We start from the raw sequence: 56285 nt of genomic DNA on the forward strand, positions 1-56285 counted from the left end.
GTTGGGGAGGTAGGGGTTAGGGGCCACTCGAAGTTTCTTTCCTCTAACTTAATGGATTTCATTAGGCGAGATCACATTGCCATGCCAATCAATTCTACGGGTACGTGAAATGCATTCGCGCAAAGTATGCGTTGACGCATATGCTGGATGAATATACAGTATTTCTGCTCGCCGACGTTAGGCTTCTCAATAACCTGAAGCGGGTGAAATACACCAAGCAGTGAAGGCTGGAAGCCTTCACAAACAGGAATACTGTCGATGAAAGGACCGGCGACTTAACCAAAAGGAAATGGTAATGACAATAGAACTCGGAGAATCTAAAGTGACTGCCCCGGAGTTGATAGGGGCGTTTAACTTCAATCTTAGAAGCGATAATCCGCAACTAAATTTTTTTCCTCCCGCCACTCGCATGGACCTACAAAAGCGAGATGTAATAACTGCATTCACAAGAAAATTTCAAACAGAAATCGATGCCGCACATACTGAAAATATGCAGAAAATCGACAGTGAAATCAAAAAAGATGTAGAGGAGGAGGGCGGTTCTAATGAGTCAATGGATGTCACAACTCCTGAACCAATCGTAACAAAAGAGCATGTGATTCATGTCAAACTATACTACGACTCTAAAGCAGAAGAAAAAAACCAAGGGGACAAAGCCGCGTCGCTGAAAGTCGGCCCGGATCTTAAACCTTACTACTCTGTTTCTGATGTGTTTCCAGATAATAAATACCAAGATGCAGGCGTCCGAAAACAACGACTTATTGATTGGGCATTAGGCTATGAAGCTCTTCGGCTCGCTCAGGTCTATGCAGAAACAGCGAGGCGTTTAAAAGTAGCAGCAGATGCATTGGCTGTTATTCAGGCCGAACAAGCACGCCTAACCGCCGCAAATGAAGCTGTTCGGAACGCCAATACGTTCCGTGCACCGGGCTCTGCATCTGCTGCCGGCTCGCTGTTTATGACTTCAGCCGGAACCGTAACGGTCGTTGAAGCCGCGGCACTCACTCTACAAGCGGCTATTCGTGCAGCCATTAGCGCTTTGGGCGGGGCAGTTGCGGGTGTTGGAGCAGGCCTTTTTGTTGGGGTTTCAGCGCTGTTTTACTCGTCAAAGCTGGCTAATGGCGAACTGTCGGAGCGTTATGCTTTCAGTACCCCAGTATCGGACCTGGTTCAAGATTTTGAGCAAGACCTGAATAGCGTCGCTGCCGCAGGCGGCACCGTTGATATGGCTTACCGCATTAGCTCAAAAACTGCTGCAGATGGACAGTCGGAAGTCTTTGTAGTCAAGACTGATGGCGTGACGGTTCCGTCAAAGGTCAGGGTGGTGGCGGCTCGTTATGATGCGGCACAGAAAGTCTATACCGCTACGACAGCGGATGTACCTCCACGGACTCTAATTTGGACGCCTATTGTCAACCCAGGGAATAATTCAACGACTTCGCCTACTGAGCAACCTGCCCCAACGGTTTACACTGGCGCTACGGTGACTCCAGTTGAAGGCCGCATCGACGCCTTTCCTGAGGTTACAGAAGCGAGTTTTGATGATTTTATTACGGTCTTTCCGGCGGATTCAGGTCTGCCACCGATCTATACGATGTTCCGGGATCGGCGAGAGGATGCAGGTGTTGCAACCGGTGTTGGTCAGCTTGTGTCGGGGATTTGGCTGGAGACTGCATCGCAAGGTGAAGGGGCGCCAGTTCCGTCACAGATTGCGAACCAATTGCGAGGGAACGAATTTAAAAATTTCAGGAAATTTCGAGAGGCGTTTTGGAAGGCTGTCGCTAATGATTCCGAACTATCCAAGCAATTTGTCAGCAACAACATTTCTGAAATGAAGAACGGGCGAGCACCGTTTGTTCGAAAGGCAGATAGAGTGGGTGGTCAAGTGAAGTTTGAACTTCATCATGCTACTTATGTATCCAAGGGAGGCGCAGTTTTCGATATTGATAATATTTGGGTGGTTACTCCAAAGCTGCACGGCTCAATACATCTAGAGGGTAAGTAATATGGGTATTAAGAAAATAGAAGAGTACACGGAATCTGAGTTTTTGCTATTTGTTAAAAGGATTTGTGATTCTGAGTACGCCACCGAACAGGATCAAGTTGACGCTGTTTTGGAATTTGAGGCGTTAACAGAGCATCCAGACGGATCTGACTTGATTTATTATGCTCCGTCGGATGCGGAAAGTACGCCTGAAGTCATAACGAAAAAAGTTAAAGAGTGGCGCGCAGCGAACGGTAAGCCTGGATTCAAAACTGCTTAAGCTCGATTGCTTCTAATGATGCCCTTACTGTTAGCTTCGGTGAGGGGGGAAGAGGGGGCGGATTTATCTTTTCGATTTAACTAATCCGTTCCTTTTCTCGCTTTACGATATAGATGATTTGCGTGCAGTTACTCAAAAAAACATGACGCTCTGCATAGGTTTAAGCAAGGAGAGGAAATGGAACTCAAGAACAAATTTGAAGAGTATACAGAAAACGAGTTTCTCGATTTTCTTAATAAAATCTGGGCGATAGATGTGGCCTCCGAAGCAGAGCATGATAAGTTAATCGCTGCCTTCGTTAGGCTAACGGAACATCCACAAGGTAATGGTTTGATTTTTTATCCTTCTGAAGGTGTAGAGGATAGCCCGGCAGGTGTTTTAAAAATAGTGAAGGAGTGGCGAACCGCTAATGGTAAGCCAGGATTCAAGGCTACTTAAACTCTATTGCTTCTAGCGATACCCTTGCCGTTAGCTTCGGTGAGGGTATTTTTATTGTTCGGGGAAAGAGGGACGGATTTATTTTCGATTTAACTAATCTGTCCCTTTTCTCGAATGGCTATTTGGCAACCAAACGAGCTAGCACTCTGGATGGCTAGCAATCAGCCGACGCTAGGCGCCTCACGAATTAACAGCTTCGCTGTGAGCAGCACACCCAATTCACTCAATTGGTAAATTGCCAAGGCGATATCACGGTGTTTTCCACTCAGGTCTTCTGAAAGATCAAGCAGGAGCGTGCTGACTGAGGAAAAGGTTTCGTAGCTGTTGGTAATGAGGATTTCGTTACTGGCGTCTGGAGCGACGTAAAAGAGCGCATTCGAACCTTGTGAACCTTCAAACATGTTTGCATTCCTGTTTTTAGGCCACCACCCCTCAGCTACTAAACAAAAGGGAGGCAGCTGTACGCAGGTTAGTAGACCGGGGAATCCAAACGAAAGCCGGCGCGCCCGGAGGCGCCCTGCGCACAGCCACCATCAAGTGCAGACGGAGTCGTCTGACTGATTGAAGCTTGTGCACTTTGTCTGGATAAACCATCAGGCTACTAAACCCGATCACCGAGAAATTCAGCGACCGCGCAACCATAGATTCCACCACCCCAGCGCACAAGCCGGCGGATTCTGACGCAGGCGTAGGCAATCGGGCAAGCCACTGCCCAGCTTTGGGAAATGTCCTAGGACACTGCCCTCACACCGTCACCACCACCTTGCCCACCTGCTGGTTCGCCTCCAAATACCGGTGCGCGTCCTGCACCTCATCCAACCCAAACGTCTTCGCAATCACCGGCGCCAACGCCCCCGAAGCCAGCCCATCCAAGATGAACGCTTTAGCGCGTTCCAACGCAGCCGGGTCACCGACGATCTCGGCGTACAAATACCCCTTGAGCGTCAAACATTTGCCCAACACGGTAAATAGCGGAAACGGCGTCGGCTCGGCACTCAGTGCGCCGTACTCCAGCAAGATCCCGCCCTGGGCCATGCTTTGGGTGAGGGCTTCAAAGCCCGGCCCGCCGATGGGGTCGAACACCACGCGGGCGCCTTTGCCGTCGGTGAGTTGCATCACGCGTTCCACCAGGTTTTCTTCGTCGCTGACGATGACGTGGTGGGCGCCGGCGTCGAGCAGGGCTCGTTGTTTGGCGCGGGTGCGGGTGACGGCGATGGCGGTGGCGCCGACGCTGCGGGCGATCTGGAAGGCGGCGAGGCCGACGCTGCTGGAGGCGGCGGTGATCAGTACGAAGTCGCCTTTGGTGAGTTTGGCTTGTTCGACCAGGGCGCCCCAGGCGGTGACGTATTGCATCCACGAGGCGGCGGCTTGGACGAAGCTGAGGTTGTGCGGGTGTTTGACGGTGAGGTGGGCGGGCACGTTGGCGACTTCGCCGTAGGTGCCCCAGCGGGCGATGTCCAGCGGTGGGATGACGCTGACGGCGTCGCCCACTTGGAGGTCGGTGACGTTGGCGCCGATGGCGGTGACTACGCCGGCGGCTTCGTAGCCGAGGCGGCTGGGGAATTCGGCTTCTTGCAAGTAGGCGTGGTTGCGGAACATGACTTCGGCGCGGTTGAGGCCGAAGGCTTTGACGTCGATTTGCACTTCATCGGCGGCGGGGGCGGGTACGTCGATGTCTTCGAGTTTCAAGACGCTGGCGTCGCCGTAGGCGTGGAGTCGGACAATGCGTGGCATGGGGGAGCCTCAATGTTGATCGATAAGACGTTCAATTTAGGCTTGGGAAGGCGTGGGATAAAGGGCTAGGATGGCGCAACACTAGAAACAACGGGTTTCCAATGGACCGCCTTACCTTGATGGCCACTTTCGTCAAAGCCGTGGAACTGGGCTCGTTCAGTGCGGTGGCGGATGAGTTGAACCTGTCGCCGCAGTTGATCGGCAAGCAGGTGAAGATGCTCGAGCAGCACCTGGGTGTGTCGCTGCTCAACCGCACCACGCGCAAGCAGAGCCTGACGGATTTTGGGCGCACGTTTTATCAACGCGCCAAGCTGATTCTGGCGGACATGGACGCCGCCGAAGAAATGGCCGCCGTCACCCGTGGCGTGCCCAGTGGGCGCTTGCGCATCAATGCGCCGGTCACCTTTGGCGTGAGCACCCTGGCGCCGCGTTTGCTGGAATATATGGTCAAGTACCCGCAGGTGTCGGTGGACCTGACCTTGTCCAACGAGCTGATCGACCTGGTGGAAGACGGCTACGACGTGGTGTTTCGCATCGGCGAGCTGGCCGACAGCGGCCTGACCGCCTTGCCCCTCAAGCCTTACCAGATGGTGTTGTGCGCGGCGCCGGCTTATCTGGCGCGGCGACCCACCCTCACCACACCTTGGGATTTGCAGGAACATGAGTGCCTGGCGTTTGCCTATTCGGATGGGCGCTCGCACTTGCAGTTCGACGGGCCGGAGGGGCGGGTGGAGGTGCCGATTACAAGCCGTTTGACGATTAATCAGGGCGACCCGCTGCTCTCGGCGGCAGTGGCCGGGCTGGGCGTGGTGTTGTTGCCCCAGGAGTTGGTGAACGACGCGCTGCGCAAGGGTACGTTGGTGGCGTTGTTGCCGGGCTACAGTGTGCCGGTGTTGCCGATGAACTTGCTGTACACGGCGGGTCGGCAGGTGACGCCGAAGGTGCGCAGTTTTGTGGAGTTTGTGAAAGGGGTGTTGGGGCGGTGATTGAGGGGGCGGGCCAGCGTCAGCATGGCTCGCCCCCTTTTCCGTTACGGCAGCACCTTGGCGATGGCGTCAAACGCGACCATGTCGTCGATCACCTTGCCGCCAGTGGGTTGGGTTTGGGCCTGCCACACCACGATCACCACGTTTTTGGTCGGGTTGATGTAGACGTACTGGCCAAAGGTGCCGGCGGCGGTGAAGGCTTTGTCGGCCTTGGACGCGTCGGTCCAGCCGGGCCACCACATGGAGGCGAACTCGCCGTAGGCGCCATCTGAACCGGTGACCGCGCTGGCGAAGCTCAACCAACCTTCCGGCAACACTTGCTTGCCACCGGCCTTGCCGCCGCTCAGCACGAATTGGCCGAAGCGGCCGTAGTCTTCCAGGGTGGCGCTGATGCCGCTGCCGCCGACTTCGTTGCCGTTGGCGCCGTCGAGCCACCATTTGGCATCGGTCTGCATGCCGTAGGGTGCCCAGATTTTTTCGCTGAGGTATTGGGTGAGGGGCTTGCCCACAGCGGCGCTGACCAGTTGGCCCAGCACTTGGGTTTCGCCGGTGCTGTAGTTGGTGCGGGTGCCCGGTGGCGCGGCGGTGGTGAGGGTGGCCATGAACTTGAGCAGGGAGCCGGTGACTTGTTCGCTGCGCAGTTGGATCAGGTGGCGTTCGTCGGAGGTGGGGTCGGTGTATTTTTCGTTCCACTTGACCCCGGAGCGCATGGCCAATATCTGCCGCACGGTGACCTGGTCGTAGGCGCTGCCGGCCAGGGCGGGCAGGTAGTGGGTGACTTTGTCGTCCAGGCTTTTGATCGAGCCGTCCTGCAGGGCCGCGCCCACCAGGGTGGAGGTGACGGATTTGGCCACCGACATCGACATCCAGCGGGTCTCGGCGGTGTTGCCGTGGGCGTAGCGCTCATCCACGATCTTGCCGTCCTTGAGCACCAGCAGCCCGGTGACGCGGTTGGTCGCCACGTAGTCGTCGAGGCTGTAGTGCTTGCCTTTGAACTCGAACGCCACGGGGGCCAGGGGTTTGGCGCTGCGCGGCAGGGGAAACGGATGCCCACCCGCCTTGATGGTGCGCACCGGGAACAGGCGGTCGGTGTTGCGGAAGGTGGTTACCGCCAGTTCCGGGCTGAGTTTTCCGTCGTAGATGGCTTGCACGTCGCCAATCGGCTCCTGTGCGTGGGGGTAAGGCTGGGTCGCGCAGGCGGCCAGCGACAGGGCGAGTGTGGCGGCGCCCATCAACACGGGCAGGGGGCGGCGCTTGAAGCGCGGGAGCACGGGCATAAGAACCTCTTTATTATTGTGGGTCGGTCTTAAGGGGCGGCGACGCGTCAGCGAGGCTGGCGTGCCGGAACCAGCATGCGGTGGGGGATTTTTTTGGCGCGCGGGATCGGGCCGGTTTATGCGTGGGATTGGGACAGCGGCCACCCTTGGCGAGGGCGGCGCGGGTAACGGCTCACACCACGCCGGGCGCGGCGAGGTTGCAATACTGCCCTTTGAAATACAGCAACGGCTGCGCCGCCGCCGTCTCTTGCAGGTTCAACGCCTTCACTTCCCCAATCACAATCAGGTGATCCCCGGCAGCGTGTTCAGCGTGAATCTCGCAATCGAGCCAATGCAGGCTGCCGGCAATGATCGGATTGCCGAGCGGCGAGGCCTGCCAGTCGACGTCGTGCCACTTGTCGGTGCCGCGCCGCGCGAACTGGTTGGAGAGCTTCACCTGTTCGCCCGAGAGGATGTTGACGGCAAACCGACCGGCCTGGCGGATCTTGGGGTAGCTGGCGGAACTGGCCATGACGCTGAATGACACCAACGGTGGGGTCATCGACACGCTGTAGAACGACTGGCAGGTGAAGCCAATTGGCTCGTCATCGATGTGCGATGTAATCACCGTGATGCCGGAGGCGTAGTGCCCGAGCGCTTCGCGAAAGCTGGCCGCACAGGGACGTGACAGGGTGGGCATCAGTTCGACAGTTCTCGGCGGATGATTTCAGCGCCGGCACTCAACGCCTTCAGCTTGCCTCGCGCAACGTGGCGGGGCAGGGGCGCCATGCCGCAGTTGGTGCAGGGGTAAAGTTTGTCGGCATCCACGAATTGCAGGGCTTTGCGCAGGGTGTTGGCGACCTCTTCCGGTGTTTCAATGGCGTGGTTGGCCACGTCAATGGCACCGACCATCACTTTTTTACCGCGAATCAGTTCGATGAGTTCCATGGGCACATGGGAGTTGTGGCATTCCAGCGAGACGATATCGATGCTCGATTGCTGCAACTTGGGAAACGCCTCTTCATATTGGCGCCACTCGGAGCCCAGAGTCTTTTTCCAATCGGTATTGGCCTTGATGCCGTAGCCGTAGCAGATGTGCACCGCTGTTTCACATTTTAGGCCTTCGATGGCCCTTTCCAGGGTGGCCACGCCCCAGTCGTTCACCTCGTCAAAGAAGACGTTAAAGGCCGGCTCGTCAAACTGGATGATATCCACACCCGCCGCTTCCAGTTCCCGGGCTTCTTCATTGAGGATCTTGGCGAATTCCCAGGCCAGTTTTTCGCGACTTTTGTAGTGGTTGTCATACAGCGTGTCGATCATCGTCATGGGGCCTGGCAGTGCCCACTTGATCGGTTGGTTGGTTTGCTGGCGCAGGAACTTGGCGTCCTCGACAAACACCGGTTTTTGACGCGTGACAGCACCCACCACGGTCGGCACGCTCGCGTCATAACGGTCACGGATCCTGACGGTCTCACGCTTCTCGAAATCCACACCGCTAAGGTGTTCGATAAAGGTGGTGACGAAGTGTTGGCGCGTTTGTTCGCCATCACTGACGATATCAATGCCGACGTTTTGTTGTTCTTGCAGCGACAGGCGCAACGCGTCTTGCTTGCCCTCGATCAGTGCTTCTTCCTGCAGTTTCCAGGGTGACCAGAGTGTCTCGGGTTGTGCCAGCCAGGACGGTTTAGGCAAGCTGCCGGCGGTTGAAGTAGGCAATAACTTTTTCATTAAGGTGACCTTGTCTTTAAAAGGATTCAACGCGCGCAGTGGGCAGACCACTGCTCCAGTACCGACTGGTAGGGCTTGATGAAGTTTTCTTCAACGAACTTGCCCTGCTCGATGGCCAGTCGGCCGCGCTCTTCGCGGTCATACACAATCCGCGTCAGTGAGTAGTCCTGGTGTTGCAGGCTGGGTTGATAGGATTTACCGGCTGCCGAGTTCGCGTTGTAGATCTCTGGGCGGTAGATCTTCTGGAAGGTGTCCATGGTGCTGATGGTGCTGATCAGCTCAAGGGTGCTGTAGTCGCTGAGCAAATCCCCGGAAAAATAAAAAGCCAGGGGCGCAACGCTGTTGGCTGGCATGAAATAGCGCACCTTCAGCCCCATCTTGTTGAAGTATTCATCCGTCAGGGAATATTCATCTTGCTGGTATTCAACGCCCAGCACGGGGTGCAGGTTTTCGGTGCGGTGATAGGTCTTGGCGCTCGACACGCTCAGGCAGATCACGGGCGGTTTGTTGAAATGCTCTTTGTACGTGCTGGAGTTGACGAAGCTCTTGAATAACTTGCCGTGCAGCTCGCCAAAGTCAGCGGGCGTGCTGAACTGGGCTTGGTCTTTGTTGTGCTCCCGCAAGCGCACGCTGAAGTCATAGTCGCGTACGTAAGAGGAAAAGTTATTGCCGACAATGCCAGCCAGGCGCTCGTTGGTTTTGCGATCGACAATATTGGTTTTCAATATTTCAATCAAAGGAATGGCATGGCCGCTGCTCTGGGCATCCATGTCCATTTCCACGGAAATGATTTCAAGCTCGACCGTGTAGCGATCGCCTTTGGGGTTGTCCCAATGGGCCAAGGCATTGAAGCGGTTGTCGATCATCCTTAACGTGTTGCGCAAGTTTTCTTGACGGCTCGCGCCCCTCGCCAGGTTGGCAAAGTTGGTGGTGATGCGCGTATTTTCGGCGGGATGGTAGTTCTCGTCGAAACGAATGCTCTTGACCGTAAATGCAAACTCTTTGTTCATTGTGATGCCACACCCTGATTGCCGCGATAGCCCCTGAACGTGTTCAGGGGCTTGTTCAGCGGTCTATAACTTGTCTTTAAGTAGGGTGCATCTTAGGCGGGGAGCAACATGAGAAAAACTGAATTGATTTCACTGCAACTTTAGCGCTCCTCATGATGGGGTGCCGCCGTTGCGCGGCCGCCGCCAAAACCAGCCCCTTTCTACGCAAACCGGTCTACCATGCCTCCCCGGCAGTGGTTCCACGCGCTACCGACCTCTCTCTTGCAAGGTATCGCCCATGTCCATTGACCAGATTTCCCTCCCTAAAGGCGTAGGCCCTCACGCCACCAAGCTTCTCGATGCCATCACCGGCGCTGCCACCCACGATGAACTCAACCGCGCCGGCGGCAAGGCCGAAGGGTTTGTACTCGGGCTGGAATCCACCAAGGCGATCAAGAGCCAGATCGCCGAGTCGCTGTATGTGGCCTACGACGACGCGGCGAGTCACCGGGCAACTGAACTGAAAGGCTAACGCCAGGCGGGTTTCTTTGGGTCCGGATTGAACGGCCTGAGCGACTGTTGCCAAGCGGGCGCCGGCAAGTTGCTGCGGCAGGCGCACCAATGCACCGGTGTCGGATTATTGATATCGCCCCAGCCTTTGGCTTCATAGGACGCCATGATCTCGCTCAACCGCCAGGCGTCACCGGCCCCGGCGATCAACTGCGTATGAGGCGCCGGCGTGGGGTTGATCGTCAGCGGCGGGTTGGTGGAGTCCAGCAGCCAGTAATCCTTCACCAGCCCGCCACGAGACACCACGTTCGGGGCGTGGAGCGGGTTCATCGAATTGGGGTTGGATTCGATCCGGCCCGCCACGTTATCCCGGATGGGAATGCCATCGGCGGTCCAGAAATACAGCGTGAAGCCCTTTGGCAGCGCAAAAGGGGGAAACCCGTCCCCACAGGCCAACCCATGCCCCGACAATACAATCGCCATGCTGATTCCCCGCTCGTTTGAGGTGTGCCGAGCGCCCCTACGCAGGAGGGGCGTGTTGAATTCAGAACGTGCGAGGTGGGCGGAATATTCCAGTCGCGGGCAAAAATAACCCAGAAATCTTGTCATGAGGGTGCGCTACAGTGGGGGCCTGACGCTGGCCCGATAGAAAGGAGTGCCCATGACATTGACCGTCGAAACCCTGCTCAACCTGGCCATGGCCAATCCCATCAACGCCGAAATCACCGCGCGCCTGCCGGACCTCGGGGTGGACCAGTGCTTTCTCACGGCGGGCTGCCTGTTCCAGGCGGTGTGGAATCATCAGTCGAACCTGCCTGCGGCCCAGGGTGTAAAGGACTACGACGTTTTCTACTTCGATACCGACCTGTCCTACGAGGCCGAGGACGCGGTGATCCGTGCGGCTGAGCGGTTGTTCCAGGACCTGGGCGTCAACGTCGAGGTGAAGAACCAGGCGCGGGTTCATCTCTGGTACGGCGAGCGGTTTGGTAGGCCTTATCCGCAATTGCACACGGCCAAACAGGGGATTGATCGTTACTTGGTCGCGGGCACCTGCATCGGGTTGGAGATTGCCACGGGCGAGCTGTACGCGCCGTATGGGTTGGAGGACGTGGCGCAGGGCGTGCTGCGCATCAATCCACTGCATCCGGAACCTGAGTTGTTCAAGCAGAAAGCCCGCAGTTATCAGGCGCGCTGGCCTTGGCTGCAAATAGTGGCGCCCTGAATTGCACTGAACTTTTACCCGCGTCCTGCACGTCCAAGCTTGAAATGCCCAGCCAAGGACCGACTATGACCTTCTTCATCTTCCTGCTCGCCTGCGCCGCCGCTGCCAGTACCGGCATCCTTTTCAAACCCGGTGCCTGGTACGAATCCCTGGTCAAACCCGGCTTCACGCCGCCCAATTGGCTGTTTCCGGTGGCGTGGACGATCATTTACCTGCTGCTGGCCTGGGCCGGTTACCGCCTCAGCCTGATTCCGGGCAGCCAAACGGTGTTGGCGCTGTGGGCGGCGCAGATTGCGTTGAACACCTTGTGGACGCCGGTCTTCTTCGGCGCCCATCGCATCCTCGCCGGGATGGTGATTCTGGCCGTGTTGTGGCTGACCGTCGCGACGATGGTGGTGTTGGCGGTGCAGTTGGACCTGATCACCGGCTTGATCCTGTTCCCGTACCTGGCGTGGCTGTGTGTGGCGGCGGCGCTGAATTTCTCGATCCTGCGCAATAACCGCTGATGGCCGTTAAAGCCTGGCCCGCCAGTGAGCCCGAACGGGCCGAGATGCGGCGCTTCAACCAAAAGCTCGCCTGGTTGCCGCGCTTCAAGATCCGCAATCGCGTCACGCCGCGTTTGATCCAGGCGCTGTTGCGGGTCAGTCAAACGATCAAGAAAGCCCCTCTGGCTGACACCCACTACGTCGACACAGTCCCCGTACGCATCCTGCGCCCCAGCGGCAAGCCCAAGGGCGTGGTGCTGGATATCCACGGTGGCGGCTGGGTGATCGGCAATGCGCAGATGGATGACGACCTCAACCTGGGCCTGGTCAACGCCTGCGACGTGGCGGTGGTGTCGGTGGATTACCGGCTGGCAGTCGACACGCCGGTCGAAGGGCTGATGGACGACTGCCTGGCGGCGGCGCGGTGGCTGCTCACCACGGAGGAATTTGCCGGCCTGCCGGTGATTGTCGTCGGCGAGTCGGCCGGCGGGCACCTGGCTGCGGCGACCTTGCTGGCGTTGAAGCAATGGCCAGCGCTGCTCCAGCGGGTGAGCGGGGCGGTGTTGTATTACGGAGTCTATGACCTGACCGGTACACCCAGCGTGCGCGCGGCGGGGCCCGACACCCTGTTGCTGGACGGGCCGGGCATGGTCGAGGCGCTGCGCCTGCTCACGCCGGGGCTGAGTGATGACGCGCGACGCCAGCCGCCCTTGTCCCCCTTGTATGGCGACTTCGACGGCCTGCCGCCGGCGTTGATGTTCGTGGGTGAGCTTGATCCGCTGAAGGATGACACGCTGTTGATCGCTGAACGATGGCCGGGGGCTGAAGCGCATCTGCTGTCGGAGGCGGCGCATGGGTTTATTCATTTTCCGGTGGCGATGGGGGCGGGCGTGCTTGCCTACAGCCGTCGTTGGATCAGTCAACGCGTCGGTGGGGGAGTACTCAAACTTCCTTCGTCCGGGTAACCTTTCGCTCCCCCCATTCAAGCCAAGGAAAGCACGTGAAGGTTCTTCAAGGATTCATCGGTCTCTCGACGCTCTTCCTGCTGGCCGGTTGCGAGCAAGCCATCGAGAAAACCCTGCGTTTCGACGTGCCCTACGGCTACTTCGAGACCGCCTGGCGCCAGGACGTCACCGGCAGAGGCCAGTTGACCTGCAAGGTGACCACGGACACCCAGGACCGTGGCGAGAAGTGGGTGCCGTCGGTCATCCTTGCGGCCGCCGAGGATGCGGCCGAAGACGATACGTTGTTTCTCTCCAGTTATTCGCCGGCCGGTACGGACCAGCGCATTTTCAACCTGCGCACGTTCAACAAGGCCAAGCCGGTTATTGATACGGCGATTCATCAAACCCTCGACCAGAACGGCGTGTACAGCCTGCGCCTGACCTGGCAGGAGGATGGCGCTATCGGTTACCAGATCGAGAACGGCGGTCAGTGGGAAGAGAAGCAGCTCGTCCAGAAGCCGGGTTTCCGCGTGCGTCATGTGAGCGTGCATGCGTCGGGGATGAAGGGCAGCGCGGTGTGTGAGTTGCGCCAGTGATCATCCAGGCCGTCACCCGCGACGACATCCCCGAGGTGCTGGCCTTCACATCACAGGCCCGCGCCGAGCTGTTTCCCAAGCTCAGCGCATCGGGCCTGCCTGACGACCTGGCGCATTTTGAATCCACCTACCTGCAGGGCGATGGTCAATTCCTGATCGCCCGACACGCTGGCGAGATCGTTGCCGCGATTGGCTATCTGCCCTACGACCAGCGATTTCCTCAGTTGGATTTTCATGCGATCAAGACGGTAGAGGTGGTACGCCTGTTCGTGCTTCCGGCGTTTCGGCGTGGCGGATTGGCCGGTCAGCTGTATCGAGCGTTGACGGTGTTGGCCAGGCAGAACGGGGTCGAGGCACTCTACCTGCACACCCATCCCTTCCTGCCGGGTGCCATTGATTTCTGGGTGCGCCAAGGTTTCAGCGTCATCGACATCGAAGCCGACCCTATCTGGCAGACCACCCACATGGAAAACCGCTTCGCGCCGACGCCTTGAAGTTCTAGCAGGGAAAAATCCTACGAATCAGAAGGATGAAGCCTAACTATCCCGCTGCTCCTTCCCTTGATCATCCATGCCCTTCGGCGTTCTTCAGCCGCAACGGATGGCAATCACAAGGGAAAGGAGGCGGTATGTATCGCGCGTTAGTGGTGGATGACCACCCGTTTATCCGGGCGTCGGTCAAAGCGTTGCTGGTCGGGCTGGGCTTTGGCGTCGTGTGGGAAGCCGGCAACGGTGCACAGGGGCTGCAATGGGCGAGCGAGCAGGTCCCTGATCTGGTGATCCTGGAAATCATGCTGCCAGACCAGAATGGACTGGAGGTGATTGCCCAACTGGCCGGCTTGAACCCGCCGTGCAAAGTCTTGGTGCTGACCGCGCAATCGGCGCAGTGCTACGTCACCCGTTGCCGCAAGGCCGGTGCGGCGGGTTTTTTGTCCAAGTGCAATGCGTTGGATGAGCTGGTCAAAGGCGTCAAGACGCTGATGGATGGCTATACCTTTTTCCCCGACCTGGCCACCCATGCCGTGCGGCCCAGGGATGTGCAAAGCACGGACGACGAGCTGATCGCGCGGTTGTCCGAGCGCGAGCTGAGCATCTTGCGGCAGTTGTCCCTGGGCCTGAGCAACAAGCAGATCGGTGACGCGCTGCAGATCAGCAACAAGACTGTGAGCACCTACAAGACCCGCCTGATCGAGAAACTCAACGTCAAATCGGTGGTGTACCTGGCGGAGTTCGCCCGGCGCAACCATTTGGTGTGAGGTTACGCGTGGGAAATTTCCTACAAATTGGCGGGAAGGAAGCTACGGGTTAGGTGATGTCCAGTGCTGATAATCGTGGCTCATCCGGCTTGTGGGCCGGGCCTCGATCAACAGGCGACACCCCTGGCAGGCCGTCGCTTTCATCAGGGCTTCACACATGAACATCAAGTCAACCCTCGCACAGTATTTCGCGGTATCGGCCCTGGCGCTGGCGGCGTCGCCGGCCATGGCGGCCTGTACTTGGGACTCTGGCAACGGCACCCCCAAGCAACTTACGTTGGCCGCCGGCACGGTATTCGCGCCGCGTGACGTGCCCATCGGCACCACCCTCAACAACAACGCACCGATCCGCACGGTGCCGTTCAATGACCGCCTGGTGTGTGGCCTGGTCGCGCGCTACAGCACCACGCTGATCGGCCCGCTGGCCACGAATATCCCGGTGGACGTGGTACGGGTGCCGGCCAGTTCGCTGTTGCAGACCAATGTGCCGGGCGTCGGCCTGGCCATCTACATGACCGGGTTCGCCACCCAATGGCAGGGGCAGGCGGATAACCCGAGCCGCTTCATTCCGTTTGAACTCAACCTGAATATTTCCTACGCCATCAGTGGCATGAGTGGCGCCCTGATGCGCTATACGCTGGTCAAGACCGGTGATATTGCGCCCGGCACCCACACCATCAACCAACTGGTGGCCAAGGGCGATTCGGACCGTGGACATATCTTCGACCTGACGTTCACCGCCACCGTGACCGTGGCCGGCTGCTCCATGCCAACGGCGCCGGGTGACCAGATCACGGTGCCCATGGGCACCTGGGAAAAACGCGTGTTCAACGGTAAAAACTCCACCACGCCGGCCCAGCCGTTCGCGATCACGCTCAATTCCTGCATCGCGGGCAGTAACTACCCCAACAACGGCAGCGGCTATTTCAATGGCAACTACGCCAACATCCAGATCGATGGCAACAAGACCTCGAACATCCTCGACGCGGCCAACGGCATCTTGAGTTTGTCGAGCGATTCCACGGCCCAGGGTGTGGCCATCCAGGTGCTGCGCAACGACAACACGCCGATGAACCTGGGCCAACCGGTGCGGCTCACGCAGATCGTCAATGGCACCACCACAGTGCCGCTCAAGGCGCGGTATATCCAGACCGCCGACGGGCCAACGCCTTCGCCGGGTTCGGCAAATGGCTACGCGAGTTTTTCCGTGACCTATCGCTGAGTTTTCCCAGCGCAATACCCACCACGCCACCGGTTCATCGAGCCTGTGGCGTGTTTTTTTTGGGGTGATTCTCCGGAACTTTTTTGTGGGAATTTTCCTACAAGAGAGGCGACGTTTCCTACATAGCCGTACTGCCCATCTTTCGATAATGAACCCAGACGAAACGCGCAGGCCCTTACTCGGGTCGCCACGTCGCCGAGTCTGAAGGCCTTCATTCGGCCGCCAGACACTCCTTCATAACTGTGGATGTGATCATGAAAAAGTTTGCTCTCAAAGTTTTGACCCTCGCCCTGGTTCTGGCAGGTGCTTCGCAGGCTGCGCTGGCGGCCGACGGCGAAATCAACTTCATCGGCAGCGTCACCGACAACACCTGCCCGGTGGTGGTCGAGGACCTCAACGGTTCGGCCGGCGCCGGTGATGTGGGCCTGGGCAGCGTGCCCGTGACGTCCCTGGCGTCGGCCGGCCAAGTGGCAGGCGGCGGCGCGTTCACCCTGACCATCGACACCACCGCCCCTGGCTGCAGCGTGACCGGCAAGAAAGCCGTGGTGAAGTTCCTGTCCCTGAGCGGCAACGCCGGTGCCAGCGGCCAATGGATCGGCCTGTCGCCGGAAGCCGGTGTGGCCACCAACGTCGCCGTGCAGATCAAAGATGCCACCGGCAAGGACGTGCAAGTGGGCCTGGAGTCCTCGCCGTACCTGGACCTCACCCAGCCGCTGCGCTTTACCGCCAACTACATCGCTACCGGCGCGGCCACGGCGGGCCCGGCCAACGCCAAGGCGGCGTTCACCGTCGACTACCAGTAAGCCCTGTGCAACGCCCCGGCCCATTTGGGTTGGGGCGCCAAGAGGAGGATCGAGATGAAACGTTTTGCGACCCCTTTCAAAACCACGCCTTTCAATACCACCCCTTTCAAAAGCACGGCGCTACTTGCCCTGATGCTGCTCAGCGGCATCAGCCAGGCCGGTGTGATGCTCGGCGGTACGCGTATCGTGTTCGATGGCAACAAGCGCGACGCCTCTATCACCGTTGGCAACACCACCGCACAGCCCTACGCGGTGCAGACCTGGGTCAACACCGAGGCGGATGACAACACCACGCCGACCCCCTTCGTGGCGACGCCGCCGCTGTTTCGCCTGGACCCGCACAAAGAGCAGATGGTGCGCATCCAGAAAGTGCCGGGCGCGCTGCCCGAGGACCGCGAGTCGGTGTTCTATTTCAATGCCCAGGAAATTCCGGTGGCCGCCAAGGCCGACGAGAACACCCTGAAGATCGCCATGCGCACCCGCATCAAACTGTTCTACCGCCCGGCCGGGCTCAAGGGCAATACGCTGGATGCACTGCCGCAACTGCGCTGGAGCCTGGTGCAGGAACAGGGCAAGACCCTGTTGGAGGTGAACAACCCGTCGGCCTTCCACGTGTCGTTCATTGGCGTGAAGGCCCTGGGCGGCGGGCAGACCGTCGAGGTGGACGAGCCGAAAATGGTCGCCCCCATGAGTCGCCAGCGCTACGCACTGCCGGGGTTCACCGCCCGCACCGGCGAGGTGATGTTCTCCGCCATCAATGATTTCGGCGGCTACAGCGAGCCGAGCAAAGTCGCCATCACCAGCGCCCCCTGACGCTGTCGTCCATTCCCTTGCGAACCTGACCACACGTTGCCGCCGCAGCGTGATGGCCTCGTATTGAGTGCTGCCATGCGAACCTATGCCTTGAACCTTGACTGCCTGACCGTGCCCTTCACGCCTTTGCGTTTGTCCGCCGCCGTGCTGGCCGCGTTGATGGGCGGCGTGGCGTTTGCCGAAGAGCCGGCGAAGTTTGATGCCAGTTTCATGCAGTCCTTTGGCGGCACCAGCGCCGGGCCGAACCTGGACCTGGACGCCATCGCCAACAGCGGCAGCATCGGCCCGGGCACCTACCCGGTGGTGATTCGCCTGAACCAGAGTTTTTTCGACCGACGCGACATGACCTTCGCCAAGGACGAAGCCAGCGGTGAAGTGCGGGTTTGTCTGTCCGAGGCGTTTCTCAAGGAACTGGGCGTGAAGCTGGAGGCGTTCCAGGCGCCGGGTGAAGCGTTGCCGGAATGCATCGACCTGGCGGCCATGGTCGAGGGCGCGTCGGTGAGTTTCGATGCCAACCACCTGGCCCTCGATATCAGCGTGCCGCAGATTGCCCTGCGCCGGGATGCGGCCGGTTATGTCGCCCCCCAGGACTGGGACCGTGGCATCAACGCGGCGATGCTCAACTATCAGTTTTCCGCAGCGCAGACCCAGTCTGACAGGCGCGGCAGCGGCAGCCAGTACAACCTGTATGCCAATGGCGGCTTCAACCTCGGCGACTGGCGTTTTCGCAGCAGTTCTTCGTTCCGCCAGGACGAGCAAGGTCAGCAGGATTGGCAGCGCAGCAACACCTACGCGCAGCGTGACCTCACCGCGCTCAAGGGCACCCTGACCCTGGGCGAGAGTTTCACGCCGGGGGATGTATTCGACAGCATCCCGTTCCGTGGCGTGCAGGTGGCGTCGGACATGGGCATGTTGCCGGACTCGATGCAGGGTTACGCGCCGATCATCCGTGGCATTGCCGAAAGCCAGGCCAAGGTTGAAGTGCGCCAGAACGGCTTTTCCCTCTACACCACCTACGTGGCCCCCGGCGCGTTCGAGATCGATGACCTCAACGCCGCCTCGGGCAGCGGCGACCTGGAAATCATCATCACTGAGGCCGATGGCCGCGAGCGCCGTTTCACCCAGCCTTACGCCACCTTGGGCAATATGCTGCGGGAAAAAACCTGGCGCTACAGCATGACCCTGGGTGAATACAACGCCGTGGACGGTGGCCAGCGCCCCGCATTTGCCCAGGCTTCGTTGGCCTACGGCCTGCCTTTTGACCTGACGCTGTACGGCGGCCTGCTGGGCGCGGATTTCTACCGCGCCGGGGTGGTGGGCGTCGGCAAGAGCCTGGGCAGCCTGGGGGCGGTGTCGGTGGACGTCACCCAGGCCCAGGCGGATGTGCCCCAGGCGCAGGGCGGCCAGCAAAAAGGCCAGAGCGTGAGCGTGCGCTATGGCAAGGCCTTCGAGACCGGCACTTCGGTGCGTTTTGCCGGGTATCGCTATTCCACCGAGGGCTACCGCGACTTCGAAGAGGCCGTGCGCCTGCAGGACCCCAACGACTATTTCGGCCTGTCCAAGCGCAGCAAGGTCGATGCCAGTGTCAACCAGGCCCTAGGCAGCCGCGGCTCGTTCTACCTCAACATGAGCCAGCAGCATTATTGGGGGTCTTCGCGACAAGACCAACAGATGCAACTGGGCTTCAACACCCAGCACAAAGGCGTGACCTACGGCGTGTATGCCAGCAAGACCCTCACCGACAACTACGGCGAGAACAACCAAGTGGTGTTCACCGTGTCGATGCCCATCGGCCAGACGCGCAGCACCGCCACCTATTCGGTCACCCGCAACAATGACGGCAGCCTGGACCAGCGTGCCGGCCTCAGCGGCAACGACGGCAACCTGACGTACAACGTCAACGCCAACCGCTCGGACCTGGCCGGCAACAATGGTTCGGCACTGGTCGGTTACCGTGCGCCGTATGCCCAGTTGGGCGCAGGTGTGAGCGTGGGCAGTGGCTACCGGCAGGCCTCGGTGAGTGCATCGGGTTCGGTACTGGCCCATGGCGATGGCGTGGAGTTCGGCCAGACCCTCAGCGAAACCGTGGCCCTGGTGGAAATCAAGGACACCCCCAATGTCGGCGTGCTCAATGCTCCCGGCACTCTGACCAACAATAAGGGCTATGCGCTGGTGCCCTACGTGACGCCGTATCGCAAGAACCGCGTGGCCCTGGACACTGGCGAACTGGACACCAGCGTCGACATCGACGACGGCGTGACCAACGTGGTGCCGCGCCGTGGCGCAGTGGTCAAGGCGACGTTCGCCGCGCGCCGTTCGGAAAAGGTCGTGCTCAGTGTGCGCTTGCAGGACGGTTCGCTGCCGCCGTTCGGCACCACGGTGCTCGACGACAAGGGCGTGAGCGCTGGCGTGGTCGGGCAAGCTGGGCAGGTGCTGATCGCTGTCAACGAGGGCAAGGTCTATAGCATGAAGTGGGGCGAAACCGCCGCGCAACGTTGCACCGTCGAGCTGGATATCAGCAAGACTGCGCCGGTGGATGGCTACCGTGTGATGGAGGCGATCTGCAAGGCACCTTGAAGAGGAAGAGGCTTTATCTGAAGGAATATTCGCCGGGAAAATTCCTACAGTTTGCGGGGAAGGAACTTACATTTCCAACTAAGGCCGGCGCTCATGATTCCTCCCGCCATAGAGATGTTTGAACTTCTTCAATAACCAGGTTGTTAGCGACGCTTTAACTGAAAGAACAGCCAAAACACTTGACGTGTTTTAACGGATGCGCGCTGTTCTTCGGGATGGGGATTTAGATAAGTGTCGGTAGTGTCTGTTTGGGAAGTCGGGTTTCTGGGCCTAACCATAATTAACCCTAGAGTTGAACTCATGAAAAAGATTGTCGCTGTTACCGCCGCTGCTGTTGCCATGGGCCTTGCTTCCTTCGCCAACGCGGCCACGCCGGCGAGCGGTAACCCAGGCACCGTGCGTTTTATCGGTGAGATCGTTTCGGGCGCCTGCGGCATCGACGCCAATTCCCTGGACCAGACCGTGTCCCTGGGCCAAGTGCCGTCGAACCAGTTCCGCGCCGTCGGTGATCGCTCCACGCCGACCAAGTTCGACATCATCCTGACCGACTGCGACACCTCCACCCAGCAGAACGCGCGCTTCACCTTCAGCGGCGTGCAAGACCCAGCGGTGCCGGGCCTGTTCGCCACCACCGGCCTGGCCCAGAACGTCGGTATCCGCCTGCAGGCCAGCGCTGGCGAGATGCTCGACAACGGTAAGGAACAAGTTGCACCGGTGGTATTGCAGAACGGCAACAACACCGTGACCTTCGCCGCCATGTACGAAGCCACCGCCGCCACCGTGACCACCGGTGAAGCGGACAGCGTTGCCAACTTCACCGTGGCTTACAACTGATAGTGCTGTATCGGTTGTGATGAAAAAGGGGCGCGAGCCCCTTTTTTCTTGCCTGTTGCCTGGTTGATAAAAGGGTTGTTTCCGTGGGCTGTCGCAAACTTTTCGTGTCTTGCGTATTACTTTCCTGCGCGCGTTATTCCTTCGCGGTGGAGTTTAATTCGGAGTTCTTGAATATCGACTCTGACGATCACGTCAGTCTCGGGCAGTTCACCCAAGCGCACTACACGGTGCCCGGCAGTTATGTGGTGGATATCGTGGTCAACCAACGTTATTTCGGAACACGCTCTATTGAATTCAACAATGGCGGTTCGGCGCAGGACAGTTATGCCTGCTTGCCCGAAGCGCTGGTGGCGACCTTCGGTCTAAAGCCCGACCTGTTCGAAAGCCTGCCGCGCCTTGCCGATGGCCAGTGCGTGGACCTCACCGCGATCACCAACGCCTCGATCAACTACGCGCAGAACCTGGGCCGGCTGGTGATCAGCCTGCCCCAGGCGTCGTTCGAATATGACGACCCCAACTACATTCCGCCCGCCGCCTGGAGCGACGGGCTGGACGGTGCGCTGCTGGATTACCGGGTGATCGCCAACCAGCGCCAGTCCACCACCAGCGGCAACTCCACGGTATTGCAGAGCTACGGCACCGCCGGTTTGAACATCGATGCCTGGCGCCTGCGGGCCGACTACCAGGCCCAGCAAGACAGCGGCAGCCAGGGCGGGCGCGGCAATGAGCAGGCGTTCCAGCTCAACCGCCTGTACGCCTACCGCGCGCTGCCGTCGATTCGCTCGAAACTCTCGGTGGGTGAGGATTACCTCAACTCCGACGTGTTCGACACCTTCGCCCTGCGCGGGGTGAGCCTGAGCAGCGATGACCGCATGCTGCCGCCCAATCTGCGCGGCTATGCGCCGTTGATCAGCGGCCTGGCGCGCACCAATGCCAGGGTGACCGTGGCCCAGCAGGGCCGTGTGTTGTATTCCACCACGGTGACGCCAGGCGCGTTCAGCATCCAGGACCTCAACAGCAGTGTGCAGGGCACGCTGGATGTGACCGTGCATGAAGAAGACGGCACCGAGCAGACCTTTACCGTGACCACGGCAGCGGTGCCGTTCCTGTCCCGCGAAGGCGAGTTGCGCTACAAAGTGTCGGCGGGCCAACCGCGCTTGACCGGCAAGGGCGGCACCGAACCGGGTTTCGTGGCGTCCGAACTGGCCTATGGCCTGTCCCAGGACTGGACACTCTACGGCGGTGTGCTGGCAGCCAGCGGCTATCTCTCCCATGCCGTGGGCCTGGGCAAGGACCTCGGCGTGTTCGGCGCGATTTCCGCCGACGTCACCACCTCCAGGGCCACGCTGCGCAACAGCGCCGAGACCGTGGTGGGCAACTCCTACCGCATCAACTATTCCAAGCACTTCGATGCGATTGGCGCGGATCTGCGCTTCCTCGGCTACCGGTTTTCCGACCGCACCTTCACCAACTTCTCACAGTTTGTCGGGGATCCGGATGCCTATTCGCTGAATGCCGGTAAGCAGCGCTATTCAGTGATGCTGGCCAAGCGCTTTGCGTGGCTGTCCACCAGCCTGTCGTTTGACCATTCCACTTACTGGGACGCCGCGCCCTCGGACCGTTTCGGCCTGTCGCTGGCGCGCAGTTTTGCCGTGGGCAACGTGAAGAACATCAACGTCAACCTGTCGGCGTTCCAGACCCGCAACGCGCAGAGCCGTGACACGCAGCTGTACCTGGGCGTGAGTGTACCGCTGGGGGGCAATTCGATGATGTCCGCGACGGTGCAGCGCGCCAGCCCCGGCGCGACGTCGACCAGTGTCGGCTACAGCCACGACGATGGCGAAGGCATGAACTACCAGGTGTACGGCGGCATGGGCGACAACCAATACGTGAATGCCTACGTCGGCAAGCGTGCGTCCACGTACCGAGCGAATGCCTCGGCCACCACCGATGGCAGTACGTACCGCTCGCTGACCGGCGAGTTCGACAGCTCGTTGGTGGTGACCCGCTACGGCGTCACGGCCCATGGCAATGGCTCCAATGGCGATACGCGGTTGCTGGTGTCCACCGACGGCGTGCCGGACGTGGCCTTCACCGGCCAGGCGCGCTCCAACCGCGACGGCTACACAGTGATGGATGGGCTGCCGGCGTTCCAGGCCTATGAGGCGCGGGTGAACATCGAAAAGCTGCCGCTCAAGACCGAAGTGTCCAACCCGATCCAGCGCCTGGCGTTGACCGAGGGCGCCATCGGCTACGTCAACTTCGCTGCCGCCCAGGGCTACAACGCCTATGTCGAACTGACCCAGGCCAACGGCCAGGTGGTGCCGTTCGGGGCGTCGGTGCAGGACAAACACACCCACAAGGAAGTCGGCATCGTCGGGGAGGCGGGCATCACGTATTTGCTCGGCGCCAAGGCCGGGGCCGAGCTGGTGGCGCGCTGGGACGACAGCCATGTCTGCGCATTGGCGGTGCTGCCGCCGGAAGACGTCGTGACCAATATCCCGACACCCGTGCGGTGTTTGTGACCCCCCTCATCCGTTTACTTGGAGTGTTCCCTGATGTCTCGATTGATGTTCAACCGTATCGCGCGCCTGGCCGTGCTGTGTGTGCCTTTATTGGCCAACGCGGCCGTGGTGCCGGACCGCACCCGCGTGATTTTCGAAGAGAGCGCCACTTCGGTGAGTGTCACGGTCAGCAACAAGAACCTGCAACTGCCGTTTGTGGTGCAGTCCTGGATCGAGGACGAGCAGGGCAAGAAAATCACCACGCCGTTCATGGTGCTGCCGCCGCTGCAACGTATCGAGCCGAATGAGAGCAGCGTGCTGCGCATTGTGAAGTTGCCCCAGACCACGTTGCCCACGGACCGTGAATCGGTGTTCTACCTCAACATCCGCGAGATCCCGCCCAAGAGCGAGGCGGTCAATGCGATGCAGATTGCCTTGCAGTCGAAGATCAAATTGTTCTACCGCCCGGCCTCGGTGAAGCGCGAGCGCGGCGCCGACATGGCCGAGGGGCTGAGCCTGGTGATCGACCCGGCGGCCAAGCAATTGCAAGTGAGCAACCCGACGCCGTTCCATATCACCGTGGTCGGCCTGCTGGTGGGCCCGCAGAAAACCAAGATGCCGGTGGAGACGGTGATGATCGCGCCCCATGCCAGCGCACGTTTGCCGTTGGCCAGCCTGGGGTTCAGCGAGTTGCGGGTGTCGAACATGAATGATTTCGGCGGGCAGACCGACACGCTGTTCACCTGCACCGCCACCGCGTGCCAGGCCGTGAAGCCATGAGCGGTTGGGGCCCGAGGCTGTGCCTGGCAGCGTTGTTGCTGGTGTTTTCCCAGGCGTCATGGGCGCTGTTGTGCAAGTCGGAGAATGACGGCAATTACCTGAGCGAATACATCGGCCCGGTGTCGGTGCCAGACACCGTGCCAGACGGCACGATCATTTGGCGCTCGAAGACCCATGTGGTGCCGGCCAAATGCTTCAAGTTGCACGATCAGCATTTTGCTGAAGACGACCCGATTTACTTCTATGGCAACCCTGCCGGCCTCAACGCCACGGCCTGGGGCATCGAGTTTGGTTTGGTCTACCGCCAGGTCACCGCCTGGGATGGCGACTGGAGTTCCAACCCGACCCAAGGCGTTAACACCGGGTTTGTTTCCCGTGGCTGCCCTGGCGCGACCAACAATGCCGAGATGCTGCCGTGTTCCCTGGCCAACCCGAGCATTGCCTTCCAGGTGGTGATCCGCAAACGCGGGTTGCTACCGCTGCAACGGCCGTCCCAGGACACCTATGACGTGTTCCAGTTTGACGGCCTGTATGGCCTCAACGGCGGGCCGAGTAATCCGAATGGCAACTTCCGTTTCCAGCTCAACGGTTTGCAGAACATCGTCGGCACCGCGTGCACGGTTGACGTCACCGTGACCCCGGAACCGGGCATTGTGGATTTCGGCGTGATCCAGAAAACCACCACCGGCTTCTCGCCGCCCAACCCCACCCAGCCGTTCAGCCTGGCCCTGGAGAAAAAGTGCAGCACCGCCCTGAATATCGGCGCCACGCTGGTGACGGCCAATCAGCAGGGGCTTTACAACGTGTTGCCGAAGGCGGACAGCCAGTTCGGCATCCAGGTGCGCGACGCGCATAACAATCTGGTGCCGATCAACGAGCCGTTCCCCCTGGCGGTGTTCGCGGCCAGTGTCAGCCATATCGACGTGCCCTTCAGCGCCTCCGTCGTGGCGTTGGGCGACCCGCAGGTGGGACCGTTCGAAGCGGTGATGGTGGTGCAGGTGATTTATTACTGAGGGTTTTGTGTCGGAATTTTCCTACATGATGGTCGGATAGAAGCTACGACCTGTGTCCATCTCGCTCGCCACTATGTCGGCTCTCGATTCGATTGAGTGATGGGGTAGACGATGACCTTTCCACCCGGACAGGTGCAGGAAAAACAGGCGGGGGAGCGTGGCCTTCTACCCACCGAAGACGAGGTGCGCCGGGGCCTGGCCCTGGGGGAGTTTCGTGCCTGGTTCCAACCGCAACTGCACTTGCACAGCCAGGCGGTCACCGGGGTGGAAGCCTTGGTGCGCTGGGAACATCCCGCCCACGGGGTATTGCTGCCGGCCGATTTTCTGGGGGCGGTGCTGGCCTATGATTTGATCGACCAGATGTTCACGCAATTGCTGGAGCAGGGCCTGGGGTTGCTGGGGATTCTGCGTCACCAGGGCGTGAGCCTGACGCTGGCGTTCAACCTGCATGCCTCGCAACTGGCCAGCCCTGCGTTGGTCGAGCACATCCGGCAGGCCCTGGAACGTCATCGCTTCAAGGGTTCGACACTCACCTTCGAACTGGCGGAAAACGGCGTACTGGTGTGTGCGCCACAGACCCGCGAGAACCTGCTGCGCCTCAAACTGCTGGGTTGCGGTTTGTCACTGGACGATTTCGGCCTGGGGTTTTCCTCGCTCAAGTCGCTGTGCCAACTGCCGTTCAACCAGATCAAGCTGCATGGCAAGTTCGTGCAGCGCCTGGACCGTTTGCGCAATCGCTCGATGGTGCTGGGGACTCGCGCGCTGGTGCGTTCGTTGGACATGACGCTGGTCATCGAAGGTGTCAGCAGCCCACGGGTGTGCGCGGGGTTGCTGGAACTGGGCTGCGACGTTGGCCAGGGTTATCACCTGGCGCGGCCCATGACGGGACGCGACTTGTTGCACTGGCTGGAGCAGGCGGTGATCGCGCCGTGAAAACTTCCCACCACGGCGCGGTAATTCTTAGGATATTTCCTACAATTGAGCGATGCTCATGGGTTTTCGGCGGGTGCTTTTGCTGGATGAGGCTTCAGGGCTTCCATGGCGTTGGCACGCTCTTACGTCGGTTGTATGACAGAGGTCTGTAAGCATAAAGCGATAGTCGTGGACGATCACCCGTTCATTCGCTCTTCCGTCAAGATGTTGCTCAACCAGGAACACTTTGAAGTGGTGGCCGAGGCGGACAACGGTGCCGACGCGGTGCAACTGGTGCGCGAGCATGTGCCGGACCTGGTGGTGCTGGACATCACCATGCCCAAGTTGGACGGGCTTGAAGTGATTTCGCGGATCAGTGGCCTGGGCGTGCCCACCAAAGTGCTGGTGCTGACGTCCCAGTCGGCGCTGTTCTATTCGATGCGCTGCATGAAGGCCGGTGCGGCCGGGTTCATCTCCAAGACCAATGGCCTGGACGAACTGGTCAAGGCGATCAAGGCGGTGATGGGCGGCTATACCTTCTTTCCCAACCTGGCCACCAGTTCGGTGAGGCGCAGTGATGCCGATGCGACGGACCTGGAGTTGATCCAGAGCTTGTCCGATCGCGAACTGACGATTTTGCAGCAACTGGCCCAGGGCCTGAGCAACAAGGAAATCGGTGACTCGATGCTGCTCAGCAACAAGACCGTGAGTACTTACAAGACGCGACTGATCGAAAAACTCAAGGTGAAGTCCGTGGTGTACCTGGCCGATTTCGCCAAGCGCAACAGCCTGATCTAGATGAAGCGACTTCTCGGAACCTGCCTGGCCAGCCTGCTGTTGTTGGCCATGCTGACGGCTGCGCCGGTGGCGATGGCCGCCGCTGAATCCCTGCATCTGCTCGGGCGTTCGACGGTGGAAGATTACTCGGTCGGCCTCGACGAGCCCGACTGGAACTGGCTGCGCCACAAACGCACGCTGGTACTGGGTGCGTCGGCCCCGGACTACTCGCCGTTCGGCATGACCGGCAATGGCGACGATTACCAGGGCATCACCGCAGACTACGCGCAACTGATCGCGCAGTTGCTGCACATGCAGGTCGATGTGCGCCGCTACAGTTCGCGCGCCGAGGTGATTGCCGCGCTGAAAAGCGGCGAGATCGACATGCTCGGCACGGCCAACGGATTTGAAGCCGCTGACCCCGAGTTGGCCCTGTCCCAGGAGTATGCCAATGACCAGCCAGTACTGGTCACGCGGATCGGCGACAGCCAGAATCTGCCGCCGGACCTGGCGGGCAAGCACGTGGCGATGCTCTATCACTACCTGCCGCCGGATACGGTCAAGGCGTTTTACCCCGAGGCGACCGTGCAACTGTTTCCGTCGACCTTGAGTGCGATCGGCGCAGTTGCGTTCGGCCAGGCCGATGTCTACCTGGGCGACTCCATCAGTTCCAACTACCTGATAAACAAGAACTACCTGAACAACGTCCAGCTCAGCGACTTCTCGCAGATGGAAGTGCAGCCGTTCGCCTTTGCCGTCAGCCGCAGCAACGAGCGCTTGCTGCGCATCCTCAACACGGCGCTCACGACGATCCCAGCGGCGGAGCGTATGACCATCCTGCGTCGCTGGAGTGCCGGGGGCGCGAGCATGCCGGGTCGGCAGACGTTGCACTTCAGCAACAGTGAACAGCGCTGGATGGAGCAGCATCCACGGGTGACGGTGGCGATCAATGAAAACTTCCTGCCGCTGACGTTTGTCGATGAAGACGGCAACTTCCGTGGCATCAGCGCCGATGTGCTGGCCAAGGTCAGCCTGCGCACCGGCCTGCAATTCGATTTGCAGCGGGCCGAGTCGGTGCAGGACCTGATCGACCAGGTCACTAGCGGCAAGGCCGATATGCTGGCCGCCTTTACACCCAGTGCCGAGCGTGAAAATGCCTTGCGCTTCACGCGGCCGTACCTGACCAACCCGTTTGTGCTGGTCACGCCCACCGGTGATGACAAGCCCCAGACCCTCGACCAGATGGCCGGCAAGCGCCTGGCCCTGGTCCAGGGCAATGTGATGCGCGAATACCTGGTGGAACAGTTTCCCCAGGTGCAATTGGTGCCCGCGCAGAACGCCGTCGACGCCATGGCCATGGTGGCGAAGGGCGAAGTGGATGGCGCGATCAATTCCCTGATCAGTGCGCGCTACATGATCTCCCGGCAGTACCGCAATCGCTTGCAGGTCACCAGCACCGTAGGGACGATGCCGGCGCGGATCGCCTTGGCGACCAATCGCGGCGCGCTGGAGTTGTATTCGATCCTCGATAAGGCGCTGCTTAGCATTACCCCCGAGGAAATGGACGAGCTGACCAACCGCTGGCGCAACGAGGTGGTCATCGACGACAGCTATTGGCTGCGCAATCGCAGCGCAATTCTCCAGGGCTTTGCCATCGCGGCGGTATTGCTGGCACTGGCCTTGGGTTGGATCGGCTATTTGCGCTGGCTGATCGGCAAGCGGCGCGAGGCTGAGCGGGCGTTGAGCGAAGAACTCAGCGAACGCCAGCGGCTGGTGCAGGAACTCCAAGTCGCCAAGGATGATGCCGACGCCGCCAACCGGGCGAAGACCACGTTCCTGGCGACCATGAGCCATGAGATCCGCACGCCGATGAATGCGGTGATCGGCATGCTCGAACTGGCGATGAAAAAAGCCGACAAGGGTGTGCTCGACCGTTCGGCCATCGAGGTCGCTTCCGGCGCGGCGCGGGGCCTGCTCGACCTGATTGGCGATATTCTCGATATTGCGCGCATTGAATCCGGCCGGCTGTCGCTGGCGCCGGAGCGGGCCAACCTGCGCGAACTGATCGAGTCGGTGGCGCGGGTGTTCGATGGTCTCGCCCGGCAGAAACAACTGCGCTTACAGCTGGACCTGGAGGCACAGGTCAGTACCGAGGTGCTGATCGACCCGCAGCGTTTCAAGCAGGTGTTGTCCAACCTGCTGAGCAACGCGATCAAGTTTACCGATGCCGGCCAGGTACGCCTGGTCGCCAGGGCGCACGTCTTGCCGGGGCAGGAACGCCTGGCCCTGTGCTTGCGCGTGGAGGACAGTGGGCGCGGTATCTCCGAGCAAGACCAGCAACGCCTGTTCAGCCCGTTTACCCAGGCAGACAACCATGGCCAGGCGCCCCGTGGCGGCTCGGGGCTGGGGTTGGTGATCAGCCGCACCCTGTGCGAAATGATGGGCGGCACCCTGACCCTGGACAGCACGTTGGGGCAGGGCACGCAGATTGAAGTGCGCTTGGACGCATCGATCCTGGAACCCTGCGCCCCGGTGGTCGAGGCCGAGCCTCAGGTGGCTGGCGAGGCCCTGAATATCCTGGTGATCGACGACTATCCGGCGAACCGGTTGTTGTTGTCGGAGCAACTGGGTTACCTGGGCCACCGGGTCACCGATGCCGAAGACGGTGCCCACGGCCTGCGGGCTTGGCGCAACGAGTTGTTCGATGTGGTCATCACCGACTGCAATATGCCGATCATGAATGGCTACGCACTGGCGCGGGCGATTCGCGCCGAAGAGGCCGCGCGCGGCTTGCATCGCGGCCTGGTGCTGGGCTTTACCGCCAATGCCTTGGCCGAAGAAAAAGTGCGCTGCGTCGAGGCCGGCATGGACGACTGCCTGTTCAAGCCCATCAGCCTCAAGGACCTGGGCGCGCGCCTGGCGCAAGTCAAACCCCAGGCGCTGGTTCAACCCGATGAGCCGACCAGCGCACCGCCACTGGAAAACCTCGACCTCAGCAGCCTGGAGCAACTGGCCCGTGGCGACCAGGCATCGGTCAAGCGCCTGCTGGGCGACCTGGCCGTGAGCAATGACGGCGACATGGCCAAGCTCATGCGGTTGTTTACCCAACATGATGTCCAAGGGCTCGCCGATCTGGCACACCGGATCAAGGGCGGCGCGCGGATTATCAGTGCCGCCGGTTTGATCAGTGCCTGCGAGGCGCTGGAGGCGGCGGCCCAAGGGCTGGATACGGCGGCGCTGACGGCGGCCGTGGATACCTTGCAGCAGTCGATGGAGCACCTGGCGGAACAGTTGGAGGATTACCTGGCGTGAGGCTGGGGGTGTTCTTGGGAAATTTCCTACAAGCGTAGAGACGTTTCCTAGGTCTATGCAGGCCAAGTCGCGAAACAATGAGGCACTTCTTTACAGACGAGTCCCGCCCTCATGACCCTTGCGCTACGTGTCCTGGTACTGGAAGACCATGCTTTCCAGCGCTCCGTTGCCGTCAAAATGCTTGAACACCTGGGCTGTGCCACGGTGTTCGAAGCTGCGGACGGTGCCCAGGCCCTGGCCCTGCTGGACCGCGAAGGCGCGGTGGACATCGCCCTGTGTGACTTGCAGATGGAAGGCATGGACGGGGTCGAGTTCATCCAGCGGGTCGGCGCCAGCGGGCAGGTAGGGTCGATCATCGTCAGCAGCTCGTTGTCGCCCGACTTGCGCCGTGCGGTGCGCCAGATCATCGCGTTGCTGGGGCTGGAGTTCCTCGGGGATGTGGAGAAACCCTTGCAGGCGGGGGCTCTGGAGGCACTGCTAAAAAAGCAGTTGCATGCCCGGCCTATCGCAGCCTGCCCACCGGATGACACACCGGCGTGCGCCACCGAAGCCCAGATGCGCCGGGCGCTGGACGATCAGCAATTGCAGGCATATTACCAACCCAAGTTCGACCTGCGCAGTGGCGCAGTGTGCGGCGTTGAAGTGTTGGCACGCTGGCGGCACCCCACCCGGGGCATCGTTTCACCCGCCGTCTTTTTGCCGGCGCTGGAGCGCTACGGTTTGCTGGATGAGGGCCTGTACCTGCAGATGAACCAGGCCTTGGCGGTGCACGAACAGGCCAGGTGCCAGGGCAGCCTGTTGAATATGGCGTTCAACCTGAGCGCCAGCCAGTTGGCCCATCGCGACCTGGTTGGCAACATCAAGCAGATCCTGCAGGTTCACGGTGTGTCGGGTAGCCATGTCACCTTCGAAATCACCGAAAGCGGTTTGCTCGAAACCCCGAATATCAGCCTGGAAAGCCTGGTGCGCCTGCGGATGATGGGCTGTCGCTTGTCGATCGATGACTTCGGCGCCGGGTTTTCCTCAATGCAGCGCCTGTGCCAGTTGCCCTTCAATGAAATCAAGCTGGATGCGGAGTTTGTGCGCAACCTCAAGCATGAGCCGCGCTGCCTGGCGGTCATCGGCAGCACGTTGGCCTTGGGGGAGGCGTTGGACATGTCAGTGGTGATCGAAGGCATCGAAACGGCCGAGCAACACCGCGCATTGCTGGCGCTGGGCTGCACCCTCGGCCAAGGCTATTGGCACGCACGGCCCATGAGCGGTAGCGATCTGCTGGGTTGGTTGCATCACGCGGCTGCGGCCGTCGGGAGCCGGTCATGATCAACAAGGGCTTGCGCGTGATGATTGCCGACACCCAGCACGACCGGCGCCTGCGCCTGGAGCGTGACTTCAACCACCAGGGCTATTACGCCATTGCGCCAGTGTCGAGCCTGGACGAGCTGACGACCTTGCTCGGCTGCGGCGACCGTGCGTTTGACCTGGTGCTGATCAACGCCAACCTCGGCCTTGAGGTCGGCTTCAATCTCAAGGCGTTTTGCCAGGACCATCCACTGATCCGCCAGGCGCTGATCTACCAAGTACCCGAGTTGTTCGTGACCTTGTCACGTCACACCCAGCGTTCGCCTCAAGAGGCTTAGTTCGGGCGTAAACGCAGTATCTGTGCGCCATCGAACGGGTCAGTCAGGTAGTGTGCCTGTACGCCAAACGTCTCTTGCAAACGCTGCGGCGTCAGCACGTCCAGTGGTTTACCCAGTGCCACCAACCGCCCGTGATCCAGTACCGCCAGCCGATCGCAGGTCAGCGCCTGGTTCAGGTCATGCAGGGCGATCAAGGTGGTGACGGGCAACCCTTGCACACCCTTCAAAATGCCCAGCTGATGCTGGATATCCAGGTGATTGGTCGGCTCATCCAGCAACAGGATCTGCGGCCGTTGCGCCAACGCACGGGCGATGTGCACGCGCTGGCGCTCACCGCCCGAGAGGCTGCGCCAGGCGCGATGGCTCAGGTGGGTGGCGTCGACGTCGTGCAGGGCCTGGTTGACGATGGCGTCGTCCTCCGATGACCACGGGCTCAGCGCCGACAACCACGGTGTGCGGCCCAGCGCCACGGCGTCGAACACGCGGATGGCGTCGTCGGTGTCGGCCTGCTGTTCCACCACCGCCAGTTGTTGCGCGATGGCGCGGCGCGACAGCTTGCCCAGGCGCTGGCCGCCCAGCAGCACTTCGCCGGACGCTGGGGTGCGCAGCCCGGCGAGCAACTTGAGCAAGGTGGATTTGCCGGAGCCGTTCGGCCCGACAATCCCCAGGGTTTCGCCCGGCTGCACGTCCAGATGAATGTCGCTCAGCAACTGCGCCTCGCGCACTTTGAAACCCAATCCTGTGCAGCTCAGCACGGTCATCGCGCATTCCTCCGACCAATGAGGATCAGCGCAAACACCGGCGCACCGACCAGCGCTGTGACCACGCCGACCGGAATCACCTGGCCTTTGATCAAGGTGCGCGACAGCACATCCGCCGCAATCAAGAACAACGCGCCGCCCAACGCACTGGCCGGCAGTAAGCGCGAGTGCCCGGTGCCGAGCAGCAGGCGCACGGCGTGGGGAATCACCAGCCCCACAAAGCCGATAGAGCCGACAATCGACACCATCACCGCCGTCACCAAGGCCGCGCAGCCCACCAGCACGAACTGCACGCGGCGCACCGGAATGCCGAGGGACGCCGCCGAGTCGCTGCCGAAGGTAAACGCATCCAGGGCGCGACGGTGCCACAGGCACACCGCCAAGCCTGCAACCGCCACCGGAACCGCCAGCCACACCGAAGGCCAGCGCACGCCACTGAGGTTACCGAGCAACCAGAACATGATGCCGCGCGCCTGTTCGGAACTGGCGGATTTGGTGATCAGGAACGCGGTGAGCGCATTGAACAGCTGCGACCCGGCAATGCCCGCCAGGATGATCTGGCCGGTGCCGCTGGCCGAACCGCTGGCGCGCGCGAGCAGGATCACCAGCGCAAACGCGGCCATGGCGCCGACAAACGCGCCCGCCGACAACGAGATCAAACCGCCGCCCACACCCATCAACGCCACCAGCACCGCGCCGGTCGAGGCGCCGGCGCTGATGCCCAACAGGTACGGATCGGCCAGCGGGTTGCGCAGCAGCGATTGCAATATCACGCCGCAGGTCGCCAGCCCAGCACCACACGCGGCGGCGACCAGGGTGCGGGTGAGGCGGTAGTTCCACACCACGCCTTCGTCGATGGGGTCGAGCACATAACCGGCCGCCCACAGTTTGTTGGCGAGGACCTGGAGTACCACCTGCGGCGAGATGGCGGTTTCGCCGATGGCCACGCCCGCGAGCACGGCGGCCAGGAGCAGGGCCAGGGCGAGTAGGGTTCGGATCATTTGGACAGGTCGTAGCCGTCGATGGCCGTGGCCAGTTGTTCAAGGCCGTCGAACGTGCGTATGCTGGCCTGCAGCGCCAGCGCGTCGAGGATGATGATGCGGTTGTTTTTCACCGCGTCCATGTTGCGGGTGACCGGGTCGCTGCGCAGGAAGGCGAGTTTCTTTTCATGGTCGTCGGCGGGGTAGCGGCGACGGTCCATGCGCGCGATCACCAGCACGGTCGGGTTGGCCTTGGCGAGGGTTTCCCAGCCGACGGCGGGCCACTCTTCGTCCGACTGCACGACGTTATGCAAACCGAGGGTTTCCAGCATGAATTCAGGAATGCCCTTGTGGCCCGCCACATAGGGGTCGCTGGCCATCTCGGAACTGGAGAACCACACCAAGGCGCTAGCCTGCTTGAGACCTTTGCTTTGCACGGTGGCGACGGATTTGGCCAGGCGCGCCTTGAGTTCGTCGTTCAACTGTTGGCCGCGCGCCTGCACGTCGAAGATCTCGGCGAGTTGGCTGATGCTTTTATAGATCGTCTCTATGCGGAACGGCTCCAGCCGCGTGCCGTCGGCGCCTACCAGGTTGTCCTTGCCTTCGCAGTCGGAGGGCAGCAGGTAGGTGGGAATCTTCAGTTCATGGAATTGCTCGCGGGTGCCGACCACGCCTTGCGGCCCGACTACCCATTCCAGTTCGGCGGCCACCAGCTGCGGGCGCTTTGCGATCACCGCTTCGAAGCTAGGTTCGTTGTTGGCCAGGCGCTCGATGCTGTCGTTCTGCGCTTTGTATTGCGCCAGCACGCTGTTGAACCACAGCGAAGTGCCGACCACTTTGTCGCCCACGCCCAGGGCGTAGAGCATTTCGGTGGCGGCCTGGCCGATGGTCACGCTGCGGGCCGGGGCTTGCTGGAAGGTTAGGGTGCTGCCGCAGTTTTCCACGGTCAACGGGTAGTGGGTGGGCACGGCTTGGGCCAGGGCACAGAACCCCAGGCCGGTAAGCAGGGCGGTAACGCGTGGCAACATGGGGCTATCTCCGAGTGAAGCGTGCGTGCCGTTCGGAAATACACCCTTGAACGCTGCGAGAGAGGCAGGCAAGAATGTCCTTCCCGGACACCCCGCCGGTTGGTCATTGAGCATGAGCCGGCAGGTCTCCTGACTGATGCGTCGTCGCCAGGCTCCGGCCTTCCCGGACAAGGTCCAGTGGCATCATGGAGCAGGCTCAGCACCTACAGTTGCGGGGGCAGTTCCGATTGACGCGGGTGTACCGCGCTTCGGATTCCCTATTAGTCCCGTTTGGGAACCGGCGCGGTATGGTAGTCGATCGCGCGGTTGAACGGGAGGTCGTGAACTCAACGGTAGCTCTCTGGCGGTGAGGCTCCTATGATGCTCAGCCCATGGATCGCTTTATCACAAGGAATACACCGTGAAATCATTTGTCGCGCTCGTCCTTATCGCCACCCTGGCCGGTTGTGCCACTCAGGGTAAATCTGAAAAGCAGATTCTCGACGAGGCCTCCACCGCCTATGTCAAGTCGATGCCCGCGGACTCAGACAAACTGCGCTTGCACACGATGAGCATCCCTAAAAGTGGGATGTTCGGCGACACCCTGGCGATTTCCCTGGCCGGTGACCAAAACGCTGCCAGCCTCAGGAGCGAATTGCTGAATACCAAGCGCTTGGGCGATGTGTTCTTCTTGATCATGGGGGCCGGCACGCCGGTCGACGTGGCCGTGATCGGCAAAGCCGTCGAAGGGCAGGACTTGAAGGGTTTGCAGATCTACTACTCGGGCACCGACGCACAGAAAGATCAGGTGCGTGCGGCGGTTGAGAAGTCGCAGGCGCAGTTTCATTACATCAATGCGCAGTGAGGGGGCGGCCAAAGGGCGCAGGTATCTACACCACGCTGGGTATGGCGCTGGCGGCTTGACGGTCGGCTGCAATCTTACTGTTACTCCCGCGATCCAGAATGTGGGAGCTGGCTTGCCTGCGAAGGCGGCCTGACAGCTGGCCTGGATGCTGGATCAGACCGGGGACATATCCGTTATTTAGGTAACGGCTGCTATGGGTTCCGCTCTTACAGCGGGTCACTTTTGAAAAGCCGGAATGCCGGCCCAGCCAAAAGTAACCAAAAGGCTCTTGCCCCAACACTCGGCACCTCGCCTAGGCTCGGTGTGCCCGAACGCAGGCTTGAATCCGTGGGCCGCCGCGATGGGCCATCCTTGGCCCAGCGCGGCTAACCCGGCGTCCTGCCGGGTTACCCACGGATTCAAGCCTGCGTTCGGCCAGCGTGTTTGACGGGGCGCCTGAGATCAAAAGCCAGATCAAGAGCAAGAGCAAGAGCGGCTCGCTTCGCATCGTGGATGGCGTGTGACGCAGTTCAACATGTAAAGCGTCCGTCATAGGCGAATGTCTTCAGGCCCCTGTATCAGCGCTTCAATCCGCGTGCCGGTGGCGCGCTCTTCGTTGCTGAAGCCGTCGTAGTCGGCCAGGTTGCCGAAGCGTAGCCCGGTCAGGCGCTCTATCTGGATCACACTACGCTGGTAGGTCCTGAGCTGGCCGAACACCAGGTCGAGCTGGCCCAGTTCGCGGCTCTGGTCAATCATGTAGGCACTCGCGCTAGGCTTGCCGTTGTCGCTGAGGTAGGCGACCACTTTCCAGAACGCCTTGGGGATCTGCACGCCTCGGTACACTCGGTCGTCGTCGGCGAACACCGGGCCGGTAAACACGGTGGCGCGGGCTTTCCAGCGTTGGGTGTTATCGAGGATGTAGTCTTCGAGCTCCAGCCAGGTCTTCTGGTTGAACCCGCTCATCTGCGGCGAGCAGTTGGTGAAATGGAAGGTGTCGAGGTTGGCGGTTTGCGCCTCGTCGCCCCAGTTGGGGTCTTGTCGGCGGACCAGGTGGCCGCGATCCAGGCCATTGCTGGCATACAGCGCTTCGCCCACCTGCGCATCGATGGGCAAGCGGCCGTCATAGGCCCAGGCGTCGTTGCTGCGAATGATATCCACGTGCTGACCACCATCGATGTTGACGCCCACATACAGCGCAAGCCGCTTGGCGCGCGACATCGTGATCGAGAAGTGCGTGTAGTCCAGGCGCTTCTGTGCATCCTCCGCCAAGGCCTCTTCCACCGTGGGCCAGGGCACCCCGAAGCTGCCGAGAAAGTCCTCGGCGTAGCCGCGCCGGCCCTTCAAGTCTTTGGCGGGGGTGACGCGTGGCGTCGCCGCCCGTGCCTCCAGCAACGTGGGGCTCGGTGCGATCAACGGGCGCAGGTCAGCGAGCCTGGGCCGGTATGCAAGGTCGATTTTGGCTTTACGTGCTGGCATCGGTCAGTCCTCCTTGGATAAACACGACTGCAACATAGGTTAATGACAATTGATGACACGCGTTAACCCCTGGGGACTATCCTGAATCGATGACCCGGACGTTGTCACCTGCCAGATGGAGCCAGTCCATGTGTGTTCGTCAGCCGCATCGCCATCCGATTTTCTGCCTGATCCCGCCCTATATGCTCGACCAGATCGCGCGCAACGGTGATAAAGCGCAACGGGAGGTCGCCTTGCGTACCCGCGCCAAGGACACGACGTTTCGCTCGTTGCGCATGGTCGCCGAACCTGCCAAGGGGCCGGCGCACATGGCCCTGGCCATGGGCGCCGATAAGCGCCGCTCGATCTACAGCGCCGAGGGCACCGACAGCCTGCCGGGCACGCTGGTGCGTGGTGAGGGGCAACCCGCCAGCGGGGATGCCGCGGTGGACGAAGCCTACGAGGGCTTGGGCGCCACCTTCGATTTTTTCGACCAGGTCTTCGATCGCAACTCCATCGACGACGCCGGTATGGCGCTGGACGCCACGGTGCATTTTGGCCAGAACTACAACAATGCCTTCTGGAACTCGACCCAGATGGTGTTTGGCGATGGGGATGCGCAGTTGTTCAACCGCTTCACGGTGGCCCTTGACGTGATTGGCCATGAGTTGGCCCATGGCGTCACCGAAGACGAGGCCAAGCTGATGTATTTCAATCAGTCCGGAGCGTTGAACGAGTCGCTGTCGGATGTGTTCGGCTCGCTCATCAAGCAATATGCCTTGAAGCAAAGCGCGCAAGACGCTGATTGGCTGATCGGCAAAGGACTGTTTACCAAAAAGATCAAAGGCACCGCCCTGCGCTCGATGAAAGCCCCCGGCACGGCGTTTGACGACAAACTGCTGGGCAAGGACCCTCAGCCGGGGCACATGGATGATTTTGTGCACACCTACGAGGACAATGGCGGGGTGCATATCAATTCCGGTATTCCCAACCATGCGTTCTATCAGGTGGCGACCAAGCTCGGCGGGTTCGCCTGGGAGCGTGCCGGGCGTATCTGGTATGACGCGCTGCGGGATGCGCGGCTGCGGCCCAACTCGGGGTTCCTGCGCTTTGCGCGCATCACTTACGATGTGACAGGCCGACTCTACGGCGCGAACACGGATGAACAGAAGGCGGTCAAGGACGGTTGGAAGGCGGTCGGCATTTCTGTCTGACGTGAGGAACAACCATGCAAATTTCGATCAAGGAAAACGGCGGCCCCGGTTTTTTTCCGGGCTTGGCCAAGCCACAGACGGTGGAGTTGGACGCGCTGCCGGAGCAAGACCAGCAGGAACTGCGGCGGCTTGTCGAGGCGTGCGATTTCTTTCAATTGCCGCAAAGCCATGCACCTGCGCGCGGTAATCCGGGCCAGGTGCATTACACCCTGACGGTGAAGGAAGACGAGCGCGAGCACACCGTTTGCGTGCTCGCGCCGGTCAAATCGCAGGCGCTGGACGGGTTGGTGCAGTGCGTGCGTCGGCATATCCGTTGCTGAGGTTCAGGTGGGAGCGTTCACCCTGGCTGCCAGCGACGCACCGAGGCTGTAGAGCAACCCGCCGGCGATAACGAACAGCGCGAGCATGTAGAACATGGTGTGGGCGGGGTGTGTCGCCAAGACCATCCCGCACAGCACCGGGCCCAGGGCCGCGCCAACGTTGCCCAGGTTTTGCGCAGCGTAGTACATGCCCCGCAGATGATCGGGGGCGATGATGTCGATGAACATGTACTCGGCAGGGAACACGATGATCTCTCCCAGCGTGAAGACCGTCATGGATACCACCCAGAACATCAGCGAGGTGGACAAGCCGAACCCCGCCAGGCCGACGATAAACATGCCCAACCCACCTGCGAGCCACAGATTCAAGTGCTGATGGGTGATTCGCTTGCCGATCACGTATTGCAGGCTGATCACCATCAGCGCGTTGGTGGCCACCACGCTGCTGATTATCCGGTAGGCCATTTCGGGTGTCGTGGTGACGATCAGATATTGCGAGAGGTAAGCGGTGAATTGGCCGAACACCACGGCACTGAGTGCACCACCCAGGGTAAAACACACCAGCCGGTAATCACTGAGCAGCACCTTGCCGACCGCCAGGAATGGCGCGCCGGGCTGGCTCGTGTCCACGGGCATTGCATGCTTGTCACCCCACACGGCGTAAACGATGAAAAAACCGGCGCCCAGTATCGCCGACGCCAGGAAGGGCAGGCTGATGGCGAGCGCGGCCAGTCCCGCACCGAGAAAAGGGCCGACGGCGTAGCCGATGTTGGTCAGGGTGTATTTGATCGAAAATGCTTCACTGCGCGCATCGACGGGCAGTAGCCGGCCAAATCCTGATTTGACCGCGATATCAATGACGGCGTACGCCAGGTTGATCGCGACCAGGCAGGCGTAGAACACCCACAGGTCCCGTGCGGCAAACGCTGCCAGAAACCCGCAAGTGAACACCGCGCAGCAGCCCAGGATCAAGCGGTAACCTGGCTGGCTGTCCACCAGGAAACCGCCGTACAGGCTCAACAATGAGCCGAGGATCAGCGAACTGCCGATCACCAGGCCGATGTCGGCGACGCCCAATTGGAACTGGCTCGACAGGTAGATCACCAGATAGGGCAAGGTGATGGCCCTGGCGAGGGTCAACCCCAGTGACGCACTCAGAAGCAGGTTGACGGTCAAGGGGTAGTTTTTCAGCGTGGTCAGCATCCGAGCCTCAGTACCGGGTTCATTGACCCTAGCTTACTGTTGAGTTGAATTCTGATTTAGGATGTTAATTACCAGCTTGGCTGACCTGAATTCACAAATGCGGGGCGTGCATGTTTTCTTCCGAACGCTTGAAAGGGATTGATGTGTTTGTGTGTGTTGCGGACTACGGCAGCTTTACCGCCGCTGCCGAGAAAATGAGCCTGACTGCCTCGGCCATCAGCAAAAGCATCGCGCGGCTCGAAACGCGGCTGGGCGCTCGACTGTTCCTGCGCACAACGCGGCGCTTGTCTCTCACCGAGGCCGGCGTGGCGTTTTACCGTACCTGTACGGGGGTGCTGGCTGACCTGGAGGAGGCCGAGCTGTCGCTGCGCGCGGAGCAAAGCGAGCCGCGTGGACGTGTGCGCATTGATCTGCCCAATGTGTTTGGGCGCGTGCGGGTGTTGCCGGTGCTGCTGCCTTTGCTGCAGGCTTTTCCGTCCTTGGTGCCGCACATTTCCTTCAGCGACGGGTTAGTGGACCCGTTCAAGGAGGGTGTGGATCTGGTGGTGCGTGTCGGTGAAGCGCAGGGCTGGCCAGAAACGATCGAACAGCGTGTGCTCGCGCACGAATGGCATACGTTGTGTGCCTCGCCGGATTACTTGGCGAACCATGGCACCCCGACGTGCGAGCGTGAGCTTGAACGGCATCAGTGCCTCGCCTACGGCTGGGTGGACGGTCGCGTCAGCCCCTGGAACTTCGCCGGTGAACAGGGCACTGCACGGCGTTGGCAGATGGCGCCGCACCTGGTGATCGGCAATGGCGATGGCTTGATGCAGGCAGCGTTGGCCGGTTGCGGGATCGTGCAACTGCCGTCGTGGGTGGTCCGGCCATCGCTGGAGGAAGGCAAGCTGGTTGAGGTGCTGCCGCAGCTGGCCACCGAGGGAGCCGCGATCAGGCTGGCCTGGGTCAGGAATCGCCAGGCGTTGCCCAAGGTCAGTGTGGTGCTGGAAGCCTTGGTGGCGGGGCTGGGGGGGCGATAGCCACGACCCGTGCCCGCGCCACCCCTGCGTTTTACTTGCGGTCCAGCCACACCGTCTGCGCGTTGCAGAACTCCCGCACGCCAAAGTGCGACAGCTCGCGGCCGAAACCACTCTTTTTCACCCCACCAAACGCCACCCGAGGGTCGGAAACGCTGAAGGCGTTGACGAAGATGCCGCCGGTTTCCAGCTGGTTGGCGATGTCGCGCGCCTTGGCCGGGTCGGTGGTGAAGATGCTCGCCGTGAGGCCGAACTCGCTGTCATTCGCCAGGGCCACAGCGTGGTCGGCGTCGCGTGCGGTGATGATCGAGGCGACAGGGCCGAACAGTTCCTGTTTGAACGAGGTCATCTGGTCGGTGACGCCCGCCAGTACGGTCGGCTCGTAGTAGTTACCGGCGCCGGGCACTTTATTGCCGCCCAGCAACAGCGTCGCGCCTTCTTCCAGGGTGGCCTGGACCTGGCCGTGCAACTCGTCGCGCAGGTCGAAGCGCGCCATCGGGCCGATGTAGGTGGTGGCTGACGTCGGGTCGCCCATCACCAGGGCACGGCTGGCCTCGAGGAATTTGGCGGTGAAGGCTTGCGCTACACCTTCCTCGATGATCAGGCGCTTGGCGGCGGCGCAGACTTGGCCGCTGTTCTGGAAGCGCCCGATCAGCGCGGCTTGCACGGCGGCGTCGAGGTCGGCGTCGTTGAGCACGATGAACGGGTCCGAGCCGCCCAACTCCAGCACGCATTTTTTCAGCGCCGCGCCAGCCTGGGAGCCGATGGCGATGCCGGCACGCACGCTGCCGGTGAGGGTGACGGCGGCGATGCGCGGGTCGGCGATGGCTTTGGACACGCCGTCGTTGGTCACGTTGACCACTTCAAACAGGCCATCGGCGAAACCGGCCTTCTGGAACGCCAGTTGGATCAGATAGGCGCTGCCCATTACGTTCGGCGCATGCTTGAGCACGTAGGTATTGCCGGCCAACATCGTCGGCACTGCGCCGCGCAGCACTTGCCATACCGGGAAGTTCCACGGCATCACGGCGAAGATCGGGCCCAGCGGGCGGTATTCGATCTGGGCGCTGCCGTTGTCCACCAGCGTCGGCTCCGGGGCGAGCATGGCCGGGCCGTGGGCGGCGTACCATTCGCTGAGTTGCGCGCATTTTTCGATTTCGGCACGGGCCTGGGCGATGGGTTTGCCCATTTCCAGGGTGATCATCTGCGCCATGTCTTCGGCTTGTTCGCGCAGGGCAGAAGCCAAACTCAACAGCAGTTCGGCGCGCTGGCTGACGGGTTGGCGGCGCCAGGTGCGGAAGGCGAGGGTGGAGCGGTCGAGGGCGGCGTCCAGTTGCTGCGCGGTTTCATACGGATAGCTGCCGACCGTTTCGCCGTTGGCCGGGTTGATCGAGAGGGCGTGGGTAGTCGCGTTCATGGCACCGTCCTGCTGAGTGAATTAAGTGGGGTTCAGCGTACGGGGCTATCTCTTTTCTGGAAACTGAATAATATTAAGCAATACGTTCACGATTGGAGAATGATGTGGATCTGGTGCAGCTGGAAATCTTCAAGGCCGTTGCCGAGCAAGGCAGTATCAGTGCCGCCGCGCAGTTGATTCATCGGGTGCCGTCGAATCTGACCACGCGCATCAAGCAACTGGAGCAGGACTTGGGTGTGGAGCTGTTCATCCGCGAGAAAAGCCGCCTGCGCCTGTCACCGGCTGGATGGAATTTCCTCGGTTATGCGCGGCGCATCCTCGACCTGGTACAGGAAGCCCGCGCAACCGTGGCGGGGGAGGAGCCCCAAGGCGCGTTTGCCCTGGGGTCGCTGGAAAGCACGGCGGCGGTGCGGATCCCGGCGTTGCTGGCGGCGTACAACCAGAAACACACCAAGGTCGAGCTGGACCTGAGTACCGGGCCTTCGGGCACCATGATCGAAGGCGTGTTGTCCGGGCGGCTGACGGCGGCATTCGTCGACGGCCCGCTGTTGCACGCGACCCTGGAAGGCGTGGCGGTGTTCGAGGAAGAGATGGTGGTGATTGCGCCGCTGCATCATGCGCCGATCACCCGTGGGCAGGACGTGAACGGGGAGAGCATCTACACCTTTCGCTCCAACTGCTCCTACCGACATCACCTGGAACGCTGGTTTGCACAGGACGGCGCGGTGCCGGGCAAGATCTTCGAGATCGAGTCCTACCATGGCATGCTCGCCTGCGTCAGCGCCGGCGCGGGCCTGGCGCTGATGCCACGCAGCATGCTCGACAGCATGCCGGGGTCGACGGCGGTGAGTGTGTGGCCGCTGACGGACAACTTCCGGATCCTGCACACCTGGCTGATCTGGCGGCGGGGGACGGTGTCGCAGAGTTTGAACAGTTTTGTGAAGTTGTTGGAGGAGCAGGGGGCGATTCGTGCGGCTTAGCCGCCCAATTGCAGGGTGCCCATCGCCAGCTTCGCCATCAGTGCGGTCGCACCCAATTGCACCAGCCACAGTGCCAGGCCGCCGAGGAACACACCCAGCGCCACTTGCAGCACCAGGCTTTTCTGGCGCTTGGGTTGCGGTGCGCGTGGGGCGTAGTCATGCAGTTCGTCGCGGTCGGCGCGCAGGTCCAGGTCGTCGTTTCTCATAGCATTCTCACAGCAAAGGGGCGGTCAAGGTTCAGTCTAGGGGCTGGAGACGAAAAAGGGGAAGCCATCGGCTTCCCCTTCTGGTGCAACAGCTGCAGGTTTACAGCACCTGAACGATTGCCTTTGTGACTGCATCAATGTTCGACTGGTTCAACGCCGCTACACAGATACGGCCAGTGTCGAGGGCGTAGATGCCGAACTCGCTGCGCAGACGGGTGACTTGCTCAACGGTCAGGCCGGAGTAGGAGAACATCCCGCGCTGGCGGCCGACGAAGCTGAAGTCGTGGCCCGGAGCAGCCTTGGCCAGCTCACTCACCATCTGCTCGCGCATGCCACGGATGCGCAGGCGCATTTCGGCCAGTTCGGCTTCCCACTGGGCGCGCAGCTCAGGGTTGTTCAGTACCGCTGCAACGATCGCCGCGCCGTGGGTTGGCGGGTTGGAGTAGTTGGTGCGGATCACGCGTTTGACCTGGGACAGGATGCGCGCGCTTTCTTCCTTGGAGTCGCCGACGATGGACAGTGCGCCCACACGTTCGCCGTACAGGGAGAACGACTTGGAGAACGAGCTGGACACAAAGAAGGTCAGGCCCGATTCAGCGAACAGGCGCACGGCGGCGGCGTCTTCGTGGATGCCGTCGCCAAAGCCCTGGTAGGCCATGTCGAGGAACGGCACCAGGTTCTTGGCCTTGATCACGTCCAGCACGTTCTGCCAGTCGGCCGGGCTCAGGTCGACGCCGGTCGGGTTGTGGCAGCAGGCGTGCAGCACCACGATGGACTGCGGCGGCAGGGCGTTGAGGTCTTCGAGCAGGCCGGCACGGTTCACATCGTGGGTGGCGGCGTCGTAGTAACGGTAGTTTTGCACCGGGAAACCGGCAGTTTCGAACAGGGCGCGGTGGTTTTCCCAGCTCGGGTCGCTGATGGCGACGACGGCGTTTGGCAGCAGCTGCTTGAGGAAGTCAGCACCCAGCTTCAGCGCGCCAGTGCCGCCTACCGCTTGCACGGTGGTGACGCGGCCGGCGTTCAGCAGCGGCGACTCAGCGCCGAACAGCAGGGTTTGCACGGCCTTGTCGTAGGCCGCGATGCCGTCGATTGGCAAGTAGCCACGGGCGGCGTGTTGCGCCACGCGAATGGCTTCCGCTTCGGCAACGGCACGCAAGAGTGGAATCTTCCCCTCCTCGTTGCAGTAAACGCCCACGCCAAGGTTGACCTTGGTGGTTCGTGTATCGGCGTTGAATGCTTCGTTGAGGCCCAGGATTGGATCGCGTGGTGCCATTTCGACAGCGGAGAACAGGCTCATTTTTGCGGCAGCTCTATGGGGGGTAGGAGGGACGTGTCGCGCTCCAGCCGAATGCACTAGAGCGGTGCACAAACGGGGAGTTAGTATAGAGACCATCACCGCCTGAGGCGACAGCCGAAACGGCTTTTCGGCCAAGTTTTTCGGTTTATTTGCTGACCGTTAGTCTTATTGCAACATTGATCGGTAAAGGCGTGTAGGACGATTGCCTTGAAACCCGTCACATTCGCCACCACTTCTACAGCTATCATGGTTTTTTCCTGCAACCTGCGATGATTATTCGCGGGTTGCTGAGCTATTTCGTCCCTGGCGGTTTTGAGTCTGGGGTGACTTCACGAGGTACGTTATGTCGGATTTCCAGCTCGTCACCCGCTTTGAACCCGCCGGCGATCAACCGGAAGCCATTCGTCAGATGGTCGAAGGCATCGAAGCCGGGCTGGCGCATCAGACCCTGCTCGGGGTGACCGGGTCGGGCAAGACCTTCAGCATCGCCAACGTCATTGCGCAGATCAACCGGCCCACCCTGGTGCTGGCGCCGAACAAGACCCTGGCGGCGCAGCTCTACGGCGAGTTCAAGGCGTTCTTCCCGAACAACGCGGTGGAGTACTTCGTTTCCTACTACGACTACTACCAGCCCGAAGCCTACGTGCCGTCCTCCGATACCTTTATCGAGAAGGATGCGTCGATCAACGACCACATCGAGCAGATGCGGCTGTCGGCGACCAAGGCCTTGCTGGAGCGCAAGGACGCGATCATCGTCACCACCGTGTCGTGCATCTACGGTCTGGGCAGCCCGGAAACCTATCTGAAGATGGTGCTGCACGTCGATCGCGGCGACAAACTCGACCAACGCGAGCTGTTACGCCGCCTGACCAGCCTGCAATACACCCGCAATGACATGGACTTTGCCCGTGCCACCTTCCGCGTGCGCGGCGATGTGATCGACATCTACCCGGCGGAATCCGACCTGGAAGCGATCCGCATCGAGCTGTTCGACGATGAAGTCGAGAGCCTGTCGGCCTTCGACCCGTTGACCGGCGAGGTGATCCGCAAGCTACCGCGCTTCACCTTCTATCCGAAAAGCCACTACGTGACCCCGCGTGAGACTCTGATGGGCGCCATTGAGGGCATCAAAGTCGAGTTGGCCGAGCGCCTGGAGTACCTGCGTTCCAATAACAAGCTGGTGGAAGCCCAGCGCCTGGAGCAGCGTACCCGCTTCGACCTGGAGATGATCCTGGAGCTGGGCTACTGCAACGGCATCGAAAACTACTCGCGCTACCTGTCGGGCCGTGAATCCGGCGCGCCGCCGCCGACGCTTTACGATTACTTGCCGCCTGACGCGCTGCTGGTGATCGACGAGTCCCACGTCAGCGTGCCGCAAGTGGGCGCGATGTATAAGGGCGACCGTTCGCGTAAAGAAACCCTGGTGGAGTACGGTTTCCGCCTGCCGTCGGCGCTGGATAACCGGCCGATGCGCTTTGATGAGTGGGAGTCCATCAGCCCGCAGACTATCTTTGTGTCCGCCACGCCGGGCAACTATGAGGCCGAGCATGCCGGCCGCGTGATCGAGCAACTGGTGCGGCCGACTGGTTTGGTCGACCCGGAAATCGAGATCCGCCCGGCGCTGACCCAAGTCGACGACCTGCTCTCGGAAATCACCAAGCGCGTGGCCCTGGAAGAGCGGGTGCTGGTCACCACGCTGACCAAGCGCATGTCCGAAGACTTGACCGACTACCTGGCCGACCACGGCGTGCGCGTGCGCTATCTGCACTCGGACATCGACACCGTGGAACGCGTGGAGATCATCCGCGACCTGCGCCTGGGCACCTTTGATGTGCTGGTGGGCATCAACCTGCTGCGTGAAGGCCTGGACATGCCGGAAGTGTCGCTGGTGGCGATCCTCGATGCGGACAAAGAGGGCTTTTTGCGCTCTGAACGCTCGTTGATCCAGACCATCGGGCGTGCGGCACGGAACCTCAATGGCCGGGCGATTCTCTACGCGGACCGCATTACCGGTTCCATGGAGCGGGCGATTGGTGAGACGCAGCGCCGCCGCGACAAGCAGATCGCCTTCAACCTGGAAAACGGCATCACGCCCAAGGGCGTGTTCAAGGACGTTGCCGACATCATGGAAGGCGCCACCGTGCCGGGCTCGCGCAGCAAGAAGCGCAAAGGCATGGCCAAGGCCGCTGAGGAAAGCGCCAAGTACGAGAACGAATTGCGCTCGCCGAGTGAGATCACCAAGCGCATCCGCCAGTTGGAAGAGAAGATGTACCAGTTGGCGCGGGACCTGGAGTTCGAGGCGGCGGCGCAGACGCGGGACGAGATTGGCAAGTTGCGGGAGCGGTTGTTGGCTGTGTGATTTGCGGTGACTGGCCTGACGCCTTCGCGAGCAAGCCCGCTCCCACACTTCACCGCATTCTCATGTTGGAAATCGGTTGAATGTGGGAGCGGGCTTGCTCGCGAATGCAGGCACCTCGGTCTGCCAGAATCACCCAAGCTGGTGTTACCATTCGCCCCTTGTTTCAATTTCAGTTTTATCGCCCATTCGAGACCTGCCATGACCACCGTCCGCACGCGCATCGCGCCATCGCCCACTGGGGATCCCCACGTCGGTACTGCTTACATCGCCTTGTTCAACTACTGCTTTGCCAAGCAGCACGGCGGTGAATTCATCCTGCGGATCGAAGACACCGATCAACTGCGTTCCACCCGCGAGTCGGAGCAGCAGATTTTCGATGCCCTGCGCTGGTTGGGCATTACCTGGGCGGAAGGCCCGGATGTTGGCGGCCCGCACGGCCCGTATCGCCAGAGCGAGCGCAGCGACATCTACAAGCAGTACACCCAGCAACTGGTCGACATGGGCCATGCGTTCCCGTGCTTCTGCACCGCAGAAGAATTGGACCAGATGCGTGCCGAGCAACAGGCCCGTGGCGAAACTCCACGCTACGATGGCCGCGCGCTGCTGCTGTCGAAAGAAGAAGTGGCCCAGCGCCTGGCGGCCGGTGAGCCCCACGTGATCCGCATGAAAGTACCGAGCGAAGGCGTGTGCGTGGTGCCGGACATGCTGCGCGGTGACGTCGAGATCCCGTGGGACCGCATGGACATGCAGGTGCTGATGAAGACCGACGGCCTGCCGACGTACTTCCTGGCCAACGTGGTCGACGACCACCTGATGGGCATCACCCACGTGCTGCGCGGCGAAGAGTGGTTGCCATCGGCGCCGAAACTGATCCTGCTCTACGAGTACTTTGGCTGGGAACAGCCGCAGCTGTGCTACATGCCGCTGCTGCGTAACCCGGACAAGAGCAAGCTGTCCAAGCGCAAGAACCCGACCTCGGTGACCTTCTACGAGCGCATGGGCTTCATGCCGGAAGCGATGCTCAACTACCTGGGCCGCATGGGCTGGTCGATGCCGGACGAGCGCGAGAAGTTCTCGTTGCAGGAAATGGTCGACAATTTTGATCTGTCCCGCGTGTCCCTGGGCGGGCCGATCTTCGATATCGAGAAGCTGTCGTGGCTCAATGGCCAGTGGCTGCGTGACCTGCCGGTGGAAGAATTCGCCAGCCGTGTGCAGCAGTGGGCGTTGAACCCCGAATACATGATGAAGATCGCGCCGCTGGTGCAGGGCAGGGTGGAGACCTTCAGCCAGGTCGCACCGTTGGCCAGTTTCTTCTTTGCCGGGGGCGTGAATCCGGATCCCAAGCTGTTCGAGTCGAAGAAACTCTCCGGCGATCAGGTTCGCCAATTGATGCAGTTGATCCTGTGGAAGCTGGAAAGCCTGCGCCAGTGGGAGAAAGATGCGATCACCGCGACGATCCAGGCGGTGGTGGAATCCCTGGAACTGAAATTGCGCGATGCCATGCCGTTGATGTTTGCCGCGATCACCGGGCAGGCCAGTTCGGTGTCGGTGCTGGATGCGATGGAAATCCTCGGCCCGGACCTGACCCGTTTCCGCCTGCGCCAAGCCCTTGATTTGCTTGGTGGTGTGTCGAAGAAAGAAAACAAAGAGTGGGAAAAGCTGCTGGGCGCTATCGCTTAAGCACGCGGTTGAAACGGCGAAACCCCGGTTTTCCGGGGTTTCGACGGTAAGTGATTGTTATCCCGGCAAAAAATTTTGGAAAATGTTGAAAATAAATTTGACACACTTCCAAAGCGCCATTAAGATTCGCCCCGTCCTCACCGATGAGGGGCTATAGCTCAGCTGGGAGAGCGCTTGCATGGCATGCAAGAGGTCAACGGTTCGATCCCGTTTAGCTCCACCAATTTACAGGTTCAAGGTCTGGCCACACCGTCCTTGAATCGATCAGTTCTCAGCGCTGATCAGTTGTACAGAAGGTTTTGTCCCCTTCGTCTAGTGGCCTAGGACACCGCCCTTTCACGGCGGTAACAGGGGTTCGAGTCCCCTAGGGGACGCCAGTTTCAACAAGCAGTTCGCAAGGCCTGCTGCGTCGCGAGACGAAAAATCCGGGGCTATAGCTCAGCTGGGAGAGCGCTTGCATGGCATGCAAGAGGTCAACGGTTCGATCCCGTTTAGCTCCACCAATTTACAGTTCCAAGGTTCCGGCCACACCGTCCTTGGATCGATCAGTCTCAGCCTGATCAGTGTACAGAAGGTTTGTGTCCCCTTCGTCTAGTGGCCTAGGACACCGCCCTTTCACGGCGGTAACAGGGGTTCGAGTCCCCTAGGGGACGCCACGATTACCCGCTTTGCGGGATTTTTAAGGGTCATTCAATTATTGAATGGCCCTTTTGTTTGTCTGGCGTTTGGCCAAATCTTTCCTCCATGCCCTTCTTCTCTTCTGACCAGCGGTCATGCCTGTGGCTTGTCAAATATTATTATGGTAATAATATTCAACCCATGAACATCGGAGGCAATGATGAGCGATAAAAAAGCGCAAACCCGCGAACGCATTCTGCAGGCCGCCAGCGCCGCGTTGATCCAGCGCGGCCCGGCCGAACCGAGTGTGGGTGAAGTCATGGGCGCGGCGGGGCTGACCGTCGGTGGTTTCTACGCGCACTTCGAAAGCAAGGACGCACTGATGCTGGAGGCCTTCACTCAGTTGCTGGCCAAGCGTCGTGCGTCGATTGATGACATGGACGCCCAGTTGACCGGGGAGGAGCGCAGAAGCCTGGTGGCGGCGTTCTATCTGTCGCGCAAGCACCGTGACTCTACCGCCCAGGCCTGCCCGATCCCGGCGACCGTCGGTGAGATGAGTCGTCTGCCGGATGAATTCCGCCAGGCGCTGAACGAGCACTGCGAGCTGATGGCTGCGCAACTCGCCGCCAGCCCTGAAGACACCGACAAAGCCCTGGCGGACATGGCGCTGATGATCGGTGGCCTGGCCTTGGCCCGCGCCTTGGGGCCGGGCGAGTTGTCTGACCGTGTGCTGCGCGCCGCCAAGTCGGCCGTGCGCTAGAAGAGGGCTGTCATGATGGGCACGTTAACCTGGATTCGTCGCTTCAACGGCACCCTGGGGCACCTGGCACCGCAAACGGTGGCCAACAAGATGCGCCGGGCCTTCATGACCCCCCGAGACCTGCCGCCGCGTGACTGGGAGCTGCCGCTGTTGGCGCAATCGGAGCGCATCACCTTGCGCTTCGGTCTGTCCGCCTTGCGCTGGGGCCAGGGGCCTGCGGTGTTGTTGATGCACGGTTGGGAAGGGCGGCCCACTCAATTCGCCAGCCTGATCACGGCATTGGTCGACAACGGTTACTCCGTGATTGCTCTCGACGGTCCCGCCCATGGCCGTTCGCCAGGGCGTGAAGCCCATGTGCTGCTGTTCGCCCGCGCCATGCTCGAAGCCGCTGCCGAGTTGCCGCCGCTGCATGCGGTGATCGGTCATTCCATGGGCGGCGCCAGTGCGATGCTGGCGGTGCAGTTGGGCTTGCGCACTGAGGCGTTGGTGAGCATCGCCGCACCGTCTCGCTTTCTGGATGTGCTGCGGGGCTTCACCCAGATGGTCGGTTTGCCGGCGCGGGCGCGTTCGGCGTTCATCCAAGAGGTTGAGCAAACCTTTGGCATGCCGCTCAAGCATCTGGATGTGGCCCATTACCAAATGAATATTCCTGGCCTGATCGTGCACGCCGAAGACGATACGTTCGTCCCGGTCAAAGCCTCTCACGCTATTCACGAAGCCTGGTTCGACAGCCGCCTGCTGCGCCTGGAGCAGGGCGGTCACCAGAAAGTGCTGGCCGATCCGCGTGTGATCGACGCTGTGCTGGCGCTGCTGGCCGGCCGTCGTCTACAGGCGCGGCAAACGGCCTGATACACTGCCCCGGATACGTTAATCGACCGGGAGCAAGGCATGGGCTGGGATTTGGCAACGCCGTTTATCATCGATCTGCAGGTGACCCCTGAAGACATCGACGGCCTGGGGCACGCCAACAACGCGGTGTATGTGTCCTGGCTGGAGCGCTGCGCCTGGCGTCATTCCCAGCGTTTGGGCCTGGACCTTACCGAGTACCGCCGCCTGGACCGCGCCATGGCAGTGGTGCGCCATGAGATCGACTACCTGGCCGCCGGCTACGAAGGCGACGAGCTGCAACTGGCCACCTGGATCGTCGACTGGGACCAGCGCCTGAAGATGACCCGGCGTTTCCAGCTGGTTCGCCCGCGTGACGGCGTGACCCTGCTGCGTGCGCAAACCACCTTTGTCTGCATCGAACTCTCCACCGGCAAGCCCAAGCGCATGCCCGCAGAATTTCTCGACGGTTATGGCCCCGCCCTGACAGGGGGTTAACGGTTGCTGTGGGAAACCCAGTAAACTGCGCCACGATTTTTGTTGAGTGTTTTCCATGCAAATTGCTTTGGCGCCCATGGAGGGGTTGGTCGACAACATCCTGCGGGACGTTCTCACCCGTGTCGGCGGTATTGACTGGTGCGTGACCGAGTTCATCCGCGTCAACGACCGCCTGCTTACCCCCGCGTATTTCCATAAACTCGCCCCGGAACTGCTGCACGGCGCCCATACCGCCGCCGGTGTGCCGCTGCGCGTGCAATTGCTCGGCTCCGACCCGGTGTGCCTGGCGGAAAACGCCGCCTTGGCGTGTGAGCTGGGCTCGCAGGTCATCGACCTGAATTTCGGCTGCCCGGCCAAGACCGTCAACAAGTCCCGTGGCGGGGCAGTGCTGCTCAAGGAGCCGGAGCTGCTCAACCAGATCGTCGAACACGTGCGCCGCGCCGTACCGGCGCACATTCCAGTCACCGCCAAGATGCGCCTGGGTTTCGACAGCCCGGACGGCGCGCTGGTCTGTGCCACGGCCCTGGCCGAAGGCGGCGCGGCACATATCGTGGTGCATGCGCGGACCAAGACTGACGGCTACAAACCGCCCGCTCATTGGGAATGGATCCCGCGCGTACAAGATGTGGTCAAGGTGCCGGTATTCGCCAATGGTGATATCTGGAGCGTTGAAGACTGGAAGCGCTGCCGCGAAGTCAGTGGCGCCGAAGATATCATGCTGGGCCGTGGCCTGGTCGCGCGTCCGGACCTGGCGCGGCAGATTGCTGCGGCGCGGGCAGGCGAGGAAGTGATCGAGATGACCTGGGCCGAAATGCAGCCGATGCTCCAGGACTTCTGGACCCAATCGGTGGCGCAACTGACCGAGCGTCAGGCACCGGGGCGTTTGAAGCAATGGCTGGCGATGCTCACCCGCAATTACCCTGAGGCGGTGGAGTTGTTTACGCTGATGCGTAGGGAAACCGACCTGGAGCAGGTCGGGCGATTGCTGGGGATGCCCAGTCAGCGGGAACAGTCGGTTACGCTGCAAGATTAGGTTTACATATATAAGTGTTTCAACCATTGCGATAGAGGGCACCGAAAGGTGCCTTTTTTTTGTCTGAAAAGTACGTTTGGCGTCATTGTCTGCCGTCTGGAGTAGGTTTCAGTCGCTGTATTGCTAAAGCGGGCGAAGTGTTATTTCGAGATATATGCAAGTGTCTATGAGTGTTTGAGTTTGACTGCAACTAAGTTTTGAATTTATGTGTTTTTTAGTGTGCGGTAAAGTACTTGTGTGCGCGTCAATTAACATAGGTTTCGCTTGTAAGGCGATCGTGTTGTTTTCTTTAAATTACTTTGTTCAGAGGGTGTTGCCTTAAGTTTCCACTCCAGGAAGCGCCTTAGGCGTACACAGCCTGGGTTTTTCTCGGTTTGTCCATAGGCAAACACCCCTGGCGGTCAATTGGTTTCCTTATATAAGCCGCGCTTTTTCGGAACTCATTGTCGCTACGCCCCACGAATCTTACGAGTTTGCCGAACTCGCCGTTGTTTAACGCTCCCTGTCAATAACTGTCTCTCTCCTGCCATTGCAGGAGTTGGGCAAGGTCATAGGAATAAGAAAATGTCTAATGTCTCGACCCAAAAATTTGTGCCGATGAATACAGGTTACACTCAACTTAATCAGCCTTCTGTGCAAATGGATAAAGCACCTGGGTTATCGCCTTCGATGGACAGTGTTAGTAAGTTTCTGAAGGACACTAATCCCGCCTCTAAAGATACTCATGTGCCGATGAATAAGGAGTCGCTGGAAAAGTTGTTTGCCATGTTTGAGTTCGCGGTCAAGGCTATGCGTAGCATGCTCGCCGGTATGGGGGTGCTGCCCAAGTTGCCCGGTGAGGCGGATGCTCAGCCCCAGGTGAAGCCTGGCCCGGACGCCAAGGTCGTTGCGGATACGGCGGCCCAGAGCAAGGTAGCACCTGCAGCGGATACCAAGCCAAAAGTGATGCCAGCAGCTGATAATAAGGTTGCCACGGATACCGGCGTCCAACCCAAGGTCACAGCCGAAGCGGATACCAAGCCAAAAGTGATGCCCGGTGCCGATACCAAGGTTGCCATGGATACGGGAGTGCAACCCAAGGTCACGCCGCAAGCAGACGCCAGGGCAAAGGTGGAGCCCAAGCTAGATACACACGTCACGCCAGATAGGCCTGCGCAAGTGACTATCACGCCGGACGGTAAACCCAATGCCAAGCAGGTAACGACTACCCTCACCGACGTTGGACAGCAGAATAAGCTGTCGTCTGATATCAACGTGATTGTGCAGGTGCAGAACTGCCATTGCCCGCATACGGACGAAAAAACCCCGCCACAACCCCGGCACGCACAACCGGTGATAGCGCCAAAGGTCGACGTACAACCCACGCCGCCGCTGGTGGTGACGCCAACGGTAGAAACAAAACCCGCGCCGCAGCCGGCGGTAACCCCGAAGGTCGATGCACAACCCACGCCGCCGCTGGTGGTGATGCCAAAGGTTGAAACCAAACCCGCGCCGCCGTCGGTGGTAACCCCGAAGGTCGATGCACAACCCGCGCCGCCGCTGGTGGTGATGCCAAAGGTTGAAACCAAACCCGCGCCGCCGTCGGTGGTAACCCCGAAGGTCGATGCAGAACCCACGCCGCCGCCGGTGGTAACGCCCAACATCGACACAAAACCCACGCCGGAGATTACATCCCCCGCACCCGATAACTTGGCGGACGACTTCGCCAGGCACTCCCATAGCCGGTTCTCCAGGTCCAGCCTCCGCTCTCGCTTCTGAGCCTGCTGCCTTGAAGCGTTAAACACCAACGTAATGATCGTTCCCTGGCCGATGCGGTCAGGGAGCCTCCTCAATGAGGTATGAAGTCATGTTGTCGATCAAACATCTTCCTATTACACGGCCCACTATTGATCCTTATAGCCCGTCAGGTTTTTCAGGTAGCGCTTCCCTCGATTCTGCCAGCCGAAACAGTTTGCGCACTGCGACACAGGCCTCACCCGCAGCGTCGCAGCCTAGGAATATCGGTAATACCGCAGACCCCGAGGCCGTGTTGGGTATGCTTAAGGACTTGTTCATGCAGTTCTTCAACCAGTTGCAGGGCATCTTGGATAAAGGCGTACGCCCGCCGGTGCCGAAAAACAACGACTTGCCCATTCCGCAACCCCGCGTGAAACCCGCTGACGACGCGACACTGACAGACAAGCGAAACGAATACATTCCCGGGCTCTCCAACAAACGCAAAGGTGAAAAGCCCAACAACATCTGGACTGGTTTTCGCCAAGGAAGTAATGGTAATTGCGTAACGATTTCCGCCATCAAGGCGGCGATGGCGAAGTTTGGTCAAAGCCCAAAGGATATTTATAAGTCTGTGGAGGCCAGTGAGCAGGGTTATAAAGTTGTTATGCGTGACGGGTTTGAATTGACGCTGAGCAAGGCCGAGTTGCAGGCGGCTATTCGCGGTTCCAACTTTGTCGGCATGAGTGATCCAGAAATGCTCAAGGATGCCCACTTCCTGTTTGCCTGTTCCGCCAAGCGTGCGCAGATGGAGAACAACGACGGATGGGCGAGCAGAAGTTTCAATGCGGCGATCACGACGCTCAATAATGGTGAAGACGAAGACAGGAACAAGCCTGGCGAAGGCTTCCTGCGGCTGGGGTTGAAGGACCACATGAAGAGGGTCAAGGTGAGTGAATTCGCTGACCCGTCTTTGATCGGTATGGTCAATAGGCGCGGACATTCGGTTGCCGTCGTGGAGGGTTGCGAGGAGTTATACGGGCGCAAAGGCGATCGACCCAGGGATGGACAGGCCGTTGCGTTGATCTGATCACCTCGCCTGATCCGAGCTTCCGGTCTCGAACTCTCCCACTGTTTCAGAAAAGAGTGAACGATATGAGTACGTTTGCAATTGGATCTTTCGCGCGCTCCAATCCCACGGCGACGCAATTATCAAACCACCCTGAAGCGTCTCGCATCCCAGCTTTTGATGTGCCGGAGAGGGGCTTTGGCGAGCATTTCAACGCGAGTTCACACAGCGCGGTCATCAAGTTGATGATGCTCAAGTTCGGCCCAAGCCCTGGCGATATGTTCACCGATGTACTGAGCAACGGTGAGGCTTACGACGTGACCATGAAAGATGGTTATCGGCTGCATCTATCCAAACAGGAACTGCAACAGGCAGCGTCTGCATCGCGTTTTACCGGCAGTGATGGCGATGTGTTGGGCAGTGCCCATTTTGCGCTGGCAGTGTTCATCAAGCGTAAACAACTCGAGCGCGGCAGTTCGCCGGATCTCCCCGATTTTCAGTCGATGCTGACGGAGTCTCTGCAAGGTGAAACGACCTTTAACATGCTCAAAGGTATGGGGTTATCCCGTCATCTTCAGCATGTAGCCACTGCAACGGTTGTGGCTGCGGGCGGAGCAGGCGTAGCAGACAGCTATGACGCAGGTTCTTCCCTGATTTATGCAGGCAAGGCGCATCAATTTGGCAGGGAGCGCTCACCGGACCGAGCCTACCTGTATACGTTGATGAGCGATAACGCACCGAAGCCTCCCGTGGTCCCGGCTCCCGTTGCGCCTATCGTCGTACCCAAGGTTGACCCGGCCACCTCGAAGGTCCGACCCGAGGCCGCAGGGGTGATGCAGGGCTTCAGTGAGGGCTCGCGAAATTTTGGCGAAGTCTTTGACCTGAGCAGCCACGCCGCGGTCATCAAGCTGATGATGCTCAGGTTTGGCCCGTCGCCCTCCGATATGTTTGAGCGTGTCGAGGCGACCGCTACGGGGTACAGCATCACGATGAAAGACGGGTTTGAAGTGACGCTGTCAAAGCAGGAGTTGCAGCGCACTGGCGCAGCGTCAAGGTTTTCCGGGCCTGATGTGCAAAAGGTCGCTGATGCCAATTTCATGCTGGCGGCCTTTGCCAAGCGCAAACAGGTTGAAGGCAATGCTGGGTTTGATGCCGTGCTATCGAGCACTTTGTGCGGAGAGCACATTTACAACGTCTTGAAGGGCATGGGGCTGACCGGCTTTTTGCGGGTTGTGTCGCCCGAAAAACTACTAGAACCCCACAGCGTCGGCGTCACCCCTACCTTCAACTATTCAGGCGCGCTTGTCGTGGATGGCATCAAGCATAGCAACGGTGAACAAGCGTCCGTCAGCAAGGATTATGGCTACCAACTTGCCGCAGACGCCCCGGTCGACCCCAACGGCAAGCCTGCGCAGTTCTCGGCGGTACCCGTGGGGGTC

General features: G+C 60.4%; 53 protein-coding genes, 4 tRNA genes and 1 riboswitch (1 of these 58 running past the window's edge). Of the genes, 42 read left to right on the forward strand and 15 right to left on the reverse strand.

Annotated elements, in window-relative coordinates:
• Window positions 1-295 precede the first annotated feature (295 nt).
• The 3 genes from HX812_RS12790 (at window position 296) to HX812_RS12800 (ending at window position 2702) form a co-directional block, all read left to right on the forward strand.
• Window positions 296-2005, forward strand: coding sequence for an S-type pyocin domain-containing protein (locus HX812_RS12790; RefSeq protein WP_306173381.1), 1710 nt, complete (start codon window positions 296-298; stop codon window positions 2003-2005).
• A gap of 1 nt (window position 2006) precedes the next feature.
• Window positions 2007-2264, forward strand: a complete 258-nt coding sequence (locus HX812_RS12795) for a bacteriocin immunity protein (RefSeq protein WP_038843373.1) — start codon at window positions 2007-2009, stop codon at window positions 2262-2264.
• Window positions 2265-2441: 177 nt separating this feature from the next.
• Window positions 2442-2702, forward strand: a complete 261-nt coding sequence (locus HX812_RS12800) for a bacteriocin immunity protein (protein WP_038843375.1) — start codon at window positions 2442-2444, stop codon at window positions 2700-2702.
• A 161-nt stretch (window positions 2703-2863) separates the two neighbouring features.
• Here the strand turns inward: HX812_RS12800 and HX812_RS12805 are convergent, their stop codons facing one another.
• Window positions 2864-3103 (reverse strand): DUF6124 family protein, encoded by a 240-nt coding sequence (locus HX812_RS12805; protein WP_038843377.1) that lies wholly within the window; start codon window positions 3101-3103, stop codon window positions 2864-2866.
• 343 nt (window positions 3104-3446) lie between these two features.
• Window positions 3447-4436, reverse strand: coding sequence for a zinc-dependent alcohol dehydrogenase family protein (locus HX812_RS12810; RefSeq protein ID WP_038843379.1), 990 nt, complete (start codon window positions 4434-4436; stop codon window positions 3447-3449).
• A 101-nt stretch (window positions 4437-4537) separates the two neighbouring features.
• Here HX812_RS12810 and HX812_RS12815 point away from each other — a divergent pair, with 101 nt between their 5' ends.
• Window positions 4538-5422, forward strand: coding sequence for a LysR family transcriptional regulator (locus HX812_RS12815; protein ID WP_038843380.1), 885 nt, complete (start codon window positions 4538-4540; stop codon window positions 5420-5422).
• A gap of 44 nt (window positions 5423-5466) precedes the next feature.
• On the opposite strand, the gene HX812_RS12820 is transcribed toward HX812_RS12815, so the two are convergent.
• The 4 genes from HX812_RS12820 to HX812_RS12835 form a co-directional block, all read right to left on the reverse strand.
• Window positions 5467-6699 carry a serine hydrolase gene (locus HX812_RS12820; protein ID WP_038843381.1) on the reverse strand — a complete coding sequence of 411 codons (1233 nt, stop codon included), beginning with the start codon at window positions 6697-6699 and terminating at the stop codon, window positions 5467-5469.
• Between the two features lie 172 nt (window positions 6700-6871).
• On the reverse strand, window positions 6872-7378 hold the full coding sequence (locus HX812_RS12825; RefSeq protein ID WP_038843382.1) for a flavin reductase family protein: 507 nt from the start codon (window positions 7376-7378) through the stop codon (window positions 6872-6874).
• Window positions 7378-8406 carry a methionine synthase gene (locus HX812_RS12830; RefSeq protein ID WP_038843384.1) on the reverse strand — a complete coding sequence of 343 codons (1029 nt, stop codon included), beginning with the start codon at window positions 8404-8406 and terminating at the stop codon, window positions 7378-7380. Before HX812_RS12830 ends, HX812_RS12825 begins: the two co-directional genes overlap by 1 nt.
• A gap of 26 nt (window positions 8407-8432) precedes the next feature.
• Window positions 8433-9416 carry a DUF1852 domain-containing protein gene (locus HX812_RS12835; protein ID WP_038843386.1) on the reverse strand — a complete coding sequence of 328 codons (984 nt, stop codon included), beginning with the start codon at window positions 9414-9416 and terminating at the stop codon, window positions 8433-8435.
• Between the two features lie 277 nt (window positions 9417-9693).
• Between HX812_RS12835 and HX812_RS12840 the strand changes: the two genes are divergently transcribed.
• The gene (locus HX812_RS12840; RefSeq protein ID WP_038843387.1) at window positions 9694-9927 is read left to right on the forward strand and encodes a hypothetical protein; all 234 of its coding nucleotides are present in this window, start codon (window positions 9694-9696) and stop codon (window positions 9925-9927) included.
• Here HX812_RS12840 and HX812_RS12845 read toward each other — a convergent pair.
• Entirely contained in the window at window positions 9924-10388 is a 465-nt protein-coding gene (locus HX812_RS12845) for a putative adhesin (protein ID WP_038843388.1), read from the reverse strand. The genes HX812_RS12840 and HX812_RS12845 overlap by 4 nt on opposite strands.
• A gap of 178 nt (window positions 10389-10566) precedes the next feature.
• On the opposite strand from HX812_RS12845, the gene HX812_RS12850 reads away from it, so the two are divergent.
• The 19 genes from HX812_RS12850 (at window position 10567) to HX812_RS12940 (ending at window position 31591) form a co-directional block, all read left to right on the forward strand.
• Window positions 10567-11127: a nucleotidyltransferase family protein gene (locus HX812_RS12850; protein ID WP_038843389.1), complete on the forward strand. Its 561-nt coding sequence runs from the start codon at window positions 10567-10569 to the stop codon at window positions 11125-11127.
• A gap of 65 nt (window positions 11128-11192) precedes the next feature.
• A complete protein-coding gene (locus HX812_RS12855; protein WP_016976492.1) occupies window positions 11193-11633 on the forward strand; it encodes a TspO/MBR family protein in 441 nt (146 codons plus the stop codon).
• A complete protein-coding gene (locus tag HX812_RS12860; protein WP_177128261.1) occupies window positions 11633-12577 on the forward strand; it encodes an alpha/beta hydrolase fold domain-containing protein in 945 nt (314 codons plus the stop codon). The genes HX812_RS12855 and HX812_RS12860 overlap by 1 nt, the downstream gene beginning before the upstream one ends.
• A gap of 35 nt (window positions 12578-12612) precedes the next feature.
• A complete protein-coding gene (locus HX812_RS12865) occupies window positions 12613-13152 on the forward strand; it encodes a hypothetical protein (RefSeq protein WP_050572378.1) in 540 nt (179 codons plus the stop codon).
• On the forward strand, window positions 13149-13646 hold the full coding sequence (locus tag HX812_RS12870; protein WP_038843394.1) for a GNAT family N-acetyltransferase: 498 nt from the start codon (window positions 13149-13151) through the stop codon (window positions 13644-13646). Before HX812_RS12865 ends, HX812_RS12870 begins: the two co-directional genes overlap by 4 nt.
• A 134-nt stretch (window positions 13647-13780) precedes the next feature.
• The gene (locus tag HX812_RS12875) at window positions 13781-14407 is read left to right on the forward strand and encodes a response regulator transcription factor (RefSeq protein ID WP_038843396.1); all 627 of its coding nucleotides are present in this window, start codon (window positions 13781-13783) and stop codon (window positions 14405-14407) included.
• A 157-nt stretch (window positions 14408-14564) separates the two neighbouring features.
• On the forward strand, window positions 14565-15629 hold the full coding sequence (locus HX812_RS12880) for a fimbrial protein (RefSeq protein ID WP_050572379.1): 1065 nt from the start codon (window positions 14565-14567) through the stop codon (window positions 15627-15629).
• 254 nt (window positions 15630-15883) lie between these two features.
• Window positions 15884-16432 carry a fimbrial protein gene (locus HX812_RS12885; protein ID WP_038843398.1) on the forward strand — a complete coding sequence of 183 codons (549 nt, stop codon included), beginning with the start codon at window positions 15884-15886 and terminating at the stop codon, window positions 16430-16432.
• Between the two features lie 54 nt (window positions 16433-16486).
• A complete protein-coding gene (locus HX812_RS12890) occupies window positions 16487-17245 on the forward strand; it encodes a molecular chaperone (protein WP_080642345.1) in 759 nt (252 codons plus the stop codon).
• 75 nt (window positions 17246-17320) lie between these two features.
• Window positions 17321-19822: a fimbria/pilus outer membrane usher protein gene (locus tag HX812_RS12895; RefSeq protein WP_038843406.1), complete on the forward strand. Its 2502-nt coding sequence runs from the start codon at window positions 17321-17323 to the stop codon at window positions 19820-19822.
• A 300-nt stretch (window positions 19823-20122) separates the two neighbouring features.
• Window positions 20123-20656, forward strand: coding sequence for a fimbrial protein (locus tag HX812_RS12900; protein WP_033897128.1), 534 nt, complete (start codon window positions 20123-20125; stop codon window positions 20654-20656).
• A gap of 146 nt (window positions 20657-20802) precedes the next feature.
• On the forward strand, window positions 20803-23181 hold the full coding sequence (locus HX812_RS12905) for a fimbria/pilus outer membrane usher protein (RefSeq protein ID WP_038843409.1): 2379 nt from the start codon (window positions 20803-20805) through the stop codon (window positions 23179-23181).
• Between the two features lie 33 nt (window positions 23182-23214).
• Window positions 23215-23940 carry a molecular chaperone gene (locus HX812_RS12910; RefSeq protein WP_038843411.1) on the forward strand — a complete coding sequence of 242 codons (726 nt, stop codon included), beginning with the start codon at window positions 23215-23217 and terminating at the stop codon, window positions 23938-23940.
• Entirely contained in the window at window positions 23937-24953 is a 1017-nt protein-coding gene (locus HX812_RS12915; protein WP_038843413.1) for a fimbrial protein, read from the forward strand. The genes HX812_RS12910 and HX812_RS12915 overlap by 4 nt, the downstream gene beginning before the upstream one ends.
• A 111-nt stretch (window positions 24954-25064) precedes the next feature.
• Window positions 25065-25886, forward strand: a complete 822-nt coding sequence (locus HX812_RS12920; protein WP_050572380.1) for an EAL domain-containing protein — start codon at window positions 25065-25067, stop codon at window positions 25884-25886.
• A 135-nt stretch (window positions 25887-26021) separates the two neighbouring features.
• Window positions 26022-26663, forward strand: coding sequence for a response regulator transcription factor (locus HX812_RS12925; protein WP_038843414.1), 642 nt, complete (start codon window positions 26022-26024; stop codon window positions 26661-26663).
• Window positions 26664-29954 (forward strand): transporter substrate-binding domain-containing protein, encoded by a 3291-nt coding sequence (locus HX812_RS12930; RefSeq protein WP_038843416.1) that lies wholly within the window; start codon window positions 26664-26666, stop codon window positions 29952-29954.
• Between the two features lie 111 nt (window positions 29955-30065).
• Window positions 30066-31274 (forward strand): EAL domain-containing protein, encoded by a 1209-nt coding sequence (locus tag HX812_RS12935; RefSeq protein WP_038843417.1) that lies wholly within the window; start codon window positions 30066-30068, stop codon window positions 31272-31274.
• The gene (locus tag HX812_RS12940) at window positions 31271-31591 is read left to right on the forward strand and encodes a hypothetical protein (RefSeq protein WP_050572381.1); all 321 of its coding nucleotides are present in this window, start codon (window positions 31271-31273) and stop codon (window positions 31589-31591) included. Before HX812_RS12935 ends, HX812_RS12940 begins: the two co-directional genes overlap by 4 nt.
• Here HX812_RS12940 and HX812_RS12945 read toward each other — a convergent pair.
• From HX812_RS12945 to HX812_RS12955, 3 genes are read right to left on the reverse strand one after another with little or no spacing between them, the layout of a single operon-like run.
• Window positions 31588-32352 (reverse strand): ABC transporter ATP-binding protein, encoded by a 765-nt coding sequence (locus HX812_RS12945; RefSeq protein ID WP_038843419.1) that lies wholly within the window; start codon window positions 32350-32352, stop codon window positions 31588-31590. The two genes, HX812_RS12940 and HX812_RS12945, sit on opposite strands and share 4 nt — an antisense overlap.
• A complete protein-coding gene (locus tag HX812_RS12950) occupies window positions 32349-33353 on the reverse strand; it encodes an iron ABC transporter permease (protein WP_033901824.1) in 1005 nt (334 codons plus the stop codon). The genes HX812_RS12945 and HX812_RS12950 overlap by 4 nt, the downstream gene beginning before the upstream one ends.
• Window positions 33350-34360 (reverse strand): ABC transporter substrate-binding protein, encoded by a 1011-nt coding sequence (locus tag HX812_RS12955; protein WP_038843421.1) that lies wholly within the window; start codon window positions 34358-34360, stop codon window positions 33350-33352. The genes HX812_RS12950 and HX812_RS12955 overlap by 4 nt, the downstream gene beginning before the upstream one ends.
• A 101-nt stretch (window positions 34361-34461) precedes the next feature.
• Window positions 34462-34657: riboswitch (cobalamin riboswitch) on the reverse strand.
• Between the two features lie 103 nt (window positions 34658-34760).
• On the opposite strand from HX812_RS12955, the gene HX812_RS12960 reads away from it, so the two are divergent.
• Complete coding sequence (locus HX812_RS12960) at window positions 34761-35204, forward strand: hypothetical protein (RefSeq protein ID WP_038843423.1); 444 nt, start codon at window positions 34761-34763, stop codon at window positions 35202-35204.
• Between the two features lie 528 nt (window positions 35205-35732).
• On the opposite strand, the gene HX812_RS12965 is transcribed toward HX812_RS12960, so the two are convergent.
• Complete coding sequence (locus tag HX812_RS12965) at window positions 35733-36659, reverse strand: DNA/RNA non-specific endonuclease (protein ID WP_038845558.1); 927 nt, start codon at window positions 36657-36659, stop codon at window positions 35733-35735.
• Window positions 36660-36787: 128 nt separating this feature from the next.
• Here HX812_RS12965 and HX812_RS12970 point away from each other — a divergent pair, with 128 nt between their 5' ends.
• Window positions 36788-37852, forward strand: a complete 1065-nt coding sequence (locus HX812_RS12970) for a M4 family metallopeptidase (RefSeq protein WP_038845560.1) — start codon at window positions 36788-36790, stop codon at window positions 37850-37852.
• A gap of 14 nt (window positions 37853-37866) precedes the next feature.
• Window positions 37867-38172 (forward strand): protealysin inhibitor emfourin, encoded by a 306-nt coding sequence (locus HX812_RS12975; protein ID WP_038845561.1) that lies wholly within the window; start codon window positions 37867-37869, stop codon window positions 38170-38172.
• A 3-nt stretch (window positions 38173-38175) separates the two neighbouring features.
• Here HX812_RS12975 and HX812_RS12980 read toward each other — a convergent pair whose 3' ends face one another.
• On the reverse strand, window positions 38176-39375 hold the full coding sequence (locus tag HX812_RS12980; RefSeq protein ID WP_038845562.1) for an MFS transporter: 1200 nt from the start codon (window positions 39373-39375) through the stop codon (window positions 38176-38178).
• A gap of 110 nt (window positions 39376-39485) precedes the next feature.
• Here HX812_RS12980 and HX812_RS12985 point away from each other — a divergent pair, with 110 nt between their 5' ends.
• Window positions 39486-40394: a LysR family transcriptional regulator gene (locus HX812_RS12985; protein WP_038845564.1), complete on the forward strand. Its 909-nt coding sequence runs from the start codon at window positions 39486-39488 to the stop codon at window positions 40392-40394.
• 31 nt (window positions 40395-40425) lie between these two features.
• Here HX812_RS12985 and HX812_RS12990 read toward each other — a convergent pair whose 3' ends face one another.
• On the reverse strand, window positions 40426-41808 hold the full coding sequence (locus tag HX812_RS12990; RefSeq protein ID WP_038845566.1) for an aldehyde dehydrogenase family protein: 1383 nt from the start codon (window positions 41806-41808) through the stop codon (window positions 40426-40428).
• Window positions 41809-41912: 104 nt separating this feature from the next.
• On the opposite strand from HX812_RS12990, the gene HX812_RS12995 reads away from it, so the two are divergent.
• Window positions 41913-42788 (forward strand): LysR family transcriptional regulator, encoded by an 876-nt coding sequence (locus HX812_RS12995; RefSeq protein ID WP_038845568.1) that lies wholly within the window; start codon window positions 41913-41915, stop codon window positions 42786-42788.
• Here HX812_RS12995 and HX812_RS13000 read toward each other — a convergent pair.
• Window positions 42785-42994, reverse strand: a complete 210-nt coding sequence (locus HX812_RS13000; RefSeq protein WP_038845570.1) for a hypothetical protein — start codon at window positions 42992-42994, stop codon at window positions 42785-42787. The two genes, HX812_RS12995 and HX812_RS13000, sit on opposite strands and share 4 nt — an antisense overlap.
• A gap of 100 nt (window positions 42995-43094) precedes the next feature.
• A complete protein-coding gene (locus HX812_RS13005) occupies window positions 43095-44291 on the reverse strand; it encodes an amino acid aminotransferase (RefSeq protein WP_038845572.1) in 1197 nt (398 codons plus the stop codon).
• Window positions 44292-44634: 343 nt separating this feature from the next.
• Here HX812_RS13005 and uvrB point away from each other — a divergent pair, with 343 nt between their 5' ends.
• The 13 genes from uvrB to HX812_RS13070 all read left to right on the forward strand — a co-directional run.
• Window positions 44635-46650, forward strand: coding sequence for an excinuclease ABC subunit UvrB (gene uvrB, locus HX812_RS13010; protein WP_038845574.1), 2016 nt, complete (start codon window positions 44635-44637; stop codon window positions 46648-46650).
• Between the two features lie 198 nt (window positions 46651-46848).
• Window positions 46849-48330 (forward strand): glutamate--tRNA ligase, encoded by a 1482-nt coding sequence (gene gltX, locus HX812_RS13015; protein ID WP_015884987.1) that lies wholly within the window; start codon window positions 46849-46851, stop codon window positions 48328-48330.
• 147 nt (window positions 48331-48477) lie between these two features.
• A tRNA-Ala gene (locus tag HX812_RS13020) sits at window positions 48478-48553 on the forward strand.
• A gap of 78 nt (window positions 48554-48631) precedes the next feature.
• Window positions 48632-48707: transfer RNA gene (locus HX812_RS13025), tRNA-Glu, on the forward strand.
• A gap of 50 nt (window positions 48708-48757) precedes the next feature.
• Window positions 48758-48833: transfer RNA gene (locus HX812_RS13030), tRNA-Ala, on the forward strand.
• 77 nt (window positions 48834-48910) lie between these two features.
• Window positions 48911-48986 (forward strand) — tRNA-Glu (locus HX812_RS13035).
• A 182-nt stretch (window positions 48987-49168) separates the two neighbouring features.
• Window positions 49169-49708, forward strand: coding sequence for a TetR/AcrR family transcriptional regulator (locus HX812_RS13040; protein ID WP_010209050.1), 540 nt, complete (start codon window positions 49169-49171; stop codon window positions 49706-49708).
• A gap of 15 nt (window positions 49709-49723) precedes the next feature.
• Window positions 49724-50557 carry an alpha/beta hydrolase gene (locus tag HX812_RS13045; RefSeq protein ID WP_038845711.1) on the forward strand — a complete coding sequence of 278 codons (834 nt, stop codon included), beginning with the start codon at window positions 49724-49726 and terminating at the stop codon, window positions 50555-50557.
• Between the two features lie 39 nt (window positions 50558-50596).
• On the forward strand, window positions 50597-51031 hold the full coding sequence (locus HX812_RS13050; RefSeq protein ID WP_038845576.1) for a thioesterase family protein: 435 nt from the start codon (window positions 50597-50599) through the stop codon (window positions 51029-51031).
• A 55-nt stretch (window positions 51032-51086) separates the two neighbouring features.
• Window positions 51087-52064: a tRNA-dihydrouridine synthase gene (locus HX812_RS13055; RefSeq protein ID WP_038845577.1), complete on the forward strand. Its 978-nt coding sequence runs from the start codon at window positions 51087-51089 to the stop codon at window positions 52062-52064.
• Between the two features lie 564 nt (window positions 52065-52628).
• A complete protein-coding gene (locus tag HX812_RS13060) occupies window positions 52629-53822 on the forward strand; it encodes a hypothetical protein (RefSeq protein WP_177128259.1) in 1194 nt (397 codons plus the stop codon).
• Between the two features lie 295 nt (window positions 53823-54117).
• On the forward strand, window positions 54118-54867 hold the full coding sequence (locus HX812_RS13065) for a hypothetical protein (protein ID WP_306173382.1): 750 nt from the start codon (window positions 54118-54120) through the stop codon (window positions 54865-54867).
• 65 nt (window positions 54868-54932) lie between these two features.
• Window positions 54933-56285, forward strand: the 5' portion of a protein-coding gene (locus HX812_RS13070; protein ID WP_038845582.1) for a hypothetical protein. 573 nt of this gene lie beyond the right edge of the window; 1353 of the gene's 1926 nt are visible here — the first part of the coding sequence; the start codon lies at window positions 54933-54935; its stop codon lies off the right edge, out of view.

It is taken from the genome of Pseudomonas sp. IPO3749 (assembly GCF_013386605.1).
Taxonomy (GTDB): domain Bacteria; phylum Pseudomonadota; class Gammaproteobacteria; order Pseudomonadales; family Pseudomonadaceae; genus Aquipseudomonas; species Aquipseudomonas azotoformans_A.

Bases quoted from the DNA above. Each gene is read 5' to 3' on its own strand.
- HX812_RS12930 (WP_038843416.1), top strand. From the start codon at position 26,664: ATGAAGCGACTTCTCGGAACCTGCCTGGCCAGCCTGCTGTTGTTGGCC.
- HX812_RS13000 (WP_038845570.1), bottom strand. From the start codon at position 42,994: ATGAGAAACGACGACCTGGACCTGCGCGCCGACCGCGACGAACTGCAT.
- HX812_RS12825 (WP_038843382.1), bottom strand. From the start codon at position 7,378: ATGCCCACCCTGTCACGTCCCTGTGCGGCCAGCTTTCGCGAAGCGCTC.
- HX812_RS12975 (WP_038845561.1), top strand. From the start codon at position 37,867: ATGCAAATTTCGATCAAGGAAAACGGCGGCCCCGGTTTTTTTCCGGGC.
- HX812_RS12980 (WP_038845562.1), bottom strand. From the start codon at position 39,375: ATGCTGACCACGCTGAAAAACTACCCCTTGACCGTCAACCTGCTTCTG.
- HX812_RS12885 (WP_038843398.1), top strand. From the start codon at position 15,884: ATGAAAAAGTTTGCTCTCAAAGTTTTGACCCTCGCCCTGGTTCTGGCA.
- HX812_RS12985 (WP_038845564.1), top strand. From the start codon at position 39,486: ATGTTTTCTTCCGAACGCTTGAAAGGGATTGATGTGTTTGTGTGTGTT.
- HX812_RS12940 (WP_050572381.1), top strand. From the start codon at position 31,271: ATGATCAACAAGGGCTTGCGCGTGATGATTGCCGACACCCAGCACGAC.
- HX812_RS12955 (WP_038843421.1), bottom strand. From the start codon at position 34,360: ATGTTGCCACGCGTTACCGCCCTGCTTACCGGCCTGGGGTTCTGTGCC.
- uvrB (WP_038845574.1), top strand. From the start codon at position 44,635: ATGTCGGATTTCCAGCTCGTCACCCGCTTTGAACCCGCCGGCGATCAA.
- HX812_RS13060 (WP_177128259.1), top strand. From the start codon at position 52,629: ATGTCTAATGTCTCGACCCAAAAATTTGTGCCGATGAATACAGGTTAC.
- HX812_RS12875 (WP_038843396.1), top strand. From the start codon at position 13,781: ATGTATCGCGCGTTAGTGGTGGATGACCACCCGTTTATCCGGGCGTCG.
- gltX (WP_015884987.1), top strand. From the start codon at position 46,849: ATGACCACCGTCCGCACGCGCATCGCGCCATCGCCCACTGGGGATCCC.
- HX812_RS12860 (WP_177128261.1), top strand. From the start codon at position 11,633: ATGGCCGTTAAAGCCTGGCCCGCCAGTGAGCCCGAACGGGCCGAGATG.
- HX812_RS12970 (WP_038845560.1), top strand. From the start codon at position 36,788: ATGTGTGTTCGTCAGCCGCATCGCCATCCGATTTTCTGCCTGATCCCG.
- HX812_RS12795 (WP_038843373.1), top strand. From the start codon at position 2,007: ATGGGTATTAAGAAAATAGAAGAGTACACGGAATCTGAGTTTTTGCTA.
- HX812_RS12910 (WP_038843411.1), top strand. From the start codon at position 23,215: ATGTCTCGATTGATGTTCAACCGTATCGCGCGCCTGGCCGTGCTGTGT.
- HX812_RS12805 (WP_038843377.1), bottom strand. From the start codon at position 3,103: ATGTTTGAAGGTTCACAAGGTTCGAATGCGCTCTTTTACGTCGCTCCA.
- HX812_RS12990 (WP_038845566.1), bottom strand. From the start codon at position 41,808: ATGAACGCGACTACCCACGCCCTCTCGATCAACCCGGCCAACGGCGAA.
- HX812_RS12895 (WP_038843406.1), top strand. From the start codon at position 17,321: ATGCGAACCTATGCCTTGAACCTTGACTGCCTGACCGTGCCCTTCACG.
- HX812_RS12840 (WP_038843387.1), top strand. From the start codon at position 9,694: ATGTCCATTGACCAGATTTCCCTCCCTAAAGGCGTAGGCCCTCACGCC.
- HX812_RS13050 (WP_038845576.1), top strand. From the start codon at position 50,597: ATGGGCTGGGATTTGGCAACGCCGTTTATCATCGATCTGCAGGTGACC.
- HX812_RS12920 (WP_050572380.1), top strand. From the start codon at position 25,065: ATGACCTTTCCACCCGGACAGGTGCAGGAAAAACAGGCGGGGGAGCGT.
- HX812_RS12880 (WP_050572379.1), top strand. From the start codon at position 14,565: ATGAACATCAAGTCAACCCTCGCACAGTATTTCGCGGTATCGGCCCTG.
- HX812_RS12800 (WP_038843375.1), top strand. From the start codon at position 2,442: ATGGAACTCAAGAACAAATTTGAAGAGTATACAGAAAACGAGTTTCTC.
- HX812_RS12830 (WP_038843384.1), bottom strand. From the start codon at position 8,406: ATGAAAAAGTTATTGCCTACTTCAACCGCCGGCAGCTTGCCTAAACCG.
- HX812_RS12890 (WP_080642345.1), top strand. From the start codon at position 16,487: ATGAAACGTTTTGCGACCCCTTTCAAAACCACGCCTTTCAATACCACC.
- HX812_RS12935 (WP_038843417.1), top strand. From the start codon at position 30,066: ATGACCCTTGCGCTACGTGTCCTGGTACTGGAAGACCATGCTTTCCAG.
- HX812_RS12965 (WP_038845558.1), bottom strand. From the start codon at position 36,659: ATGCCAGCACGTAAAGCCAAAATCGACCTTGCATACCGGCCCAGGCTC.
- HX812_RS12925 (WP_038843414.1), top strand. From the start codon at position 26,022: ATGACAGAGGTCTGTAAGCATAAAGCGATAGTCGTGGACGATCACCCG.
- HX812_RS13055 (WP_038845577.1), top strand. From the start codon at position 51,087: ATGCAAATTGCTTTGGCGCCCATGGAGGGGTTGGTCGACAACATCCTG.
- HX812_RS12900 (WP_033897128.1), top strand. From the start codon at position 20,123: ATGAAAAAGATTGTCGCTGTTACCGCCGCTGCTGTTGCCATGGGCCTT.
- HX812_RS12845 (WP_038843388.1), bottom strand. From the start codon at position 10,388: ATGGCGATTGTATTGTCGGGGCATGGGTTGGCCTGTGGGGACGGGTTT.
- HX812_RS12835 (WP_038843386.1), bottom strand. From the start codon at position 9,416: ATGAACAAAGAGTTTGCATTTACGGTCAAGAGCATTCGTTTCGACGAG.
- HX812_RS12815 (WP_038843380.1), top strand. From the start codon at position 4,538: ATGGACCGCCTTACCTTGATGGCCACTTTCGTCAAAGCCGTGGAACTG.
- HX812_RS12945 (WP_038843419.1), bottom strand. From the start codon at position 32,352: ATGACCGTGCTGAGCTGCACAGGATTGGGTTTCAAAGTGCGCGAGGCG.
- HX812_RS12950 (WP_033901824.1), bottom strand. From the start codon at position 33,353: ATGATCCGAACCCTACTCGCCCTGGCCCTGCTCCTGGCCGCCGTGCTC.
- HX812_RS12855 (WP_016976492.1), top strand. From the start codon at position 11,193: ATGACCTTCTTCATCTTCCTGCTCGCCTGCGCCGCCGCTGCCAGTACC.
- HX812_RS12810 (WP_038843379.1), bottom strand. From the start codon at position 4,436: ATGCCACGCATTGTCCGACTCCACGCCTACGGCGACGCCAGCGTCTTG.
- HX812_RS13040 (WP_010209050.1), top strand. From the start codon at position 49,169: ATGAGCGATAAAAAAGCGCAAACCCGCGAACGCATTCTGCAGGCCGCC.
- HX812_RS12915 (WP_038843413.1), top strand. From the start codon at position 23,937: ATGAGCGGTTGGGGCCCGAGGCTGTGCCTGGCAGCGTTGTTGCTGGTG.
- HX812_RS13005 (WP_038845572.1), bottom strand. From the start codon at position 44,291: ATGAGCCTGTTCTCCGCTGTCGAAATGGCACCACGCGATCCAATCCTG.
- HX812_RS12820 (WP_038843381.1), bottom strand. From the start codon at position 6,699: ATGCCCGTGCTCCCGCGCTTCAAGCGCCGCCCCCTGCCCGTGTTGATG.
- HX812_RS13045 (WP_038845711.1), top strand. From the start codon at position 49,724: ATGGGCACGTTAACCTGGATTCGTCGCTTCAACGGCACCCTGGGGCAC.
- HX812_RS12790 (WP_306173381.1), top strand. From the start codon at position 296: ATGACAATAGAACTCGGAGAATCTAAAGTGACTGCCCCGGAGTTGATA.
- HX812_RS13065 (WP_306173382.1), top strand. From the start codon at position 54,118: ATGCAGTTCTTCAACCAGTTGCAGGGCATCTTGGATAAAGGCGTACGC.
- HX812_RS12850 (WP_038843389.1), top strand. From the start codon at position 10,567: ATGACATTGACCGTCGAAACCCTGCTCAACCTGGCCATGGCCAATCCC.